This window comes from Rothia mucilaginosa (assembly GCF_964211445.1).
Lineage (GTDB): Bacteria > Actinomycetota > Actinomycetes > Actinomycetales > Micrococcaceae > Rothia > Rothia mucilaginosa_E.
In genome coordinates this window covers 1-57,671 of the sequence record NZ_CAXOQT010000002.1, presented here as the reverse complement: position 1 = coordinate 57,671, position 57,671 = coordinate 1, and the positions used below count along the sequence as shown (strand labels likewise).

The following is a 57,671-nucleotide window of genomic DNA, read 5'->3' as shown; positions in this document are numbered from 1 at the left end:
GTCAAAGCAGTGTACGCTGCGTTCTCCGCGTTACTCGGCTGGTCCCCCTTACCGCGGTACTCTTCGGGGATACCTTCAGTACCGTCTTCCTTCTCCAGAACGAATCCCCAAAGCTCGGGATGAGCCAACGGCGGCTCGCCCGTTCCACGGCGAAGCTTCGCCAGCTGTGCAGTAGCAGACGAAACGCCGCTACTCTTCTGGTGGTAAAGGCGCATCACCTTTGCAGCAATAAACTGCTGCAGGTCATTCTGCGCAGTACGGTCACTCATTCGTGTCCTCCTGAGGTGAGTGAGAGGTGGAGGCTTGATAAGCCAAAGGGATGATTTTACGCAGACGCGCATGGAGCTGTCGTTCTGCGTGAGCAACGCTGTAAAGAACTTCGTTTCCGGAAAGATCCTTACCGAAGAAACCGAGCATAGCCTTGGGCCCTGCACTATCGATAAGGATGTTCGCTTCGTGCTGAATGGCGGTACGTACCAGACGCTGCCATTCTTCCTTCTTAGTGGAGATGTCGTCTGCCGACCCCTGGTCTGCAAGCCAGAGACGGAAAGACTCTTCCATACGGTTAAGCACGGCTTCGGTAGCGTCTGCGCGGAATTCATATTCTCGACCTGCGGCACGCAACAAATTACCCGCAAACTGTCCCAGTGCAATTGCCGCATCCATGGTTGCCTGAATATTTTCACGCACCATCTGGGAGGCGCTCACGCCTTCATCAGTCAGCAGAGAAAGCTCAAGGGTCATCGAGTCAGAAATAATGTTCTCAATCACGGCACTCTGGTTACCGTACTCAACGCCTACCAGCTGAACCTGCACCTCTGCATCAGTCGGGAAGTACCTTCCCGAACCCAGCTGACGAATCACAGGAGCAGGCTTATTCTGTTTCTCAGATTCCGGGGTAAGACGAGTCAGCAGAGCATCAGCGCCACGCCACAAGGTACGTTCAGCCGAATGAGCCTGAGGCATCCACACCTGTTCAGTCTTCGAGGACTGATTCTTGCTGTAGCGATAACCCGTCAGAGGGTCAGTATAGGTATTACGGTCAAACCATTTGTCACCATTAGCAACAAGAACCGAAGTTACGCGTTCGCCATCATGATGCAGACGGATACGACGTGACTGCCAGGTTAGAATCTCGCACATACCGCTCGCGGGCACCGGCTGATCCTTATACTGAGCCGCAGGACCACCAGTGTAAGCACGCGGTGCTGCGGTATCAGGCTCAGCGCGCTCCCATACCGGGAGGTCAAGCGCAAACGACTCATCATCAGTCAGCTGCTCGTAGTCAAGGCTGTACAGCAGAGTTTCCATCATGTTGGCGCCGTGAACAATCACCTTGCCAGTCGTGCCATACCAGCCCACGCCCAGAGGATAGCCCTTACCGCCCTTAACACGGGGGTCGCCTACCGCACCAGATTTAATACCCGAGTAGTCCCAGGCTTGAATCGTCAGCAGGTAGCGTGCAGCCTCAGCAAAGCTCAGAGAGTCCAAGGTCTTTTCAGCGCGAACCGAGAAGTACTCACTTTCCGAGTCCAAAAGCAAGCGGCTAACGGGTTTCGTGTCTCCCTTAGCCGTATGCAGATCATGCACCTGCATAAAGGGACGGTCACCGCCTACCAGCCAGAAATGGTTCTTGAAAATTTCAAGGTATCCCAGAACAGCAGTCAGATTATCGGCATCGGGCTCACGCATCTGGCGAATCCAGGGAGCCGCGCCGCCACAGCTCTTAACACCTTCGCTAAGAAAAGTGGCGCGCGCAAAGATAACGAGTGCAACGCCCAAGATTGCAACATCGGTTAGCGGATTATCCGTTTGAATTCGGTCAATCTCATACAACCGCTTGAAGAAATCATGGAGTGACAGCTCAGCAACCTCGCCCGTTTTCAGTCGAACCGGGATCCATGCTTCATCAACAAGGTTGAAGCGGGGTTCTTCCAAGCTAGCCATTCTCACTCCTTTCATCATCGAAATCAGCTCACTGTCGTGTGACGAATGAGCAGTCATAAAAATTGTTTCTGGTCCACAATAGGAGGAGACCAGCGGTTTAGCCTTGTCAGGAGGCTCTTGGTGAGCCTCCGTCGGCTTGATAGTTCCACTATAGGAGCACCATGAAGGTTAAGTCAAGGCAATCTAACAATATTTATTAATACCTTTAATATTTTTAAGGTGTAGAGTGGAAGAGGAAGCAATAGAAGCAGAATCCCCGCTCACGCAGGGACCACATCAACCAATTTTATAAATACTGGCTCATCCCCGTCTGCTTCGGGGAACATACGCCTCGCACCGTAGCGAGGCACGCACTAGTCTACCGTCTAAGGAGAATCATGGCACCCGCCCCTGAGCATCTTTCAACACCTGAAACGGCATCATTCTGGGCAAAAACAGGAGATAAGGACTCCCCCACCCGCGGCCTCTCCCTCGTTCAGCACATGTTCGACGCCGGCGCTGTCGCCGCCCGACTCTGGGATACGTGGCTCGCCCCCGGTCTACAGAAGCGATTCAGTGAGCACCTCCATCTCTCCATGGAAGATACGCGCGCACTCGTATCCTGGCTCACCGCCACCCACGACATGGGCAAGGCAACCCCCGAATTCTCCGGGCAGCTCGATGCACGACGCGACGAAAACCTCGCTGTGTACCGTCAGCGTATCGAACAGCAGGACTTTGAGTTCCCCGAAGACCTTGTCACTCCTACTAGCGGCTTGCGGTGTCCCCACAGCAAGTACAGCCAGAGCATCCTCATCTACCTGCTCACCAACAATATTGAGGGCATGCCCCGTGAAGTTGCTGAAACTCTCGCTAGTATCTCCGGTGCACACCACGGCACACCCGCAGACTACATGCCTACATCCACTGAACTGAGCAACGTTATTTTGGAGCGCCTCTCCCCCAGGTGGCATGCCACCTGGCAGGAGCTCTACAACATTACCCTGAAACGTTTTGGCGCATCCTCGGCACTACAGCAACTAGCGCAGCACGGACAGGCTCTCCCCGTCTCCGTGCAGTTCTGCATTACCGGTTTCGTCATCATGTCAGACTGGATTGCTTCAAACCCTGATTTCTTCCCCATGGGAACCTTCGGCTCAGCGGAGCAGGAACAGCGGGCACGCATTGGCTGGCAGGCGCTCGGGCTTGAACAGCGTTGGATTGCTGCGTTGGATACCAACCCAGACACTCCCGCTGCTAATCTCTATGCATCCCGTTTTGGGTGGAGCAACCCGACCCTACGCCCCATGCAGGAAGTCGTAGTCGAAGCGGCACGCTCCATGCAAAGCGGCGGCATGATGTGCATCGAAGCGCCCATGGGTCAAGGTAAAACCGAAGCTGGCCTCATCGCTGCCGAGTTCCTTGCGCAGGCGACCGGTCGCACCGGTGTAGCCTTTGCTGCTCCGACCCAGGCGACCTCCAACGCCCTCTTTGACCGTGTTATCGAATGGGTGGAATACCAGACAAACAATGTGGCGCAAGAACACGGCGGACCTCTTGAACCGCATTCCATGTTCCTGGGCCACTCCAAGAACCGCTTCAACAAGTCCTACGAGGCGCTCTCCAAGGCAGATATTTTCGACGAATCCTCTACCCCCGGGCAAGAAAACAATCGAAAAACGCTGCGTCCTGGAACGTCTCTCGCGCGGCACAGCTGGCTCAGCGGCACCAAGAAGGGACTTCTCTCCAGCTTCGTTGTGTGCACCATCGACCAGGTTCTCATGACCGCTCTGCAAGCACGGCATGTGATGCTCCGATACCTTGGGCTTGCATCCAAGGTCATCATCATTGATGAGGTGCACGCTTACGATGCGTATATGAGCGAGTACCTTTCCGCTGCGCTCTACTGGCTAGGTCAGATGAATGCGCCCGTCATTCTCATGTCGGCAACCCTACCGTCAGATACTCGTGATGATCTAATGAAGAACTACGCTGAAGGATTGAAAGTCAGGAAAAAAAGTACATCTGCCCCAAAACGTAACCGATTCTTGGATTTAAACGCTAACTTATCTGCACCGCAGGAAAGCTCTCAAAATATTACTCCCCTCGATCTGGATTACCCCGTCATTCACACGCTCACCGCCGAAGACAACGGAACACCTAAGAAATGGAAGGTTGAACAGCCCGTAGAGCAAACCGAAATCGAGCTGAAACTCATTGACGACAGCCCCAAAAGCGTCCTGAACGTACTCGAACCGCTCGCTAACGACCACGGATGCGCCGCAGTCATCTGCAACACCGTTGGGCGAGCTCAGGAAATGCATGCGTTCCTGAGCGAGCGGTTCGGTGAAGAGCATGTTATCCTCACGCACTCTCGCTTTACCGCCACGCACCGCGCCGAGCAAGAAGAACTTCTTGTCTCAAAGCTCGGCAAGAAGGCGCACTACAGCGAAGCTGACGGGGAGGATTCCTCGCGCCCGCACCGCCTCATCGTGGTGGGCACTCAGGTCATCGAACAGTCACTTGACCTGGACTTTGATGTGATGATTACCGACTTCGCGCCGGTCGACCTGGTGCTTCAGCGCATGGGACGCCTACACCGTCACGATAGCCGCAGCAGTTCAGAACGCACCCCCGCATACCGCAAACCCGTGTGCTACGTACGAGGAGTTGAAACTTTCGGCTCGCACGTTGAGGCACCTGACTTCCCGCGTGGATCTAAGGCAGTCTACGAGCCGATGATTCTGCTCAGCAGCTACGCGCAGCTACTCCCCCACTTCGACGGTGAACCGATTCGAATTCCTGCGGACATCAGTCCGCTGGTGCAGAAGACCTACCAGGAAAATGCATCTGGTGAGATTCCGAATGCATGGTCAGAAGTCTACGAGAACGCCAAGCAGGAATGCGAGAAAGGTAAGGACCAAGCCAAGATTCGTGCTGAAGGCTATCTGCTCTGTGCACCTCAGCGTACACAGTACACCATGGCGGACTGCATGAAGAGTCTTCTCCATTCCAACGACCGGCGATTCTCTGACGAGCAAATCGGCGAGGCAAAGGTTCGCGACACCGACGCATCCCTGGAAGTTATCGCAATCATTGTGGAACGGAACCAACCGGGCAATCCCAAGAGCGCGATTAAAAGCTACCGACTATTGCCTTCCATCAACGGCACAGACGATGCTGATTCTCTCCGCTTTGACGCTTCAGCCGACGAACCGCCGAGTTATTGGCAGAGCATGCAACTTGCGGCTTCATCGATTCGACTCCCCTACCAATACTCAGATGCGCCCAAGAACCGCATCAAAGGCAGGAAGCTCCGCTTCGACGCTGCACTCGACCAGCTAGAAAAGGAACGCATCGAGAACTGGCAGAAGTCATTCATGCTGGAGGGGCAGCTCATCCTACCCTTCGAAGAGGTCGAAGCAGGCGTGTACTCATATAGGCTCTGCGATTACGAGCTGGTATACACCACCAAGCTAGGGCTGCAGAGCTTCAAGCTTGATAACGAAGACTAGCGAAGACTAGCCAAGACAAACAAAGACCCCGCCGGATTCTCTCGTGGAGCATCCGGTGGGGGTCTTTACTGTATAAACTTTTCGGCGCGATTCACGCTGTGCAATTCACCATGCAGGGTTTCGCAGCGCCAGGCGGTGGCTACTCAGACTCGCCGAGCATGCCCTCACGAGCCAACGCAGTCAAACGAGACACCGCACGGAAATACTTCTTCTGATAACCACCAGCCAGCATCTCCTCAGTAAACACCTTGTCAAAAGGCACACCCGAAGAAACAATCGGCAGGTCCTTGTCATACAGGCGGTCAGCCAACACCACAAAACGCAGCGCCACCGACTGCTCAGTAATCGGGTGAACATCACGCCACGCAATACCATCCAGACCATCAATCAGCTGACGGTAACGCGACGGGTGCACCTTCGCCAGGTGCTCCACCAGGTCAGCGAAGTTATCGACGCCAACAGTCTTGCCGCCGAACACTTCCTCAACCTTCGCATCAAACTCGGCGTCTGCCACAGGCTCCGGTGCGGCAGGCAGGCCACGGTGACGGAAATCCTCACCATCCACACGGTGCACCTCAAACTGCGAAGCAAGCACCTGAATCTCACGCTTAAAATCCTCAGCCGCAAAACGGCCCTCACCCAGCGCACCAGGCAGCGTATTCGACGTCGCCACAAGCTTCACGCCAGCATCCGCCAGCTCACGCATCAGACGAGACATGAGCACAGTATCACCCGGATCATCCAGCTCAAACTCATCAATACACACCAGCTTATAGCTGCTCAACGCCTCAACCGTCTTACGGAACGTCAACGCACCCACCAGGTTCGTGTACTCCACAAAAGTACCGAACGCCTTCGGGCCATCCACATAATGCCACAACGACGCCAACAAGTGAGTCTTACCCACACCAAAACCGCCGTCAAGGTACAGGCCAGCCTTCGTCGAATCCTTCTTCTTGCCACCAAACAGGCGACCAAAGAAACCGGCACCAGCGCCGCCACCATTAATCTTGTCGCCAAAATCCTTCAGCTTCTGCACAGCCTCAGCCTGCGACGGCTGATTCGGATCAGGAATATAGCTATCAAAAGACACTTCACCAAAACGCTCAGACGGGCGGAAACCCGCCAGCAACTCATCAGCAGAAACGCGAGGGATACGGTCGGTCAAGTGTACGGTCGTGGTGGGCACAGAAACTCTTTTCTTCAGTGACGGCGTCGTGACTTTCGTTTTAAGTGTAGTACTGTCTAACACCCCGCGTGAGCCGCATGAGTTGCCCGCCACATTGCGGGCATGGGGCGGGAGTGGGGTGTGGGCGTGTTGGGTGCTGTGCGGGGATACGGGTGCGGAGGCGTTCGGGTGCGGAGGTGGTGATTGAGGGTGGTTCGGGCGCGGAGGCTGAGGTGGTGTACACCGGCTGGGTCTGTCTTGGGTGGGCGCTCTTGGGCAGTTGCTGCGTTCGATAGGTTAGTGTCTTCGCCGTGGGTTTTAAACCCGTTGTGAAGGCACTAACCTATCGACTGTTCCCTTAACCTATCGGCTATTCCTCTGCCCCGCTGTCTACTCCCATAGATTGTTGCTCATTCTTTTGGTCTGCGATTCTCTCCCCTGGTCTGCTGTGGGAATTCTTTTGTCAGGGAACACTCACCATTATGTGTAAATTCTTTGCGTGCAGGTAATTATTTGATGCATAAAGCATTGAGGTGTTCGTATGGTGATGTTTCGTCGCTGTAGTACCCAAAAGAATGCAAACGGCTGCAAACATGCGGTAGGGTGGTAACTGTAGTGTTCCGCGGCGCATTGATGCGTTTGCTGGGCGAACTACGGGGCTGTTTTTCTTCCGGAGGTCAGGTACAACCCATAAAACCAGCCCGACTAGTAACTAAACAACACACCATCACCGACGATAGGAGCGCATCTTCTATGGATTCGACCATTTTCAACCGCCGCACCCTGCTGGGCAGCGGCGCACTTGTGGGCCTTGGCGCCCTGCTTGCGGCCTGTGGCCAGCAGGCAAATAACGAGGCGGCAGCCACCGCCTCCGCCGCACCGAGCGAGTCGGCTTCGGCGTCTGCGGCGGCATCTGAGTCGCCTTCGGCGAGCGCAACCCCGTCTACTGTTCGCGGCTATTCCGGTGGTTCGAAGGCACCCGACGGGGAATACCGTAAGGCAGACTCAAAGGGTCCTGCGCAGAATGTCCCGAAGCCTGCGGCACCCGAGGAGGGCTACCGTGAGAAGTCTGTTGCTGGCTTGGAGAAGACGATTCGTGCGTGGATGAACTATAAGAATTATGCGATTCAGACGGGGGATTATTCAGGTGCTGACGCTTTTGTTAGTCCCACGTTTGAGGTCGAGCGCAACTTCAATAAGAAGGTTGAGGATCTGTATAAAAAGGGCGGCTGGGTAATTGATGGTCTAGCTCATTTGAAGGCTAATGGTGCGCCGTGGTCTGAGGATGGGGAGACGTATATTTGGCGTGCTTATCGTGAGTGGACTGTTGCTATTTATGTTCAGCCTGATGGTAGTTGGGAGAGCAAGGAAAACCGTAATCTTGAGGACAATATGTGGGATATCAAGTTGCGTCATAATGGCGAGCGCTGGCTTGTAGAAGCAACCACAAAGGTTAAGTGAAGCTAGGGCTAGAATGAAAAACAAAAAATTCTCAGCAATTCTTCCGGCATTACTACTTTGCATACCAGGAAATTTGGCCTTAGCTCAAGAAGCTTCATTTTCTTCCTATGCAGAATGTGTAAGCTCAAACCCAAATTCTGCAACTGTCTGCGCAAATATTTTTATATCGCCTGTTGAGTCCTCCACCGCCAACAATTCCCTAGAGGGATCCGGCGTAGATTTATCAGGTTCCGCTAGCGTTCTCGAAACCTATGAGAAACTATCTAACGCAACCCAAGTCCACGAGTGGGAAAAAACTAGTAACGCAAACGGATTCACGGTCTACTATTCAAAAACCAACCCCAACGTCCAATACTGCGTCACCAAAGATGGCCGAGTTGGAACCTACAAAATCATCAACCTCTACACCGAAGAGGGATACGGCACAGTAGACCGGGGTCTCCCAACCTATAAAAGGCCCAGTAGCGAGAGCTGCATTGCCTCAGATATTAAGGCTGTTCAGGACACTAAATCCGAAGCAAACAAGGGCCCCACCTGGGAACAAATGATGGCGCAAATCATTGAAGCAGCCCAATCCCTAGAACCGGGCAAGCCGACCCTCCACCAGTCCTACAACAATCCCGCAGGCACCGGCCGAGCAGAAGGCGACCCCAACGTCTACAAGGGCGACCAGGTCAACTTCTACGTCGACGACGGAGGCCCCTACCGCCTCGAAGCAGACATGCTCGCAGGACACGTCGAAATTGAACTCATGCCCTCCTCGTACGTCATCGAGTACGGCAACGGCGACCAGGCGACCCATTACACCGCGGGTAAACCGGTCACCACCTACCCTCGTGAACGTCCGAGGCAGACGGATACCAGTTACGCCTACCAACGTTCGGGTAACTTCCATGCGTATGCGACCGTGCACTACACGGCTCGCTTCCGTGTGGATGGTGGCCCGTGGCAGATGATGGAGGTGACCCCGCAGGCGACCAGTGACCCGCTGCTGATTCGTGTGTGGTGGACCGACGTGGGTCGCGTGGCAGGTGACTGCAGCTATGACGACACTCGTTGGGGCTGCAAGAATGATCCCACCATGGGTAAGAAGGATAATCCGAACCCCAGGTTGCGTAAGGCTGATATCCGCACAGGCCAGCGTTGGCACCTGGACGACAGCGGCGACGGGGATACGGAGTATTCGTTGCACCGAGACTGGCCCGACATGTAGGGCTGCTCCCCTGCCGTGGGTCTTACGTTGAGAAGCCACATGTTCGCCGAGAAGCCACTTTGTTTATGGCTTTTCGAAACACATGTGGCTTCTCGACTATCGGGTTCTTCCTTGCGGCTGGTTACTCTTCCGGTTTCTAACCAGCCCCCTATTCACACACCACGCCGATACGAGGAATACGTTTCCATGACTTCCGTTTTTATTACCCGCCGCGCGATGCTGAGCGGCGGCACTCTCATGGGTCTAGGTACCCTGCTTACTGCCTGTGGCCAGCAGGCTTCTAACGAAGCGAGCGCATCGGCATCATCGGCCGTAGCACCGAGTGAGACTGCATCGGCTACGGCTGCGGCTTCTGAGTCACCTTCGGCAAGTGCTACCCCATCCACTGTCCGCGGATACTCTGGCAGGTCCAAAGCTCCTGATGGTGAGTATCGTCCTGCAGATTCGAAGGGCCCCGCACAGAACATGCCCAAGCCTGCAGCACCCGAAGAGGGGTATCGAGAAAAGTCGATTTCCGGTTTGGAGAAGACGATTCGTGCCTGGGCAAATTGGCGCAACTATGCGGTAGAAACTGGAGATTTCGCTGAGGTCCGACAATACATAGCGCCGTCCCTAAAGTCGGAAGTAAGTTTCTACGATGAGATGAGCGGCCTCTACCAAAAGGGTGGCTGGATTATAGACGGCCATAATGAGTTTGTATCAGGAGAAAACCCTCAGAAGGTAGACGATCACACTTACCTTTGGAAGGTTTACCGCAAGTGGAATTTCGTTATGTACGTTCATCCTGACGGTAGTTGGGAAACCCGAGAAAACCGCGAAATAGACAATAATTCCTGGGAACTTTCCTGCACATATACAGATGACCGTTGGCTCATAACTGGTTTGAAGAAAATCAACAAAGCCAGCTAAAAATTACCTTCACCGATATAAGGAATACACTTCCATGACTTCCGTTATTCTTACCCGCCGCGCGATGTTGAGCGGCAGCGCAATGTTGGGTATTGGTACCCTGCTCGCAGCGTGTAGCCAGCAGGCAAATAACGAGGCGAGCGTCTCGGCGTCCTCGACCGCCGCACCAAGCGAAACCGCCTCGACTGTAGTATCTGAGTCTGTGTCCGCTTCGGCCTCAACTACCCCGAAGCCTGTTGTAACTCGTGGGTATTCAGGCAATTCTAAAGCCCCCGATGGCGAGTACCGAAAGGCGGACGGCTACGGTCCTGCCCAAAACGTACCCAAGCCGCGTAATGAACCCGCTCAGTATCCCGAAACTGAAGAAGGCCTTGCAAAGATGATGCAAGACTGGGATGTTGCTCATAACTACGGTATTCAGACCGGCGACTGCTCATATGCCAAAAAGTATGTCTCAGAAGACACAGAGGAGTACAAGTTCTACGAGTACATTGAGGCTCTCTACCAGCGCGGCGGCTGGGTAATTGAGGGCTTGGACTCTTATCAGAAAGAGGGGGACCTGTTCTATAACCAAGAGTCTAAGGAATATAGGGTAAAAACTCGTCGAGTCTGGACAACCGTGTTGTATTTTGAGCCCGATGGAACAGGATACGATGCGATGAATAAAGACACGAGCGATGATGCCTTTATCTTTGTTTACCGTTACAGTGATGGGTTTTGGAAGATTATTGCAAGTGAAGATCTTCCTGCAAATAGCTAAAAACTGCTAACTCCCCTATTCATTTTGGTAGCCCCGGTTTTCATCTAGCTATATTTTTTACACACCACACCGATATATATAAGGAATACACTTCCATGACTTCCGTTTTTCTTACCCGCCGCGCAATGCTGAGCGGCGGCGCGCTGCTGGGGCTCGGTACCCTGCTCGCGGCGTGCGACCAGCAGGCTGCCAATGAGGCGAGCGCCTCGGCATCATCGACCGCTGCACCGAGCGAATCAGCTTCGGCCCCTGTAGCGGCATCTGAGTCACCTTCGGCGAACGCTACCCCGTCCACTATCCGCGCTACTCCGGTCAGTCCAAGGCACCCGACGGTGAATACCGAAAAGCCGATAAGTACGGCAACGCACAAAACGTACCGAAGCCCAGCCTCCCCGAAGAAGGCTACAACGAAAAATCTGTAGAAGGCATGCGTAAAACGCTTGATGCATGGGCTCAGTGGGGAAACTACGGTATCCAAACTGGAGATTATGCAAAGGCACGAGAATTCATCTCACCTAGTTTCAGCTCCGAATTAGAAGCCTACGAAAGCATCGAAAAACTATATAAGCGCGGCGGATGGGTTATTGACGGTATCGAAAATTTTACAGCTGATGTGTCGCCTTGGTCCGAAGACGGCGAAACATATTTCTGGAAAATGTACCGCAACTGGAATCAGGAAATCCACGTTGAACCAGACGGTAAATGGACTGCTTGGGATAACGAGGATAAAACTAACGACACTCTCAAAGTCAAAATGAAACATGACGGCCAAAAGTGGTCAATTCTAGACTTCGAAGAATTGAACGTCTAAGCAGTATTCACCTTTCACACACCACACCGATACAAGGAATGTATTTCCATGACTTCCACTCTTTTTACTCGCCGCGCAATGTTGAGCGGCGGCGCACTTGCGGGCCTGGGTGCCCTGCTTGCGGCGTGCGGTCAGCAGGCTGCTAACGAAGCTAGTGCTTCGGCGTCTTCGACCGCTGCGCCGACTGAAACCGCCTCGGCATCTGAGTCGCCTTCGGCGAGTGCCACCCCTAGCCCGGTCATTACCCGCGGCTACTCTGGTGGCTCGAAGGCGCCCGACGGGGAATACCGCAAGGCAGATGAATATGGTCCTGCACAGAACGTTCCTCTCCCTAATGCTAAGCCGCAACAGTATCCTGAAACCTTTGCTGGTCTCCGCGAGATGATGCGTGACTGGATCAAAGCCCGCAACTACGGCATTCAGACGGGGGATATGCAATACGTGAGGCCGTACATGCTGGAAACTTTTAAAGAAGACACTGAGTTCTTGGATTATATCGAGAAGCTCTACAAAGGCGGCGGCTGGGTTATCGAAGGAACCTCGGAGTACCAGGCCGAAAGCGACCTGATGTATGACGAAGAAGCCAAAGAGTATTGGGTTCTCACCCGGCGCTTGTGGACTTACGGACTGTACATTCATCCGAATGGAAAAATGCGTAAACGGACCAATACCGGAAATGAAAACGAAACTTTCATGTTCCGTTACCGATACATGGATGGTTACTGGTATTTGTCTGAGTACCGCTCTAATGAAGAGCTCCGCAAGCAAGGAATCATTCAGTAGTTTTACTTGTACGAATGGTTAAGTCTTCCGGTTTCTAACCAGCCCCCCTATTCACACACCACACCGATATAAGGATTTACTCTTCTATGACTTCCGTTATTTTGACCCGCCGCGCAATGTTGAGCGGCGGCGCATTTGTGGGCCTTGGTACCCTACTCGCGGCGTGTGGCCAGCAAGCTACTAATGAGGCGGCAGCCACCGCAACCGCGGCACCGAGCGAAACGGCTTCGGCTTCTGTATCGGCATCTGAGTCGCCTACGGCAAGCGCCACCCCGTCTATTATCCGCGGCTACTCCGGTCAGTCCAAGGCACCCGACGGCGAATACCGTAAAGCTGATGGTTACGGTCCTGCCCAGAATGTGCCCAAGCCCCCCGAGCCGGAAACAATACCCCGAAACTCAGGAGGGTGCTCTCAACATGATCAACGACTGGACCATAGCCCACAACTATGCGGTCCAGACCGGTGATTGCGAATACGCCAAAGCATATGTGAAACCGGGAACTGATGAAGAAAAGTTCTACGGATATGTCGAGCGTCTTTATAAGCGCGGCGGATGGATTATTAATGGTCTCGACAAATATCAGCTCGATGGTCAGTTTATCTATGATGAAAAAACTAAAGAATACACTCTCATGCTGGAACACGTTTGGGAATTCGTAATGTATGTTGAACCCGACGGGTCATACACCGAAGACAAAAATACGGCCGAAGGGGACGATAACGGCGCTTACATTCTCAAATATTCGGATGGATTTTGGACTATTGTTGGCTCGCTTTCTCAAGAGCAACTGAAGGAAAAAGGGCTACTAAAATAGCCCCATAACCGTTGAAAAGCCACATGTGTTTCGAGAAGCCACCATTGTTGTTGCTTTTCGAAACACATGTGGCTTCTCGGCGCATAGGTATCGGCGCATAGGTATCGGCGCATGGCGTCTTCCGTAAAATGGTTGTATGGCTAAGAAAACTAAAGGTAAGAAGAGCGGCGCAGCAACCGCCGCCGTAGCACTGCTGACCGAGACGAACACCCCCTTCCAGATGCGCGAATACGAGCACGTTGAGGGCGTCACTTCCTTCGGTGAAGAGGCCGCGAAGAACCTCGGCGCCTCCGAGGAGCAGGTGTTCAAGACCCTGCTGATCGTGCACGAGAAGGATTTCGCGGTCGCGATCGTGCCGGTGTCTGGCAAGTTGAACATTAAGGCTGCCGCCGCTGCCCTGGGCTGGAAGAGCGCCTCCATGTGCGATCCGAAGGTCGCTGAGCGCCGCACCGGCTACGTGGTGGGCGGTATTTCTCCGCTGGGTCAGAAGACCCCCTCCCCCACCCTGCTCGATGAGTCCGCGCAGCTTTTTGACACGATCATGGTCTCCGGCGGTAAGCGAGGCCTGGATGTTGAGCTCGCCCCGGACGACCTGCTGAAGCTCACCAACGGCAAGTACGCTAACATCCGCGCGTAGTGCACGCTCAGCGGGAATAATCCGCCCGGTCGCGGCGTTACATATGGCGTAGGAGCCTGGGTAAGAGAGCAAGCTAAAGGAGTCATGATGGGCAATTCGCTACCCGGCGTGGGTGCTATCGCCAAGAACTGGCGTGAAGTGCTCAAGCCTGAAGAGTACGCTGTTCTGCGTGAGGGCGGCACTGAGCGCGCGTTCACGGGCGAGTACTGGAACACTCACACGGAGGGTGTGTATTCGTGTCGTGCCTGCGGTACGGAGCTGTTCCGTTCCGATCAGAAGTTCGATTCGCATTGCGGTTGGCCGTCGTTTTTCGCGCCGCTGGCTGAGGACCGTGTGCGCTACCTGGAGGACACGACCTTCGGTATGCGCCGTGTGGAGGTGCGTTGCGCCGCCTGCGATTCGCACCTGGGTCACGTATTTGAGGGTGAGGGCTACCCGACTCCCACGGATTTGCGGTATTGCATTAATTCGGTGTGCCTGACGCTGACTCCGGCTAGTGAGGCACCGGCTGGTGAAGCACAGCCTGGTGATGCCCCGGCTGACGAGGCGTAAGCCGCCGAATAAACCCCGGCAAGCCCCCTCGCGGGCACGCGGGTAAACCCCTTATTGTGAGTCTCTCTAAATTCGAGGCTTTAAGCTCGGGCGGGTAGAATGGCGTAGTGCCTTCGCGGGCACGCCACCCCGCCCGGGCTCGTGTTTGTTCGGGCTTGTGTTTGCCCGGGCTTGTATTTGCTCGGGCGTACGCCTACCCAGGCATCTGGCGCATCGTATGGGCGCGTCGAATCAGACAGAGGAAAAGGATTGAGTGCATGAGTACCGCAGCTGAACAGAATGCCGCAGGCACCCCTCAGCTGACCCTTAACGGTATCGAAGTTCCGGATGTTGTTCCTCTGGAGACCCCTTCCGCACCGATTCCGACCCTTATCAATACGGAGAGTGGTCTGCGTCGTGCCGCTGAGCAGTTGGCGGCGGCGTCTGGCCCGGTGGCTGTTGATACGGAGCGCGCTCAGGGCATCCGTTATGGTTCGCGTGCTTTTTTGGTGCAGCTTAAGCGTGAAGATCAGCTGTATCTGATTGATCCTGAGGCGTTTAAGGATTTGCGCATTATTAACGATGCTCTGGCGGATGCTGAGTGGGTTATTCACGCCGCAATTCAGGATTTCCCGAGCTTGGATATGCTCGGTATGCGCCCGAACCGCCTGTTTGATACGGAGCTGGGTGCGCGTCTTGCCGGTCTGGAGCGCGTGAATCTGGGTGCGACCGTTGAGGAGTTGCTCGGCTATAAGCTGGCGAAGAAGCACTCGAAGGAAGACTGGTCGCGCCGCCCCCTGCCGGAGTCGTGGCTGAACTATGCGCTGCTGGACGTTGACGTGCTCATTGATTTGCGTGACGCGTTGGAGGAGCTGCTCCGCAAGCAGGGTAAGTTGCAGTACGCCCTGGAGGAGTTCGAGTACCTGTGTAAGTCCCCGGTGAAGGATCCTACGGATCAGCCGGAGCGTTGGCGTAAGACGAAGGGCCGCACGATGCTGCGTTCGGTCAAGCAGCTGACGGCGCTGCGTAACCTGTGGCTTGAGCGTGATTCGCTGGCGCGTAAGAAGGATGTTGACGCGAAGCGTCTGCTGCCCGATTCTGCGATTGTGGAGGCGGCACGCACCATGCCGCGTAATGTGCCCGCTATCATGGCAATCCCCGGTTTTCAGACGCGTGGTTTGCGTCGTGAGGGTCCGCGCTGGGTGCGTGCGATTGCCGCGGCGGCACGTGGCGAGAACGCCGTACCGTTCACGTTGCCGTCGACTGCCCCGCCGCCGTTGAAGGCGTGGGAGTCTAAGCGCCCCGAGAATTTGGCGTTGTTCACCGAGGTTCGTCAGGCGATTGATGAGCTCTCGGAGGAGCTGACCATTCCGGCGCAGAACCTGATCACGACCGATTATGTTCGCCGCCTCTGCTGGGAGCCGCCGGCTCGTTTCGACGAGCAGACCCTGCGGGATGCACTCGCCGAGTACGGTGCACGCCCCTGGCAGACGGGCCTGGTTGCCCCCGTGATTGCGCCGATTTTTGCCCGCCACTTGGGGTAGTTTTCTCTAACGCTGAATAGACGTGTGTGCCGGTTGGGTGTGTTGCTGATGCGACCGCCCGACCGGCATTTCTATTCTCTTCACGGGTGCAGGCGGGAACAAAGCTTAGCCTGCTCTCATTCGATTTTTATCCCAAACCGGCATAGGGTGGAGAGAGTACATGAAAGGAACCATCATGCCCGCACCCAACGGATGCTGCCGCTCTCAGGAGGCGTGCGCCTCCCCCGCTACTGAATCTGCAGCCGTCGACACCGCAGTCGATACCGCAGAAACTGAATCTTCTACTCGCGTCTTCTCCCGCCGCGCCACCCTCATCACCGGTGCTGTTGCATCCGGTGCGTTGCTTGCCTCCTGCGCTGAAGGTGACGGCGCTGTCACCGCGCCCGAAGGCACCGTTGAGGTGGGTTCTGCCTCCGCAGTGGGCGTGGGTAAGGCGGCACGTCTGACGCACGGATCCACGACCGTGATTGTGTCCCAGCCGTCCGCGGGCGAATACAAGGCGTTCAGCACCGTCTGCACCCACCAGGGTTGCCAGGTGCAGGTGCAGGATTCTAACCGCATCGTGTGTCCCTGCCACGGTTCCGAGTACGCAGTGGCTGACGGTTCGGTCGTGCACGGCCCCGCGGAGGAGGCACTGACCAGCTACCCGGTGCAGGTGAAGGGCGGCAAGATTTTCGTGAGCGGCACCGGCAACTCCTAAAACCGGCGGCTCAGAACCTACATACGGCAAAGCCCCGCCCATCACGATTGATGGGCGGGGCTTTGTGCTGTCTAGAGCGCGCCTACCGCTGAGGGAAGCGCAGACAGGAACGCTTAGCGGGTGTGGCGCGGCTTCTGGCCCTCTTCACGAGCGAACGGCACCTTATCGCCGGCCAGCTGCGCACGCAGATCCGCAATGATGGTTTCCGCCGTCAGACCGACCTCTTCCAGAATCTCTTCGCGGGAAGCATGCGGAATGAACTCCGCCGGAAGACCCAGCTCGCTCAGCGCGGTATCCACGCCAGCCGCACGCATTTCCTGGCGGATGCGCGAACCCACGCCGCCGGAACGCACGCCATCCTCAATGGTCACCACGATGCGGTGGTCACGAGCCAGCTCAATGACCGAAGGCGGCACCGGCATCACCCAGCGCGGGTCAACCACGGTGGACTGAATACCCTCGGCGGCAAGCACCTTGGAGGCTTCCAGAGCCACGCGGGCCATAGCGCCCACGGCAACGAAAAGTACGTCACGCTGACCGGTCTCCGGGTGGGGTTCGCCGGTGCGTGCCAGCACGTCCACACCGTCGCTGCGGCGCTCCAGGGCGGGAATGTCCTCGCCCACGGAGCCCTTCGGGTAGCGAATCACGGTCGGGGCATCGTTGATAGCGACAGCCTCACGCAGTTCTTCGCGCAGGGTCGCGCCATCACGCGGAGCCGCCAGGTGCAGACCCGGAATGAACTGCAGCATCGCCAAATCCCACATGCCGTGGTGGCTTGCGCCGTCCGGGCCGGTAATGCCGGAGCGGTCCAGCACCACGGTCACGCCCGCCTTGTGCAGGGCAACGTCCATGAGCAGCTGGTCAAAGCCGCGGTTCAGGAAAGTCGCGTAGAGGGCAACCACCGGGTGCATGCCGCCGTACGCCAAGCCGGCACTCATCGCCACGGCGTGCTGCTCAGCAATACCTACGTCAATAACGCGCTCGGGGTGGCGCTTCTGGAATTCGCGCAGACCCACGGGAATGAGCATCGCGCCGGTAATGCCGACGACGTTCTCCTGCTCATCCGCAATATCTGCGATTTCGCGGCCAAAAACGCTAGTCCACGACTCGGCGGTGCTCTTGGAGACAGCATTACCGGTCAGCGGGTCAATCGGACCAACCGCGTGGAACTGGTCGTCCTTGTTTGCACGGGCGGGTGCGTAGCCGTGGCCCTTCTCGGTAATGGCGTGCACGATGACCGGGCCGGCGTAGTTCTTCGCCGCGGTCAGTGCGTTCTCCACAGCCTGCTGGTCGTGGCCGTCAATCGGGCCCACGTACTTCATGCCCAGGTCTTCAAAAATGCCCTTGGGCACGACGACGTCCTTAATGCCCGCCTTCATGCCGTGCAGGCCGCGGTACACCATCTGACCGACCGGGCCGCCACGCTGCAGACCGATGCGCACTGCATCCAGCGCGTGGTCGTAGCGGTGGTCGAGGCGCACACGATCCACCTGCTGCTGCACACCGTGCTTCAGCTCAGACAGCTGGTTCGCAAAACCACCAATGGTCGGCGCGTAGGAGCGGCCATTATCGTTGACCACAATCACGACCTTGCGGGTGCGGTCAGCAGCAATATTGTTCACAGCCTCCCACGCCATACCACCGGTCAGCGCGCCATCACCAATGAGAACCACGGTGTAGCGGTCATCTTCACCGTTGAGCTTATGCGCGCGAGAAATACCATCAGCCCACGAAATCGAGCTGGAGGCATGCGAAGAAGCAATAATGTCGTGCTCAGACTCGCCGCGGTCCGGGTAACCCGACAGGCCGCCCTTCTGACGCAGAGTCTTAAACGCGTGACGACCAGTCACCAGCTTATGCACATACGACTGGTGGCCGGTGTCAAATAGAATGTTGTCCTTGGGAGATTCAAAAACACGGTGAATGCCGAGGGTCAGCTCCACAACGCCCAGGTTCGGGCCCAGGTGACCGCCGGTTGCCGACACATTCGTCACGATGAACTGGCGAATCTCCTTGGAGAGCTCCTCCAGCTGCTCGTAGCTGAGGTTCTGCAGATCCGCCGGGGACTGAATACCCGGGAGTAACTTAGCAGTGGCACCGTCGCCAATGCTGTAGTCTGCGGTGGGTGCGCCACCGGCGGCGCTATTCGGGGTCTCCTCCTGCGGCAATGCGTTTTCAGCGGACATACACCCACACTCCTCAAGGTCGGGGCACGGCTCATTCCGTGCGTTGGTTCTTCAATGATTCTACCGTTTACGGTGCCAAAAAGCAGATTTATGCGCCCGCAGAGCAAGACGCACCGGGTTGAGTGAAAACGGTCTGAAATAACCCCTAGTGGGCTGGCTGGTGAACAGTCCAGCCAACCCAACACGGTGATTATCTACTTACGGCTACTAGCTACGCTCTACTTGGTGCGGCGGCGGCGCGGACGAGGCTTCGCCGGGGCACGCTCAAACAGCGCAACAGACTCCACATGATGCGTATTCGGGTACATATCAAACGCCCGAAGCTGCACCATATCCCAACCCAGCTCACGCAAAATACCGGTGTCACGACCCAGGGATGCCGGGTCGCACGCCACGTACAGAATACGCTTGGGGTCCAGCGCATCCAGGCGTTCCAGGGTGGTTCGGTTCGCGCCCTCACGGGACGGGTCCAGGATCACCGCATCAATGGCGGGGATTTCACCGAACTCAAGGGCGGTCTTCAGATCCACCAGGTGGCGTGCCACGTCGCCGCGAATCACCTCGATGCGGGTGTTCGCGGAGTTCTCTGTGCGGGAGCAACCATCCGGCGCGAAGTTCGAACGCGCATCCTTATGGGTCACCGGCGAACCCTCAATGCTCACGACGGTGCCGGTGGCGCCCACGGCGTCCGCGAGCGCGGCGGTGAACAGGCCCGCACCGGCGTACAGGTCGAGGGTGCATTCGCCTTCCTGCGGGCGGAGCATGGTGAGCATGGTGCCGACCATGGTGGAGGGGGCGGCGCGGTGAATCTGCCAGAAGCCGCCGGCGGACACCTGGTAGCTGAAACGACGAGAGCCGAAGGTGACTTCTTCGGTGACGGAACGCAGGCCCGCACCGAGCAGCTGGTCGCCTTCGGGTACGCGGCGGTAGGGGGTGTGGGAGGAGCCGGGGCGGCGGCGCTTGGGCTTGCCGTTGGAGGTGGACTGCGGGGTGAAGAAGAGCGAAATCTTGCGCTTGGCGAGCAGTCCCCAGGCGTCGGATGCCTGCTGTTCGATGTCCTTGGCGACTTCTTCGATGGAGAAGCGGGGGTCAACGATGAACTGCAGCAGGACCCTGCCGCGGGAGGAGACGGTCGCCTCGACTTCGCGTACGCCGCGCAGGTTCAGCTCCTCGAGCTGCAGGTTGCGCAGTTCGGTGGCGGCGAGGGGAAAGTCGACAACCGGTACGGGCTGGGAGGCGCGGTACGGGTGCATGCCGATGCGCCAGGTGACGGCAGGGCTCTTCTTGCCGCCGTTCTTCTGGTCGCCGGGCTCGTTGCCGGGCTGGGCGCGGACCTTGGTCACGTTGTAGCGCACTCGGGTACGCCAGGACAGACCCTCGCTGTTATCGCGCAGGGGCAGCTCTTCAACCATGAGGTTGGTCAGCAGGGGCGATTCGAGCGGCAGGCCGCCCAGGCGGTTAATCTGGGTGCGAACAATATCGGTCTTGTAGCGTCGCTGCTCATCCAGGTTGATGTGGCCGTACTCCATGCCGCCGAGCAGTTCGGGTACGCCGGTGGCTGCGGCGCGTTCCTCTTCGGTGGCGAGCGCATCCGCCTGAATCCAGGGGTGGGGGCGGCGTGCCAGGGAAGGTACGGGTACGGAGACAACATCTGCGAAGTAGAAGCGGCGCTTGGGGCCAATTGCGGTGATGCGCACTTCTGCCTGTTCGCCGACGATGCCATGACGCACAAAGATGACGCCCTGTTCGGTGCGCGCTACGAAAGCGCCGCCGTGCGCGGGTGCCTCACAGGTGACGGTGAGGGTCTGCCCGACGCTGTATCCGTCTACGTTGTTGGAGGCGGCAGGCGTGGTAGCAGGGTGAGTCACAGCATTGTCTCCTAAAGAATCACTTAATGTGAATTATTTTACACCGGTTTGTACCTTTACTCCGATTCCGACGCCCCGCAAGGGGTGCCGAATAGGGCGTAAAGGGCAAAGTCCAGGCGCTATTCGAGGGGATGTACGAGGCTACGTACGGGGTGTACGGAGGCGCAGAAACCGGCTTAGCCGATACGGCTAGCGCTTCTTCTCACGCGCCACGGCATCCGCCTCGTGCAGGCGACCGCGGTACACGGCGTGGCGGTTACTCTGGATTAGCTCGCGGCCACCACCGGCAGAACGGGTCACGTTCGGGGCGACTGCTTCCGTAGAACCGTCAACCTCTGCGGTCGAATCGTTGGTAGCCGCATCCTTGCCCTGCAGGCGCTGATCAAAAATCTCGTCGTACACTTCGTCCTCGTGCATCGCCCACGGCACGGTCGCAGTCATCACGCCCGGCTCGTGCAACAGCGCCTGCTTGAGGCGGCGCACCGTGCGGCGGTGCAGAAGACGCTGCCACCAGTGCTCCACCACGAACTCGGGCAGGTACACCACCAAAATATCGCGGGGCGACTTCTTGCGGCGGCGGCGAATATACGAGACGACCGCCTCCACGGTGTCACGGTACGGCGAATCAATCACCGACAGCGGCACCGGAATGCCCAGGGCGTACCAGCGCTTCTTCACGACCTCCAGGGCGGCGCGGTCGTTGTTGACCGTCAGCGCCTCAATCGTGGAGGGGCGACCGGCACGGGCATAGGACAGGGCGCGAACCGCCGGGCGGCGCACACGCTCCACGTACACGATGGCGTGCACACGCGAAGGCAGGGCCGCCACATCCGCAACGGATTCAGCGTTCAGGGGGATGTCCAGGGCGGCATCCACCGCATCGTAGTGGCGGCGAGTCACAACCATACCTCCAACCATCAGGGCAATCATTCCAAGCGAGAGCCACGCACCGGCGGCGAACTTCGTCACCACGACGGTGACCAGCACCGCGGCGGTCACAATCACACCCACCGCAGAGACCGCAATATCGCGCAGCAGGGCGCGGCGCGGCATCTGTGCCAGGGTGATGCGCAGCAGACGCATGCGATAGCGCACCACCGCCAGCTGCACCAGCACCATCGACAGGCACATGCCCACGATGTACAGCTGAATCAGCGAATACACGTCCGAATTAAAAACGGTAGTGAGGAAAATCGAAATCGCCGACAGCGCCAGCACACCGTTCGCGTACAGGCCGCGCGAATCCACGCTACGGAAGAACACCGGCAGGTACTGGTAATCAGCCAGCGACGAAGCAATCACAGGGAAGCCCGTAAACGCGGTCAGCGAGGCAATAATCAGCACGCCCACCGTGGCAAAAACCAGCAGCTGCGCAAAGAACGGCGCACCCTGATAAATTGCCAACGCCACCTGGTACAGCGCAGGCTTCTGGTGGAAGTACTCCCCCGGCGTGTGCCCGTCAATGAACAAGAAACGGGTCGTATCGTGCACCATGTGAACGCGGGTTGCCGCCGCAAAACCGAGCAGGCTCACCAACAGAACCGAGGTAATGACGCCCATCATCATCATGGTGATCGCCGCATTATATTTCTTCGGGCGGCGGAAATACCTCACCGAATTAGAAATCGTCGAAACACCCGAGAACGCCACCAAACCGGCGGAGAAAGAACGCGCCAGAAGCAACATCAGCGCCAGACCCTCCAGCGAGTGGGTCTCGAGCTCGGGGGCAATCACATAGGTCGCCGACTCAGCCAACGGCAGGGTACCCGTCGCGGCACGAATCCAACCCACGATAAAGGTGGCTCCCAACAGCGCTAAGAACACGTACAGCGGCCAGTACGCAATCTTGCCCAGCAGCTGCACGCCGCGCAGCGCAAACAACGTCAGGGCAACGATGAGTAGCACCGCAATGAGCGTGCGCCAATCCTGAATCTGCGGGTACAACGCCACCAAAAACGAGGATGCCGAAGACATCGACACCGCCACCGTGAGCGTATAGTCCATCAGCGACGAAGCACCCATCACAATCGACGGCAGCGCACCCAGTTTGCGGTGCACCAGCTGAATATCGCCCTCAGAAGCAATCTGATTAATGTTGTAGCGGTACGTGCCAATGACCAGCAGACCCACCATCGCCACGCCCAAACCAATCCAGGGCGAAAAAGCGAGCGCAGACGCACCCGCGGCGGCAAGGGTCAAAATCATCTGGTCGGCGGCATAGGCGACCGAAGAGATGCCGTCGGCACCGAAAAGAGGCAGGGCGTAGCGCTTCGGCAGCGCGACTGCCGAAAGATTTCGCGTGCTGACCGGCTGACCGGTCAGGGCGATGCGCATCCTATCCCAACGATTCCTCACGCTGTTAAGGCTATCGGTCGCGGCTTCAAAGCTCAATTTTATTCAGCCGAATAGTGGGCATTGCGAGCGGAATATCACGGGGCATCGGCGCGGAACCCCACCCGCCCATTACACTGGTAGAGGTAGACGGTAACGCCTTATCAGCACAAATCATCAACATTCGGAGGGATGTATGCCTCACTTCGTCATTATGGGTGCCGGACGCGTGGGCGTCATGCTGGCGCGCACTCTGGAAGCTTCAGGGCATACGGTCGCCGTCATTGACCAGGACGAACGCGCATTCCAGCCGCTGCGTAAGGGTTTTGAAGGCCGCCTGGTCACCGGTGTTGGTTTTGATGAGGACACCCTCAAGCGTGCCGGCATTACCGAGGCGTACGCTTTTGCCGCCGTCTCTTCGGGCGATAACTCGAACATTATTGCCGCCCGCGTCGCCCGCGAAATGTTCAAGGTCAAAAACGTTGTGGCGCGTGTGTACGACCCGAACCGTGCCGAGTTCTTCCAGCGCATGGGCATTCCTACGGTGGCGTCTGTGCGTTGGTCCACCGACCAGGTGCTACGCCGCCTGTTGCCCGAGCAGGCGCTCAAGGGCGACTTCCGCGAACCCTCTGGCCGCCTCATGCTCACCGAAATTCCGCTCGACGACGGCTGGGCTGGCCACGCGCTGACCAGCATCGAACGTGCCGCCGGGGTGCGCATCGCCTACATCACCCGCTTTGGTGAGGGCATGCTCCCCCGCCCCGATTCCGCCTACCAGCAGGGCGATAGCGTGCACGTGATGATGCGCACCGACGACGTTGCGGACGTAACCCGCATTCTCTCCCGCCCGCCGCGCGTTGAAGATGAAGAAATGGAAGCGGACTACGCCCCCGCATCCGGTCACCGCAAACACCCCCACACTCCGAAGAAGCCCGCCGAATCCGGCGTGACGATCACCCCCGAGCAGGAGCGCAACGAAACCCCCGTTGTCGAGCACGAATTCCATCTCGGTGACACTCCCCCGGAGCTGCCCGACCCCCTCGAACTCATCGGCCGCCATCGTGACTCCTCGAAAGGTGAGAAGTAAGTGAAGGTCCTCATTGTTGGTGCCGGCTCCGTGGGTGCCTCCATCGCTAAAGAACTCATGATGAACGGCCACGACGTGACCATCATCGATTCCAAACCCGAAGTCAAGAAGCGCGCTGACCTGCCCGGCGTGCGCTGGCATATTGGTGACGCCTGCGAGCTGTCCGTGCTGCGCCAGGTGCACCCGAACAAGGCGGACGTGGTCGTTGCCGCAACCGGTGACGACAAGGCAAACCTGATGGTGTCCCTGCTGGTGCGCAGCGAGTTCGGTGTGCCGCGCACCGTGGCGCGCGTGAATAACCCGCGTAACGAATGGCTCTTCGACGACTCCTGGGGCGTGGACGTTGCCGTGTCCACCCCGCGTCTGATGACCGCCCTCGTTGAGGAAGCCGTGGAAGTCGGCGACGTGGTGCGCCTGCTGACCCTGCAGGCCGGCGGCGCGACCCTCGCCGAATACACAGTGCCCGACGACCACCCCGTCATCGGTTACCGCGTGGACCACGTGCAGTGGCCCGTCGATACGGTGCTCACCGCCATTCTGCGTGACGGCGCCCCGATTCCGCCCAGCGCCGACGTGGCAATTGAGGGCGGCGACGAGCTGTTCTTTATCACGACCATTGCCGGTGAGGATCAGATTCGCGCGCTGTTCGCGTAGCGTTTATACGTAAGTTTTTGGGTAGGCGAAAGCCCCGGTTACGGGTACCGGGGCTTTCGCGTAACTTCTATAAAGTTTTCTATGAAGTTGCTGGGGTGTGTTTTAGCGGTTCTCAGAACCCTCAACGCTGTCAGCTACCTCAGCTTCCTCAGCGTTCGGCGCCTCCGAATCCTCGCTCACCAGCGCCTCCTCAGGAGCCGACACGCGCCACGCCAGCCACACGCCCAAAGCGTACAGCGGCAGTCCCATCACCAGGCGGGTCGCACCCAGCGCCTCCACGTTATTGGCAAAGTACAGGGGCACCTGCACGGCAAGACGCAGCATCATCAGCACGGTAATAATCCAGGTGGCAAGCATGTACTGGCGCAGGCGCACCGGGTTCTGACGCCAGCTCAACGCCTCGCCACGAATGACCGCGAAAATCAGACCCATTAGCGGCCAACGCACCAGCATCGACAGCAGATACGCCAGAATGTACACGCCGTTCGTCCAGAAACCGACCACAAAGTAGTCGCTCGCATTACCGGTACGGTACGCCGCAAACGCACAGATTGCCACGCCCACCAGACCGGTCAGTGCGCTCACCAGCTTAGAGCCCTGCACCAGACGGACCAGCGTGAACACACCCGCCGCAGCCAGCGCCGCAATCAGGGACAGGTTCAGTTCCTTCGTCACGGTGAACAGCACCAGGAACGCCACCGCGGGCAGAGAAGACTCCACCAGGCCGCGCCAGCCGCCGATAGCGTGCAGAATGTCCACGTCACCGTTGGCGGTGCGGCGCATATTCGCGCCCATGGAGGCGCTCAGGCTCTGCGCAAACTGGTTCCCCTCCCGCGCCGGGTCAGCAGCCGGGTTAGTTGCGGGGTTAGCGTTCGGGTCGGGCTGGGTCGAAGACTGCTCAGCGCTCATATTTTCCCTTCTCAGCAAAGAATTGCGGCACAATCTCATAGCGCGGGTTATAAATCACCGGCTGATGAGCCCGCACCGACACCACACCGGAACAACGCAACAGCGCACCGGCAAGCACACCGGGCACCATCCGCTGCCCCTGCCACTTCAGCAGAATCCGGTCCCCCGGATTGAACGGCGCATAGGGCGGGAACGACACCTCGTGCTGATCCTGCACCGCCACGGTCGCCAAAGACGCCGTGTTCAGATGGTGCTGCTTCTCGGCTTCCTCAGATTCCTCCTCGAAATCCTCACCGGGCGGCTCCACAATCGGCATGCCAATCAGCGCCAACGGGCTCGACCACTGCAGAGGCTTCGACTTCGCCACCACCAGCTCGGCACGGTACATCGGCTTATCCTGCAGCGCAGGCAACCACACCTGCTCCACGCGTCCGGCAAGGCGTACGCGAAAGCGCTCGGGGTACCCGGGAGCAAGAATCTGCTCCTCAGGAACCGCGAGCGCACTCGGGTAGTTCGAAAACTCAGGCATTAGCCAATCTCGGTAATCTCAGGGCCGCGGCGAGGCATCGGGCGCAGCTTGCTGTGCTCGTTCTCGGTCTCTTCTTCCACGGCGGGCTCTTCCTCAGCCACAACCAGGTCGGCGGGCAGAGTCATGGGCAGCAGTTCGCGCGGCGGGCGCGGGTCGTCGCCGCGGTCCACCACGACGGTGCGGAAGACTTCCTCCACGGAGGCGGCAGCCTTATCGTCGCCGAGCACAGCCGCGCCGGAAATCACGCCGCGCAAGAACCAGCGGGGGCCGTCCACACCCACGAAGCGGGCGATGCGCTCGCCGGGCTGACCGTCCGGGGTGAAGGCGGGCAGGCGGGTCAGCATCTCGGCACCGAACACGCCGGCGTAGATTTCGACGTTGCCGCCCTGGGAGGCGACGGACTCGGTCAGGTCGTGACGGATGTCATCCCAGATGCCGGTGGTGCGCGGTGCGGCGAATGCCTGCACCTGCAGGGTTGCGCCGTCGCGGGTGATGGTTGCGGCGATGACGGCACCGGTTGCGTCGTCGGTTTCGAGGCGCAGGTTCATGCCGTCGAGCAGCTTGATGCGCAGCGCACCCAGGTCGACGTAGTCTTCGAGGTCTTCGGCGGTGACTTCTTCAATGTCGTGGGGGCCGTTGACGCGGTCGTACTTAATGACCTCGGGAGAGTTCTCCTCTTCCTTCAGCTCCTCAACCTCGACGTTGGTCTCTTCGACCTCTTCGGCGACAGCCTTGTCGATGGCGGCCTTTTCAGCCTCCTCGGCGCGCTTCTTCTTACCAAATCCGAACATGGTATTCCTACTTTCACCGCACGCAGGGTGCGGGGGTTTCTTCTCTTCTCTCGTGCGGTTTTCGCGGTGAGAGCAGACTAGTGGATTCCGCTGGAACCGAAGCCGCTGGAGCCGCGTTCGGTCTGATCCAGTTCGTCAACCACGGTAAAGGTTGCGTGCTCGTACTTCTGAATGATCAGCTGGGCGATGCGGTCGCCGCGCTGCACGTGGAAGGACTTGGTCTTGTCAGTGTTGAGCAGGGTGACCATCAGCTCGCCGCGGTAGCCGGAATCAACGGTGCCGGGTGCGTTCACAATGGTGATGCCGTTCTTGATCGCCAGGCCGGAGCGCGGGTGCACCAGACCAACGTAGCCTTCGGGCAGGGCGATTGCCACGCCGGTGGGGACGAGGGCGCGTTCGCCCGGTTCCAGTTCGAAGTCGATGCGGGAGCGCAGGTCAGCGCCGGCGTCGCCGGGCTTTGCGTAGGCGGGTGCGGGCAGCTCGGGGTCGAGCAGCTTAATGTGGACGTTTACGGGGGTCATCATGGTCAATACTCTAACCTTTCGCGGGTGTCTGTGCCATCACCTCGCGCTGTGTTGAGGCTCTACTGCGGGGTGTTTTCGTTGCGTGTTCGCGTTCAGCGCGTGCGGCGGTGTGCCGTGTTGGGTGCGACGCGGCGCTGTTTTTTGTGCGCGGCTTTCACATACTCAACGGGGCGGGTGCACTCGGCACTCGCCCCGTCATGAGGTGTAGGTCGGGTGGGTGTTAGCCCTTCCCGTAAGTTATTAGCCCTCGCACTCGATGCAGTAGGACAGGCCGCCCTCTTCGCGTGCAATCTGCGAGCGGTGGCGTACCAGGAAGCAGGATGCGCAGGTGAACTCGTCGTCCTGAGCGGGCAGAACAACAACGTTCAGCTCCTCGTTGGAGAGGTCAGCACCGGGCAGCTCGAAGCTTTCTGCTGCGCTGTTCTCGTCTTCGTCCACCGCACCGGACTGCATCTCGGAACGGCGGGCGTTCAGCTCCTCGTAGGACTCTTCGTTCTGCTCTTCGTCCTGCTTGCGAGGTGCATCGTAATCAGTTGCCAAACTTTCACGCTCCGTTGGTTCTGTGGCTGTGTGTTGAACTGGGCCACGCTGGTTTAATGAGTGCTCTAGGTGCCGCTGGTGGGGATTTAATCCCGACGGCATGCCAGGTATTGTTCACCATTGGCACCCTATTTGTCTAATCCTGGGTAGGCTTTGGACGATTTAGGCGTCACATTCTAGCTTTTTCGGTCCGAAAAGTACATCTTTTTTTGGGGAAAATCCCGCCTCCGCTACTGATTTACCGCGCTTTCACGGTACCCTGGAAGGTAGTTTGCGTTCCGTGCAACACATTCACGAACGCGTCCGGTTCACCTATGGAGGTTCTCATGCTTGAACTGCGTCTGATTGGCGTTCACGATGACGGCGAAAATCTGGTGCTTGAGTCTGCTGACGGCACCCGTTTCTTGCTGCCGATTGACGCGAACCTGCGCACGAGCATCACCAAGGCTCGCCGTATTCAGCCTGCCCGCGGTCTGGGCGCTAAGGGCACCTACGGCCCGCGCGATATTCAGACCCGTTTCCGTCAGGGTGCCTCCGTTGAGGAAATCGCTGAAGAGTCCGGTTGGGAGCCGGAGCGCGTGCGCCGCTACGAGTGGCCGATCGTGGCTGAGCGTGCCCACATTATTCGTGCCGCTCAGAACGTGAAGATTGGTCGCCGCAGCTCCGCTTCGGGTACCGCACAGATTCCGGTGACCCTGAGCGCCCGCATTGAGGAAGTCTCCGAGCGTTACGGTTTTGAGGAGGCAACCCAGGACTGGACCACCCGCCAGCAGGAGAACGGCCAGTGGCGCGTTGAGCTTGATATTGCGCTGAAGGATTCGGTGCGTCAGAACCTGCCCGCGCAGGTCGTCTTCCCCGCACGCTGGGTATACAACCCCGCGAACCAGGGCCTGTACGCGTCGAATGAGGCGGCATACTTCCTGATGGGCAATAGTGAGGACGCTGTTGCCGCCGCCGCGAAGAAGGCTCCCGTGGAGGTTCCTCCCGCCCGCCTCCCGAAGGCACCCGAGCCCGCACCGGCACCCATTACTTCTTCTGAGAGTGCTGATGAGCGTAAGCTCAAGGAGCTCCTGGAGCGTGCCCGCTCGGTGCGCCCCGCCCAGGTTGAGGAGCCCGAGGTGTTTGTGCACCGCGAGTCCGCTCAGCCCGCTGAGCCTGTAGCACCGGCTGAGCCCGCAGAGGCTCCGAAGGCTGAGGCCCCCACCGCTGAGGCTCCCGTAGCGCCCGTTGCAGAGCCTGCGGCACCCGCAGAGGCTCCGAAGGCTGAGGCTCCCGTAGCTCCGGCACCCACCGAGGCCGCATCTGCTCGCGGCCCGCTGACCGGCGCACCCGCCGCACACACCCCCGCGGCGCATCCGGCACCGGAAGACTACAGCGAGCACGCACCCGCCGCAGAGACTGCTAAGGTACCGGCTGAGCCCGCGCCTGCAGAAGCTGCTGAAGCACCTGCCGAGGAGAAGCCCAAGCCCTCCTCCTCGAAGAAGCAGCGCGTGAGCGTTCCCGCTTGGGACGACATCATCTTTGGCGGCCGCAAGTAAGCGACCGCCCGAGCAAGGGTATTTAGACATACGAAAACCGCTGGTTATTCACCCGAATAACCAGCGGTTTTCTGTATGTCCTCTAGCGTTTTAGAATGCTGAGATTTTAGAAGGTCTTGAGCATACGCAACGGCACCAGACGCTCAGCGTCCGTGAGCGAACCGTGCTGACCAACCATGTGCAGGGCACGCTCCTGGTAGTGGCGCATATCGTACAGCGCCCAGTCGTCGCGAGCGCACACCATCAGGTCGCCGATGCGGCCGCGTGCCGCATCCGTGATGACCGGGCCGAAGTAGCCGGCACGCATCAGCTCGCGCGAGTCAATCACCCAGGCGCGCTCGCCCCAGTACTGCGCCCAACGCTGAGCGGTGGCGGTGCGTGCCGCCTCCGAGGTGTCTTCCAGGTACAGGTGCACGGCGCGCGGCTCACCGGCGGTCATCGCAATGTTGCGGGTCAGCTCCTCAACGCCGGAGTAGTCGATGCGCTGGTGTTCGGGCACGTTCACCATGCCGTGATCGGCGGTCACGAAGAGTGCCGCCCATGCCGGGGCGCGCTCCGCCAGACGCTTCAGAGCCGAGTTCAGTTCCTCCAGCTGCTGCAGCCACTCGTCGCTGCCCACGCCGTAGCGGTGGCCCGCCGCATCAATCTCGCCCCAGTACAGGTACACGGTGGTCGGGGTGCGGCTGGAGAGCGCCTCCAGGGCGTAGGTGACGCGGGCGTTATAGCCGACGGCATCCACAAAGTCGCCGCCGCGCAGCGCAGCCTCGGTCAGGCCGGTGCCGCGGTACTTGCCCAGCGAAATGGTGAGCACGCGGCGGTTCGTATGGTGGCGTTCCAGCACGGTCGGCAGCGGCTGCCAGGTGTGGGGGTCCACCGACTGGTCCCAGCCGGACAGGTGGTTCATGACCGAGCCCGCTCCCCCGTTACCTGCCGGGTTGCGTACCTCGTAGCCGGCGATGCCGTGCGCGCCGGGTGCCGTGCCGGTACCCAACGAAGTCAGGGATGCGGCGGTCGTGGTGGGGAACGCGGCATCCAGCGGGCCCAGGTTCAGGGTCTTACGCAGGGCGGGCGCGTAGCCGCCGTAGCTGTTGATGAGCTGCTCGCCCAGGCCATCCACCATCACCACGCAGGTGTGACGGAACGACGCCGGGTCAACGTCATGCTCCGCGAGGCGACCGGCAAGGTTCAGCGGGTCGGCTGCAGAGTTGAACGCCGGGTCGGAATCCAGGGCGTGCGCGGGGCGCGCCAGGCTTCGCTGAGCCACCAGGGAGGAGGCGGACTCCAGCACATCGGCGATGCTATTGCTGCCGTAGGCGGGCGCGGGAGGCAACGGCGCGCCCAGAACATCGTGCAGAGTGGGCTGTTCGGTGCGGGACGGGGCCGTCATAGGTTCCTCTCGGGTCTCTCAGGGGTGTGACGAGCGCTAATCGCAAGCGCCGTCGGGGTGCAGGCGCGGGATGCCGGTGCTTATCGGCGGGTTGCGTACATGCGGGCACGGTGCAGGGCACGCGCAAAATGCTGCGCACGCTGAACCGACTCCGGGCCGTCAGCGGTCGCAGACACACGCACCGCAATGTCCTCGCGGCGCGCATCACCGGTGAAGCCGTGGTCGGCGTTGCACTGCGGATCCTGGCAACCGGCGGGCGCCAGCTCCATGTGCAGGGAGCCGGTCCAGGCAATCTGGAAGGAAATCTCAGTCGGGGCGGTGCTACCGGCGTTGTACCCCTGCGGCTGGCTGAAACCGTAGCTGATGGTGACCGCGTTCAGAGCGCTCAGGTGCACCGCCTCCACGCTCACATGCGCCACGGTGCCCTGCGCGTCACCTTCAAGGTGCTGGTCGTCCAGGTGCGCAAAGATGACGTGCTCGCCGCAGAGCACCATCACGGTGATGTGGCGGTGAAAATCATCGCGGGAGAAGTGGGTTTCATGCTGTACGAAGTGCGCGTCCGGGTTCATGCCCGCCAGCGCGTCATCCACCACTTCCAGCACGAGGTCGGGGTAGAAACCGGCATGCTTAATGTCTGCGACCAATTGCTCGCGTTCGGGGGTGGTGGCGTACATCGTACCTCTTTCGTGCGGTGCCCTCATGAGGCGACGTCGGTCGGCGCACACGATGAGGGCGGTTAGGTATTACTCCCCTCTACCTTAGAGGGTTCCAGCCGGGCTGTGCTACTTGACCACGCTAATACAGGCTCATATGACGGTGTGCAATCCCCCGGTATGCTTCGGTTACTGCCCCGCAACCGCCTTGGCGCACCCCACAGATGACGCCGACCAACCAGCCCGTCTCATCCGCTACCACCCGCTAAAATAGGAGGAGCGAAAACACACCGACACGAGGAGATATATGGCTCGCCGATCCAAATCCGCCGTCAGCGACTACCCGGTGGATGTGGTAGAGAATATCGTCGACATCGACGTATCCGCCGAGATGGAAACCAGCTTCCTGGAATACTCCTACTCGGTGATTTATTCGCGCGCCCTCCCCGACGCCCGCGACGGCCTCAAGCCCGTGCAGCGCCGCATCCTCTACATGATGCAGCAGATGGGTCTGCGCCCCGATAAGGGCCACGTCAAGAGCGCCCGCGTGACCGGCGAGGTCATGGGTAAGCTCCACCCGCACGGCGACGCCGCCATCTACGACGCGATGGTGCGCCTCGCCCAGCCCTTCGCGCTGCGCCTGCCCCTCGTTGACGGTCACGGTAACTTCGGCTCCCTCGACGACGGCCCGGCGGCCGCCCGCTACACCGAGGCGCGCATGGCACCCGCCGCGCAGGCGCTCACCGCGGACCTCGAAGAAGACGTCGTCGACTTCGTGCCCAACTACGACAACCAGTTCATGCAGCCCGCCGTGCTGCCCGCCGCGTTCCCGAACCTGCTCGTCAACGGCACCACCGGCATCGCGGTCGGCATGGCAACCAATATGGCGCCGCACAACCTACGCGAGGTCATCACCGGCACCCGCCACCTCATCGCGCACCCCGAGGCGAGCCTCAAAGACATCATGAAGTTCATTCCCGGCCCCGACCTGCCCACCGGCGGTACCATCGTGGGTTTGAGCGGAATCCGTGACGCCTACGAAACCGGCCGCGGCACCTTCAAGACCCGTGCGAAGGTCTCCATCGAGCAGGTCAGCCCCCGCAAGCAGGGCATTGTCGTCACCGAACTGCCGTACATGGTCGGCCCCGAAAAGGTCATCGAAAAGATCAAGGACGGCGTCAACTCCAAGAAGCTCACCGGCATCTCCGACGTGGTCGACCTGACCGACCGCACCAATGGCCTGCGCCTCGTCATCGAGGTCAAGAACGGCTTCAACCCGGAGGCGGTGCTCGCCGCCCTCTACAAGCACACCCCGCTCGAGGACTCCTTCGGCATTAACAACGTGGCGCTCGTGGACGGTCAGCCGCAGACCCTCGGCCTGCTCGACCTGATGCGCGTGTACATTGACCACCGCCTGAACGTGGTCCGCCGCCGCACCGAATTCCGCCTGGGCAAGCGCACCGACCGCCTGCACCTGGTGGAGGGCCTGCTCGTGGCGATTCTCGACATTGACGAGGTCATCCAGATTATTCGTGAGTCTGACGAGACCGCTCAGGCACGCGAAAAGCTGAAGGTCGTCTTCGACCTGACCGACACCCAGGCGAACCACATTCTGGAGCTGCGCCTGCGCCAGCTCACCAAGTACTCCCGCTTGGAACTGGAAGCAGAACGCGACACCCTGCAGCAGGAAATCGCGGAACTGCAGCGTATCCTCGGCTCCGATGCGGCGCTGCGCGAACTGGTCTCCGAAGAGCTCGCAGAGGTCGCCGAACGCTACGGCACCGACCGCCGCACCCAGCTCAAGACCAAGGACGATATGCAGGTCGCCATCGAGGCGGTCACCGCGCAGTCCAAGGCGAAGAAGAGCCTGGGCCTCGCCCTCGAGATTGCCGACGAGCCCTGCTGGGTGCTGCTCTCCGCCTCCGGCATGATGGGACGCACCCCCGGCAAGCCCATCCGTGAGGCTCTCGTGGATCCCGGCAAGCGTTTCAAGCACGACGTGTTCGCTTCGATTGTGCCGACCACCGCGCGCGGCGAGATTGGTGCCGTCACCTCCGCCGGACGCATGGTGCGTCTGTCCGTCATGGACATTGCGGTGCTGGACGAGAACGGCGGCACCCCCTCCATGGCGTCGGCGGTGAAGGCAGCCGAGCTGGTTCAGCTCGCCAAGGGTGAGAAGCTGGTCGCCCTCGTACCGCTGAACACGGTGCTGGCGATGGCTACCGCGGGCGGCGTCATCAAGCGCCTCAACCCGGATTACCCGCTGAACCAGACCGAGTGGGACATCATGAAGCTCAAGGACGGCGACGAAATCGTAGCCGCCGCCCCCTGCCCCACCGACGATGCGGTGCTCACCTTCGTCACCCGCGACGCGAAGCTGCTGACCTTCGACGCTACCAAGGTTCGCCCGCAGGGACGTGCCGGCGGCGGTATCGCAGGCATTAAGCTTGCCGACGGCGACCGTGTGATTGCCCTGGGCGTGACCGCGCCCGGCGACGCGGCGGAGGTCGTAACCGTCACCAACGGCAAGGACGGACTGGCGAGCGCCAAGGTCACCGCCCTGAGCGAGTACCCGCAGAAGGGCCGCGCAACCGGCGGTGTGCGTGCGCACCGCTTCCTCACCGGTGAGAGCCAGCTGGCTCTGGCGTGGGTGGGCATGGGCCCGGCGAAGGCGGCGTCCTCCGGCGGTGTGGCTCGTTCCCTGCCGACTGAGCACGGTGCCCGCGACGGTTCCGGTGTGATGCTCACCCAGAGCATCGGCGTGATTGGCCCGAACTACGCGGCGGTTTCCGCGGCGCTGGCGGTTAGCCCGGAGGGTGAAAAGCTCTTCTAGGCGCATTCAAGGCGGCGCCTTTCGTGACGGCGCTACTGCCCGCTTCTCAACGACCGATTGAGCCACCAGACGGTAGCTAAATCGCCACAACTCCAAATGCAGAAATGCCCCGGTACTTTCGTGAAGTACCGGGGCATTCCCATGCACACTATTTTTTCTAGGGGCGTTTTTCTGAGGTGCTCTTCTAGGGCGTCCTTCCGGGGCACATCATCGGCGCGCCCCGCCGCCTGTTAGAGGGCAGCCGCTAGAGGCGAACCACCTCATCGCAGCGGGCAATATCCTCAGGACGGTGCGATACCAGAACCGTAGCCACGGAGCTGGAGCGGGTCGCAGCATCCAGGTCAGCCATCAGCGCGCGAGCAGACTCGGCGTCCAGGTGCGCGGTCGGCTCATCCAGCAGCAGCACCGGCGAGTTCACCAGCAGGGCACGAGCCACCGCCAGACGCTGACGCTGACCACCCGACAGGAACGAACCGCCAGCACCCACCGGGGTTCGCAGGCCCTGAGGCAGAGCGTCAAACCACTCGCCCAGACCCACACGGCGAAGAACCTCAACCAGCTCTTCCTCGCTCGGGCGATCCGAACGGTCACGAGCCAGCAGCAGGTTGCCCTCAAGGGTCGACTCGAAGATATGCGCCGCCTGCGGGCACCACGCCGCGTAGCCGCGCAGCTGCTCGCCCTCCAGGACCTCACCGGAAGCCAGCACACGGCCGGACTCCAGCGGCAAGAAGCCCAGAACGGTCGCAAGCACCGTGGACTTACCGGAGCCGGAGGGGCCGGTCACCGCAGTCCAGGAGCCCGCACGGGCGTTCATGTTCAGATCGGTGAAGACCGGGTGATCCATACCGGGCCAGCGGGCGGCAGCGTCCTGCAGACTCAGGGCGGGATCAGTCTCAGTGACCTTCACGCCGAGCTCCTGCGGGGTACCGCAGCTGACCAGGGTGGGTTCGCCGGGCTTCGGCGGGCGCGGGGTATCGCTCTTAGAACCAGCCGCAGATTCGGGGCGGGCAAAACGCTGGGCACGCTGACGGTCAGCCTCTAGCAGCTCCTCCATCTCAGCCTCCGCGCGGGCACGCAGACGCTCAGCACGACGCGGCAGAACGTGAGTGTCCACCTCAGCCTCGGTCGGCACGGAACGCTTCAGAGTCGAGGTGGCGACAACACCCTCCAGGGATACATCGCGCACGCTCGGGGCGATCGTCGCAAGCAGGCGGCTGAACGCGGGCCAGGAGCGGACCGCCTCAACATGGCCCAGGGAGCTTTCCAACATGCCGGTGCACAGCAGCACCACAATCGCCGCCTCGGGGGCACGCACGGTGCCGTCAACAGCCAGCGGGTACGCAATGATTGCGCTCGCCAGAGCCGCGCCGAACCAGCTCAGGGTCACGAGAGTACGGCCCACACCCTGCGCGGTCGAGCCCTTCTGCAGGGCGGACAGGTTCTCGGCGTCCAGGGCGCCGTTAGCCTTCTCAGCGGTGGATGCCACGCCGTTAGCGCGCAGGTCCTCAGCCGCCGAGAGCATGCCGGTACCCAGGCGCAGCATCTGCGCGGTGGAGCGGCGAGCGAGCGCCTCCGCACGGGCATCGGCGCGGAGCACAATCCACGGAGCCACAAAAGTGCTGACCAGCACGGCAAGCAGGACCGGGACCAGAGCCTGCGGCAGGATGCACGCGGTCGTAATCAGCGCCGCGGTCATGACCAGCAGGTGCGCAGCCGGCGGAATAATAACGCGCGGCACGCCGTCACGCAGCTCATCAATACCGCCGACGAGGCGTTCGAGCAGCGCGTCACCACGCAGCAGGGCACGCACGCTACTCACGCTCTGCCATGCGCCAACCCAGGCGCGCAGACGCAGAATATTCGCGGCGGCAAGAACCTTCGAGTGGGTCATCAGACGCTCAGCGTAGCGGGCGCAGGCACGACCCAGACCGAAGAAACGCACACCCACAATGGCGACCATCAGGTACATCATTGCCGGGCCCTCGGCGGCGCGAACAATCAGCCAGCCGGACAGCGCGGTCAGTGCAGCAGCCATCAGGGAAGTAATCGCAGCCATGATCACCGGGCCGGTTGCGGCGCGAACACCGATACCGGTCAGTTCCTTCAGGGTGCGCAGGCTTGCGAACAGGCCGGCAGGCTCGGCTTCCTTGACCTCGGCAGCTGCGGAGGCGCCCGCCGGGGCGGTGCTTTCAGCCTCGTACTCTTCCCTGTCCTTGAGCAGGTGCGCGGGGGCTTCGGCAGGCACGGGCACGCAGGCGGTGTTCGCCTCGGCGGTCCATGTGTAGCCCTGGGCAGTCTGCACAGCACGAACGAGGGTGTCGCAGCCAGCGGCAAGCTCCTGCTCGTGGGTCACAATCAGCACGGTTGCGCCAAGTTCCGCCAGGCGGTGCAGGGCGCGGGTCACCAGGTATGCCGAGTAGGCGTCCAGGTGCGCGGTCGGCTCATCCACCAGGACGGTCAGCACGGTCTGCTCACCGCCGACACGGTAGATAGCCTCGGCACGAGCCAGGGTGCGTGCCACGGCGAGGCGGCGCGCCTGACCTGCGCTGAGGGCACCGGGTTCAAGGGCGGTTAGCTTCTCCATGCCCAGCTGAGCCAGCGGACCAACCAGCAGCGCCGACTCGGCATCGGTGACGGACAGCTTCTTGGAGTCCATCGCATCGCCGAGCAGAACGGCTGCGCGCTCACGCTCCGCCTCAGTGGCACTGAGTGCGTAGAGAGCCATTTCGGTCCGCACGGTCGGTGCGGTGAAGACCGGCGACTGCGGAATGACCAGGGTGGTTCCCAGGCCGGTCACGCTACCGGTCAGGTGCACGGGCTCCTCCGAGCCGGTGGGCACCAGGCCCTCACGCACGGCACCGGAGAACACGTTCAGCAGGGTGGACTTGCCGCAGCCGGATTCACCCATCACGCCAATAACCGCGCCGCGCTCACCGTTGGCGGTGGCAACGCGACGGTTCAGGTTCAGAGACAGGTTAGTCACCACGGCAGGACGCGCCGGGTAGCTGACCGACAGGTCCTCAACGGTGATGGTGGAAGGCTGAGCCTTCTGCGATGCTGCACTCTGCTCTGCCGAGTCCGCAGCGGCGGCGGGCAGGGGCGCATCAATAATCTTCTGGGCGCTACGCAGGGCGGCAACGCCGTCCTCCGACTGGTGGTAGGCGGCACCCACATCACGCAGCGGCTGGTAGCATTCGGGAGCCAGCAGCAGCACGAGAATTGCGGTGTCCAGACCCAGGGTGCCGTTGACCAGGCGCACACCAATCAGCACAGCAATCAGCGCCACCGAAATGGTGGTGATGAGCTCCAGCGCGAGCGAAGACATGAATGCGCTACGCAGGGTCTGCATGGTGCGTTCGCGGTAACGCTGGCCGAGGGCGTTCATGGCGCGGGTCTGTGCACGTTCGCGGCCCAGACCGATAATGACGGGCAGGCCGCGCACCAGCTCCAGAATATGGTCGGAGAGGCGGTGCAGTTCAGCCTGCGCTTCCGCGGTTTCGTCGCGGGTGTTCTTACCGATCAGAATCATGAACACCGGAATGAGCGGCAGGGTGCACGCCAGCACCAGGGCGCTCATCATGTCCAGGGACGCCACCACGATCCACAGCAGGACCGGCACAACCGCGGTGGAAACAAACGCGGTCAGGGTCTTGGTGTAGTAGTCATCCAGGGCGTTCAGGCCTCGGGACAGTAGCACAGCGGTTGCGCCGGTACCCTCGGGGGTGTCCGCGCCACCGGTGGCGAGCACGCGCTTGAGCAGCGCGGAACGAATCTGAGACTTCGCCCCGGAGGCGGCACGCTGCGCGCTCACAGCCAGCAGGTAGTCGGTACCCGAGCGGACAAGTAGCGCAACCACGGCGACCGCAATCAGGCCGGGGGTGATGGCGTCACCGTCACCGAAGATACCGCCGAGGCCGAGCAGCCAGCCGCCGTGCGCCTCCAGCTGTGCCTGGGCGGAGCCCGAGAACTCAATGTAGGCGCGGTACACGTCCGGTGCACTCGTCTCTTTGAGGCGCGCGTGTTCGGCGGCGACAGCGGCGAATCCGGCGTGCGCCGCGCGGGCAATAATCACGGCGAGGGCGGCGCTGAAAAGCACCGTTGCGAGGGTGTGCACGGCGGTGATGATGCCGAACGTGCTGAGGGTTTTGCGGGCGTCAGGGCCCAGAGGCGGGCGACGGTCAGCGCGGTCGTTGCGCTTTCCTTCGGCCACCTCTGGGGCCTCTGTGTTCTGATGTTTGTCAGCGTGGCGCGGTGTGTGCGTTCGGCTCACGATTTTGTCCTTTGACCTAGTCTCTGGTGTTTTTACCTCCCCTTATTTTAAGGTTTGGGCTATCTAATACCTATTTGACCAGTCAGGTTTCAGGTAATTGGTTGGTCCTCACCCGGCGCTCACTCTAGCCGCGCATCGCGTCGGCGGGGCTCTTGCGGGACGCTACCCACGCCGGGTACGCCGAAGACACCAGACCGGTAAGGGCGCCAACGCCCACGCCGAGCACCACGAATCCGGGTGAGAGAACCGCCTGCCAGCCCTGCACGAGCGAAAGAATAATCGTCGCAATCATGCCGGAGCAGGCGCCGATGGAGCCGCCGAGCACGCCGAGCATGACGCCTTCCATGAGGAAGATGCGGGCAATCAGCCATTTACTCGATCCGATGGCGCGGCGCAGCGCAATCTCTGCGGTGCGCGATTGCACGGACAGGTACATTGCGGTTGCCGCCGAGAGGGAGGCGAGCACCAGCAGAATACCGGAGAGCACACCCACGTACAGGCCCAGATCCGAGGCAATGGACGCGCGTAGGCTCTGCAGGTCGGAGGGGGTTTCCACGTTGATCTGGCTGGGTTCAGCGGGCTTGAGGGTCAGCGGAATTGCCTTGGCGACCGCTTTGCCGTAGCCCCGTTCGGTTTCGGCAATGTATGTGACCTGGCCGCGTCCGGTGCGCTGAAGTGTGCCCGGCGAGACAATGACCGTGTTCCTAAATTCGTAGCCGCTATTGCCGGGGTCGAAGAGGCCGATGACCGGCATCAGCTGACCTTCCACCCAGATGCTCACACCGGGTGCCACCTGCGGCAACCCACCGAGCTTAATGCCGTAGTCGACGGCGGGTAGCTCGCCGGGCCTGGGCTCGGTTGTGGCGTTATCTGCAGCCTTATCTTCGGGAATAATGCCGAGGGCGCGGGCAGCGGAGACCGACACAATAGCGCCGGAGAGCTGCTCGGAGCGTTCACGGTCAGCAACGTTCTGCTGGGTGAGGGTCGAGTTCATCTGTTCGAGCGCACGCAGGGTTTCGGGGTTCATGCGGGCACCGATTTGCTCGAGCCGGGTCTTCGAGGTGGAGCTGAGACCAATCGCCGTTTTGGGTTCGTCCTCGTAGGGGCTGAACCGGGTGATTCGCACGTCGGCGGGTGCCACGCTGCTGACGAACCCGGTGTTCTTCACGTAGTCCAGCGCGCTAATGCGGTCGGCAACATTCTGCGCGGATTCGCCCTGCCGGTAGGTTCCGAGCATGTTCTGGTCATTGTCCCTGTCGCTGATGTAGAGCGTGGATTGTTCGGATCCGAGCAGGCGCTGGTTCACCTGGTAGCTGGCGGATTCGCTCATGCCGGAGGCGCTGATGAGTCCACCCACGCCCAGCGCGAAGGACAGACCCAGTAGCAGGGTGCGTAGCGGTCGTGAGGTGAGCGCGGAAATCGCCTCGATGCTGTCGTCGGTGAGGAAGCTTCCGCGGCGATGCGTAGCGGGCTTCTCCCCCGGTGCGAGGCTGGTGGTAGCATCTACCGGGGCACCAACCGTGGCTTCTGCCGGGGTGTCCGTTGCAACCGGCACAGCCTCGGCAACCGGCACCTCAGCGACCGGCACCGTAGCCAAGTCGGCGCGGCTCTGCTCGTGCAACTGCCCATCCTCAATGCGAATCACACGGCGGGCGGCGGCGGCAACCTCCGGGTCGTGGGTAATAACCAGCACGGTACAGCCGGTCGCGTTAATGCGCTGCAAAATCTCAATGACCTTGGCGCTATTGTGGCTGTCCAGGTTGCCGGTGGGCTCGTCGGCAAGAATCAGCGGCGGGCGCGTGGCGAGGGCACGAGCAATGGCGCAGCGCTGCTTCTCGCCGCCGGAGAGGTAGCGGGTGCGGATGCTGGCGCGGTCGCTCAACCCCAGAAATTCTAGGGTTTCTTCGGTGCGTTGCAGGCGCTCGCTGTAGGGTACGCCCTGCACGCGCAGACCCATGGAGGCGTTGGTCGTGCTGGTTTCGTCCAGCAGCATGTTCGAGGATTGGAAGATGAAGCCGAGGTGGTCTCGGCGCATTTCGTCGCGTTCTCTGTCGCTGAGTCCTTCCGTGTTTTTGCCGAAGAGGCTGTAGGTTCCGCTGGTGGGCGTGTCGAGCAGGCCAATGGCGTTGAGCAGGGTTGATTTACCGGAGCCCGACGGACCAATAATGGCGAGGAATTCGCCGCGTTCCACCACCAGGTCGAGATGGTCGAGGACTGCTCGTTCGCTCCCCTCGAAAACACGGGTAATGCCGTGCATTTCAATAGCGGGCGCGGTACCGAGCCCGGCGGCAGGTGTAGCGGCGGACGCTACGTTGGGCGCAACTGTAGGCGCACGTCCTGGGCTTGCGTCTGGGGTTCTCTTACGGCGGCTCATGAGACAAGCACCTTCTGTCCCGTGCTGAGGTTTGCGTTGATTGCGGCGTATCCGCCGGCGGTGCGTAGAACCTCAACGTTGACTCGTTCGGTGGAGGGCGCATCCTTGCTGGTCGAGGTGGAGCTTCCGCCCTTTTCAACGAGCACGTAGGTGCCCTGGGAGTCCTGGCGTACCGCGGTAGTCGGCACGGCGAGGGTGGTTGAGGTGTTGCCCTTACTGGTGATGGATGCGCTCTGCCCCGGAGTGAGCTTGCTCGGGTCGTCGGCGCTGAATCGCACGCTCTTTGCCGCACCCTTGGAGGGGTCGTTCTGCAGCTCACCAATACTGGTGATGGTGCCCTCCACACTGCCGGTGGAGGTGCGCAGGCTAACGCGGTCGCCGGCCTTGAGCTTATTGGCAACGGAGAGCTCAACGCTGGATTCCACGTAGGGTTCGCTGGTTTCTACACTCGCGATGGGGTTGCCGTCGTTAATGAGCTGGCCGACTGCCGCAACTGCGGTGACGGTGTGGCTACCTGCGGGCAGAATCGCGTAGTTGTTGCGGGCAATGCTGGTGACCCCTTCGCTGGGCACGCCGGTCAGGTGCGCGCGGTGCAGGCGCGTGACTGCGTCGAGGGTGTCTTCGGTGACGGTGCCGCTCTGAGCGGTGGCGTACCCGGCGGAGTTCAGTGCCTTCTGGAAGGCGAGCACGTCGTCGCCGTTATCGCCCAGGTTGAGGTCGCGGTACAGCGGCAGCGGCCCTTCCAGCACGAAGATGGGGTCGGCGCCAATAATGCCGATGAAGTCACCGGCCTTGAGCACGTTGCCGGGCTTCTGGTTCTGGTAGACGAGCACCGGCTCACCGTTGGTGCGCGCGCTAATCGGGGCGGTCTCCCCGGCCTTGGTGGTTCCGGCAATGGCGAGGCCCTCGCTGACGGTGCGTTCTTCAACCTTCGCCCAGACCGGAATCACGGTTTTCGCTTGCACGGTCGGGTCGGGGCCCGTGGCGGCGTAGCGGGTGCCCAGGTAGAAGGACAGCATGAGCGAGCCGATGGCGAGGATAGCCAGCAGCAGGAGCACGCGGGGTCGGGCGATGCGCTCGCTGAAGCGGTGCCCGCTGTTTTGGTTTTTCGTGTGAGTGGTCATGGCGGTGTCTTTCTAAACTGTGTCAGCGCTGTCTATTTCTCTGCGCTGCCTATTTCTTAGCGCCGTCTTTCGGTGCGCTGTCTTTAAGCGCCCCGGTTTACTGGTGCTCCAGAACGTACTGTTTGAACTTCTCGTCACGTTCACGTTCTGCCTTGCGGTCCTGCTCAAGCTGCGACTGGTACTTGCGGATGAGCGGCATCTGGTACTGGGCTTCCAAGTCGTAGAGCTGCTGGCTCATGCCGACCTGTTGGTTGCATTCTGCCATGATGGTGGCGATGCGAATTTCCTCTTCGGAGGCTGGCGCATTCGTTCCCCCGCTCTTGCTATCTTCCTCAGCCAGCGGGGATTCCTCGGCTACCGACCCTGCCTTATTGGGGGTGAGCCCCCGGTTTGAGACGCACTGCTTCCACTTCTCTTCGAGCTCGCGGTGCAGTTTGCTACCGTAAACGGCATTGACCGCCTCGGTGGAGATACGACTGTATGTGGACTGCACATCATTCTCGGGCCTCTTGCCTTCGGGCACCGCGGCGTCCAGGGTCTCGCGGACCTTGTCATCACATTCGATGATGAGCCTCTCCTCGGGGCTGAGGCTTGCCCCTGGGGTGACGGAGATGGGAGCTTTGGCGTTGGGGTCTCGCTTCTGAAAACCGTACTTCTTGGCGTACTCGACGTTCCAGGGGCCGTACATTCGGCCCAAATCGCCACGCGGCGCGCTTTCAGATTGGGGAGCTTGGTCGGGGTCGGTGTAAGTCTGCCCGTGTTCGGCGTAGCACTGCTTCATGGCAATCTGAATGGCCGTGTATTCGTAATGAGTGCCCAGCTCGTAGTAGAGGTAATCGTCCAGGGGCATCTTCACGATGTCCTGCTCCGCGTCGAAGATGGCGTGGACGCTTTCGTCACGTTCCAGCGGCGGGTTGAAGAGCGAGCATGCGCTCAGCGGGAGCACGCCGATGGCCAGCAGGGCACCCGTGGTGAGCAGGCGGCGGCTCATGCCAGTGCGAGAAGTAGCTCCGGTGCGGCGGTTGGGGGACTTCATCGTCAAACTCCTTATCGTGAGAGTGAGTTGTACACCACATTACACCTTTTACTCCCTGTCACGCCCGAATTTCGGGGGGGGTGTGCACCAAAAATTTTTGCGCGCCCACTCGCCTGCCGCAAGCTGCATCCTCTGCGGGAATATCCTCTGGGGACATAGAAAAATCCCCCGAACTTCTCAGAAGAGAAATCCGGGGGATTCTTCAATCAGCTACAGGCTACTTGGTCGGCAGTTCAGCCAGTTCGGTAGCGTCGTGTGCTTCGGGGATGTGATCCACGTGCAGACGCTTACGGAAGACCCAGTAGGTCCATGCCTGGTAGACGAACACGACCGGCAGACCAAGGCAGGTCACAAAGGTCATAACGCCCAGGGTGTACTCGGAGCTGGATGCATTCGCAATGGTGAGCGAGTATGCCGGGTCCAGGGTGGAGGGCAGAACGTTCGGGTACATTGCGGTGAAGATTGCCAGCGCACCGAATGCGAGGAACACGGACAGACCTGCGAAAGCGCGACCCTCACGGCCACCCTTTGCGGAGATCCAAGCAATCAGAACAGCAACCACAGCCAGGATGGTGCATAGCCAGGAGATACCGTTACCGGTGGTGAAGTCCAGTGCCAGAACCCATGCAACGATCGGCAGCAGCAGGACGGGAGCCCAGCGTACCAGGGTGTTGCGGGCACGGTCACGGATATCGCCGTCGGTCTTCAGAGCGATGAAGGCAAGACCCTGAACCAGGGAGAAGCCAACGAAGCCCAGACCGCCGAGCAGAACCGGCAGGGAGACCCAAGCGAAGGCGCCGCCGACGCGGTCACCGTTGTCGTTGATGGGCAGACCCATGGAGGTCAGGCCCAGCAGAGCACCGACGAGCAGTGCAATACCGAAGGAGGAGACGGACAGAGCGATGTTCCAGTTACGGATCCACTTCTCGTCGTTCTTCTTACCGCGGTATTCAATTGCGACCACGCGCAGAATCAGGAAGACCAGCGCGAGGGTCAGGGGGATGTACAGAGCCGAGAAGAGGGCTGCGTACCAGATGGGGAATGCTGCGAAGATAGCAGCACCGCCGGACACAAGCCACACCTCGTTGCCGTCCCAGACGGGGCCGATGATGTTCAGCAGCAGACGACGTTCCTTCTCGTTCTTGCTGAACTTGGAACCCATCAGCATACCGACACCCAGATCGAAACCGTCGAGAATCATGTACATGATGAGGAAGACGCCAATGGCTACAAACCAGAGGGTGGGCAGGCCAGGCTGACCGGCAAAGATATTGAAATCAAAGTTCATGGTGAATCAATCCTTACCCGCCTAGTAGGCGAACTCCAGCACATCGCGCTTGGACTTGTCGTTGGACTCGTCCTCGTGGTGCGACTGAACCAGCTCGGGCATTGCTGCCACCACACCGGCCTTGACGTACTTGATGAGCAGGTAAACCTCAACCACCATCAGCACACCGTAGAGCAGACCCAGGGTGAGCAGGGAGAAGAGGATTTCTTCACCAGAAACACCCGGGGAGATAGCTGCTGCGGTGAACAGGTGAATCGAGGGGTCACCCTGAAGGTTCGGAGCCACAACGAAGGGCTGGCGGCCCATTTCGGTGAAGATCCAGCCCAGTGCGATTGCGAAGAAGGGAGCCATGATGGACCAGACAGCAACGTTCTTGAGCAGCTTGGACTCGGGAACGGTGCCAACGCCCTTCTTACGGGTTACCCACAGTGCGTAGAGGTAGAGGGGCAGTACGACTGCACCCAGACCAATCATGCCGCGGAAGCCCCAGTAGGAGACCTCGAGGGAGGGCAGGTAGTCAATCTTCTGACCTGCACGCTCGCCGTAGAGCGGGTTGTTGGGCAGGTTGGTGCCGAACTTAGCTTCGTACTCGGGCAGCAGGGTCTGAATACCCTTCACCGGGGTGTCGAAGTTGTCGTGAGCCAGGAAGGACAGCACGCCGGGAACCTCGATGATGGGGGTGATCTTGTCACAGCTCTGAGCGCCGAGCTCGCCGACGGTCAGAACGGAGAAGGAGGTGCCGTCGTGGCACGCAGCTTCTGCAGCAGCCATCTTCATGGGCTGCTCGTGAATCATCATCTGTGCCTGCAGGTGACCGGATGCACCAACACCTGCGAACGCGAGGAGACCAACGACTGCGCCCAGGCGCAGGGACTTGAGCCAAACCTGGAAGTCCTTCTTGTCTCGTGCGCCCTTGTCGGACTCACCAACGACGACCTTGCCGTCAACGACCTTGTCGATGCCGTCCTTGCGGCGACGCCACAGCTTGTACCAGGCAATACCGACCAGGAAGCCACCGGCGACCTGAATGGATGCGGTGATGACGTGAGAGAAGGTCACCCATGCGAGGGGGTTCATCAGCACTGCGCCAATGTCGGTCATGCGGGGACGACCGTCAATCATTTCTGCACCGACGGGGTGCTGCATCCAGGAGTTTGCAACCAGAATGAAGAATGCAGAAATCCAGGAGCCGAGAACTGCCATGAACAGCGAGAATGCGTGTACAGCAGGCTTGAGGCGGTCCCAACCGAAAATCCACAGACCCAGGAAGGTCGACTCAACGAAGAAGGCGAAGAGGCCTTCCATTGCCAGCGGAGCGCCGAAGACGTCGCCAACGAAGCGGGAGTATTCACTCCACGCCATGCCGAACTGGAATTCCTGAACCAGACCGGTGGCCACACCCATTGCGAAGTTAATGAGGTACAGCTTGCCCCAGAACTTCGTCATGCGCTTGTATTCGTCCTTCTTGGTACGAACGTAGCAAATGTACAGGTAGGTCACAACAAGGCCCAGACCCAGAGTCAGCGGAACCATGAAGAAGTGGTAGACGGTGGTAATACCGAACTGCCACCTACCAAAATCAAGGGGATCCATTGATAGGTCCTTACTATGTGTGTACTTAATGTGTGTTTGTGCCAGATTTCGGGTAGTCCGCCATCGATGGAGGGCATACGAGAGTTACTGACACAGTGTCTCTCATGCTTCTAAGGTACAGGGTTTTCCCGAGGAGCTGTGAGTACGCTGTGCATAGTATGGACGTTTATTGTTTGACGTTTCGCTAAAGGTACCTCGAACGTTATCCCCCGGGGCGGGGGTGGTTTGAGGGTTGGAACACGGAGGGGCTGTGTGGGTCTGAGAGGCGCTTTCAGAACCACGGTAAAACTTTGCAGTTTTATGCAGTTTATGCAGATTTTTGATGACACATTCTCGGAATATGACAGGCACCTCAAGTAATACTTAAGGCTTAAATTTGCATGATTTATGCTGATTTTACGCGGATTTCAGAGAATCAACGTGACTATTCTCACACAAAATTCCTGGATTATGACACGCCAGTCACACACTCCCCCGCAGGTTACATATCGATGTTCTCGGTATCCAACTGATGCGCACCGGCAATGATGAACTCCTTACGCGGAGCCACCTCAGAACCCATCAGTAGCGAGAAGGCGCGCTCGGCAGCCTCGGCATCCTCAATGCGAATACGGCGCAACATGCGGTGACGCGGATCCATCGTGGTCTCAGCCAGCTGGTCGGCGTCCATCTCACCCAGACCCTTGTAACGCTGAATCGGTTCCTTATAGGTCACGCCCTGCTCCTGCAGGGAGTCCAGCAGCTCGTGCAGCTGCTTCTCGGAGTAGGTGTACACCATCTCGTTCGGCTTACCGCGGCGCACCACCTCCACACGATGCAGAGGCGGAACCGCAGCATACACGCGACCCGCCTCAATCAGCGGGCGCATGTAACGGTAGAACAGGGTCAGCAGCAGGGTGCGGATGTGCGCGCCGTCAACGTCAGCATCGGTCATCATGATGACCTTGCCGTAGCGGGCAGACTCCAGATCAAAGGTGCGACCCGAGCCGGCGCCAATCACCTGAATCAGCGCAGCGCACTCGGCGTTCGCGAGTACATCGGTCACCGAAGCGCGCTGAGTGTTCAGGATCTTACCGCGAATCGGCAGCAGAGCCTGGTACGAGGAGGAACGCGCCAGACGCGCAGTACCCAGCGCCGAGTCACCCTCCACAATGAACAGTTCGGAGTGCTCAACATTGGTCGAACGGCAATCCACCAGCTTAGTGGGCATGGACGAAGACTCCAGCGCGGTCTTACGGCGCTGAGTTTCCTTATGGATGCGCGCCGAAACGCGGGTCTTCATCTCAGAGACGACCTTCTCGCACAGGGCGGTCGCCTGAGCCTTCTCAGCACGCGCGGTCGACTCCAGGCGAGCCTTCAGCGCATCACCCACGACCTTCGACACAATCTGACGAACTGCCGGGGTGCCCAGAATCTCCTTGGTCTGGCCCTCAAACTGCGGCTCGGCAAGACGCACGGTCAGCACGGCGGTCAAGCCGGCGAGAACGTCGTCCTTCTCAATCTTGTCGTTACCCACCTTGTACTTGCGGGCGTTATCGGCAAGGTGCTTGCGCATCACGCGTAGCAGGCCCTGTTCAAAACCGGTCGTGTGGGTGCCGCCCTTGGGGGTGGCAATAATGTTCACGAAGCTACGGACCGTCGTCTCGTAGCCAATACCCCAGCGTAGCGCAACGTCAACCTCGCAATCGCGCTCCACATCGGTCAGCTGCGAGCGGCCGTCCTCGCCCAGCACCGGCACGGTCTCAGTGAAAGAGCCGCTACCGCTAAAACGCCAGGTGTCGGTAATGCGCTCATCGTGCGCCAAGAAATCGACGAACTCGCTAATGCCGCCGTCGTACTGGAAAACTTCCTCGTGGGGCTCCAGCTCGCCGGGGGTGCCGGGCAGGCGGCGCTCATCGCGGATGCAAATACGCAGACCCGGAATAAGGAACGCGGTCTGGCGCGCACGAGCAGCCAAGTCCTCGTAGCTGAACTTGGCGTCGGGGGTGAAAATCTGCGGGTCAGCCCAGTAACGCACACGGGTGCCGGTCACGCCGCGCTTCGCCTTGCCCACAATCTGCAGGGCGTCAGTGCCCTCGGTTGCGGGAGTGAACGGATCATCGGGCTTGGGGGTGCGGCCGGACTCAAAGTGGCCGGGAATGCCGTGGCGGAAGGACATCTGGTAGGTCTTCGAACCGCGATCCACCTGCACATCCAGGCGAGACGACAGCGCGTTCACCACGGAAGCACCCACACCGTGCAGACCACCGGAGGCGTTGTAGGAGCCGCCGCCGAACTTACCGCCGGCGTGCAGCTTAGTGAACACAACCTCCACACCGGACAGACCGGTGCGCGGCTCAATATCGGTCGGGATACCGCGGCCATCATCGCGCACCTCAACCGAACCGTCACGGTACAGAATCACCTGGATAGACTGGCCGAAACCGGCGAGCGCCTCATCCACCGAGTTGTCAATAATCTCCCAGAGGCAGTGCATCAGGCCGCGGGAGTCGGTGGAGCCGATGTACATGCCCGGGCGTTTGCGTACAGCTTCCAGACCTTCCAGCACGGAGAGGTGACGGGCGGTGTAGTTCGAAGACGCCACGGGAATCCTTTCGGCAAGTGATGACTGTGTGCAAGTGATGACTGTGTGTTTAGCGCGGCAAGCTCGCGGAGGGGAGAAAGAAACGCCCCGGCTTGCGCTCATGGTGCTCTAAGTTTCTATTCTATCGTGGCTTGTTGCCCGCTTCTGTCTGTACCGTCATTCGGCTCTGCCGAGAGGATGCAACAGCAGAAAAGCACCGGCTGCCACTCCTCTATGGAGTAGCAGCCGGTGCACGGGTATCTGAATTTTTAGGGTGCGTTTTTGAGGTATCCAGTCTGGGCGCCTCACAGCTGAGGCACTCCCCTAGTGCGCATCACCCGAGGCGCGCGAAGAGCTCTCGTGACGGTTCGTGACCATGATATTGGACTTGAAATAGAACTCTTCGGGGAGCTCATTCGTGACCGGGCCGTGCGGGAATTCGCTGAGCTTCGGCACGAAGTACCAGTCCATCAGCTCGCCGCTACTCTGCTTGAGCACACGGCGTTCCCTCATGGCATGGTGCACCTTGCGGCGCAGGCGGGCGCTATCTTTCAGGGTGCTGGTGAAGACCCACGGGGTCTCGTAGCCCTCGGTAACCATGCCGAAGGTGATGCGCAGGTTGCCGTTCTCGTCGGCGTCCATCGTGAAGTCGCCGTCTGCGATGTCGGTGAAAGCGAGCATCCAACTGTGGCGGCGTTCGTAGCTTTCACGAGTGGTCTGCAGTGCCGCAATGATGCGGTGGTCAACCAGCAGCTCAACCTTACGTTCGGTGATTTCACCCAGACGCGCGTAGGACCCGAAGGCGCGGTTCGCGCCACTGCGGCGAGGCCACTTCGTTACCGCACCGTGCGGCACCTCCCCCGCAAAGGTGAAGGGACCGGTAATGGTGCCGGGCAGGCGCAAACGTTCAAAAGGCGCAGTCGGCAGGAAAGTCGTCAGCAGCTGATCGGAGCTCACCGATTTACCCCAGCGTGCCATCTCAAAGATGGTCGGCTCGGGGCCCACCGGGTAGAGGCGCGGCATCTTGCGACCGAACTCGTCAAAGCCCTCAATAAACTCACCGTTGGAGCTATATCCCGGCATGGTCGCACCCAGCGGGCGAGTCCACGAACCCGAGTACGGCTTGGTCAGGTGCGGGTTCTCGACCGGAAGGATGCTGGTGCGAGCACCCAGGTAGGCGGGCATGCGCGAGAGGTTGCGCCAGGCGAACTTCGCGGCGACCGCCTCACGCCACCACATCGGGCGTTTGCCGGGAGTCTGACCGCCCAGGCAGTGCATCAGGAGCCAGAAACCAGCCCAACCGAGAGTACCGGCAACAATCACCCACAACACCACGCTCAGCACCAGCTGGAGGGTGCCGGTCGCCCACAAGTTCGTGGCAATCACACCCATCAGCGCAGCCCACGCCACCATGACGTACGGGCCAAGAGTAATCATCGGGTCCACCACCTTGACGGCGGCAATCACGCGGCGATTCAGACCGCGCCACACGTAGGAGTAGGACCAGCATCCGGCGGCAAGGGCTAGTGCCATCAGCAGAAGAAGGATGAACATCGGTGCGTTCTCTTTCGCGGCAGGGTTTTCTACCGGGGTCAGTGACAGGTGGCAGTCAACGACGGGCGGGTAAGCGGTAAGTGGCCCGCAGTGAAGTGCTGTTCAACGACAAAACTCGTCTGCCGAAGGTACCTTCAACAGACGAGTCTTTGGTGTCACTAACCCTGAGGTAAAGCTTCTTTACCTATTGTGCCTTTAATTGGCATCTGGGTGGGGGATTTTAGCGGCGGTGTACGAATAAATCGCACGCACCCCTCACCGGGCAGACACCCTGCAGATACCTACAACTCGGTAAAGCGAGCAAGCGACAGCTCCCCAGCAACAGTTTTAGGCAGCCAGCGCCGCAGCAATCTGCGGGATTAGCGCCTCAAAAGCACGCGCGCGGTGGCTAATCGAGTTCTTAATCTCGGCGGGAATCTCCGCGCAGGACTTGCCCGCGTACTGGCCCTCGTACAGGGCGTTCTCGCCGTTGAGCTCCACGGGGCGAAGAATCGGGTCGTAGCCGAAGCCGCCCTCCCCCGCCGGCGCGGTCAGCAGCTCGCCGGGTAGCTCGCCGTACTCAACCGCTTCGAAACCGTCCGGAGATGCCACCGATGCGGCACAGCAGAACTTCGCGCCGCGGTGCTCGGGGGCAATATCGCTCAGCTGAGCCAACAGCAGGTTCAGGTTGGCGGTATCGTCGCCGTGGTGGCCCGCCCAGCGTGCCGAGAAGATGCCGGGAGCACCACCGAGCACATCCACCGACAGACCCGAGTCGTCAGCAATAGCAATCAGGCCGGTTGCCTGAGCAACCGCACGAGCCTTCAGCAGGGAGTTCTCAGCGAAGGTCACGCCGGTCTCGGGAACGTCGGGTGCGTTCACGCTGGCCGCATCCACGACCTGGGTGTCAACGTCCAGGCCGTCAATGTGGCCGCGCAGAATCTCGCGCAGCTCCTTGAGCTTGCCCTTATTGTGGCTTGCCAGAACAATCTTTGCGTCTGCCATAGTTTCTCCTTTGCAGCAGGTGCACACGGCGTGGGGTGGGGCGCCGTGCGGGTTAGTCGTTCTTCAGCGCCTCACGCTGAATCTGAGCCAGCTCAGCGGTGCCCTCCAGCGCCAGGTCGAGCAGGCTGTTGAGCTCGTCGCGGTCGAAGGGTGCACCCTCGGCGGTGCCCTGAACCTCCACGAACTTGCCGCTGCCGGTGACGACCACGTTCATGTCAGTCTCGGCGCGAACGTCCTCGGTGTAGGGCAGGTCAAGCATGGGGGTGCCGTCAATAATGCCCACCGAAATTGCGGACACCGAATCAATCAGCGGGTTCGCCTTAGCGGAGATAATCTTCTGCTCCTTCGCCCAGGTGATAGCGTCAGCCAGCGCCACGTACGCGCCGGTAATCGACGCGGTGCGGGTACCGCCGTCAGCCTGCAGAACGTCGCAGTCGAGCACGATGGTGTTCTCGCCCAGCTCCTCCATGTTGATGACCGCGCGCAGGGAGCGACCAATCAGACGGGAAATCTCGTGGGTGCGGCCACCCACGCGGCCCTTCAGCGACTCGCGAGAAGAACGGGTATTGGTGGCGCGCGGCAGCATCGCGTACTCGGCGGTCACCCAGCCCTTGCCCTCGCCCTTGAGCCAGCGCGGCACACCCTCGGTGAAGGATGCGGTGCACAGCACGCGGGTGTTGCCGAACTCGATGAGGGCGGAACCCTCGGCGTTGCGGGACCAGCCGCGGGTAATGGTGATGGGGCGCAGTTCGTTGAGGGCGCGGCCGTCTTCGCGGGTTACAGTCATGGGTTCTCCTTATGTCTCTCTGCGAGATCTGTGTCTGTCTGTTACGTCTGTGATTGTTAACGCTGGTGGGGCTGAAGGCTATTTGAGCTAGTCCAGCAGGGTCTTGGCCTAGTCCAGCTCCGGTTTAGGGAGCGCAATCGCGGTGTTCAGCGGCGGGTCGAGCACCTCCACCACGTTCAGGGTGGAGGTCACCGGGTGAGCCGGCGTCGGGCGCGGGTAGATGCGGTAGCTTGCCGCCATCTCTGCAACACCCACGGGGCCGGAGAACGCGCTACGCGCCTCGGCGCGGGCAATGTCCGGGTCGTTCCACACGGGCAGATGGGTCAGCAACAGGTTACGCACGCCCGCCTCCTGCGCCGCCTCACCGGCACGCTTACCGGTCAGGTGAATGCCACGCAGGACATCGTCGCGGCCCTCCTGGTAGGCTGCCTCGCAGAGGAACAGGTCGGCACCGCGAGCAGCCTTAATCAGACCCTCGCACAGGTCGGTATCACCCGAGTACGCGAAAATCGTGTGACCCTCGCGGTCGTTGCAAGTAATACGTAGCGCGTACGGGTCCTTCGAGGGGTGCACCACACGGAACGGCTCCACTCGGAACGGGCCAATCTGCACAGGCTCACCCTCGGTCCAGGTGTGGTACTCAAACTCGGTGCTCATACCCGGATCAGGGTCCAGGCCGTGAGTCGCCGAAAGGTACTCGTTAATCGCGGCGGGACCGTACAGCGGAATACGGCCCTTGGGCCAACCGCGCGGATCCCACTTGACCGCCACGTGCAGACCGGACAGGTCGATGCAGTGGTCCGGGTGCAGGTGCGAAATCAGAATCGCGTCGATATCACTCAGATCAATATGGCGCTGGAGCATGCCGAGGGAGCCGTTGCCCATGTCCATAATGATGCGCCAGGTTCGACCCGCGAAGTCCGTGGCGGTGAGCATGTAGCAACTAGCCGGTGAGACGGGGCCCGGGAAGGAGCCCGTGCAGCCGATAACGGTTAGACGCATGAGGGGTCGTCCTTAGTGGTGGTGCCGGAAAATTCAGTGCCTGCGGTGGCATCCGCTGCCTGGTCGGATTCTGCCTCGTCATCACCGAGGTTAATGTTGCGGTGCGCCGCGAGCATTTCGGGGGTGATGGCGGCAAGCGAGCCGGTCGGGTAGCGTTCCGCCACGGAGCTGGTGTGGCGAACGTTGGTGACCTCGGGGCCAAGGAAGCGGCGCGCCAGGTGCGAGAAGGTCTCAGATTCGCCGGTGGCGAGGAATTCGTGGTGCGGGTTTGCCTCGGGGACCGGGCTTTCAATGGCGTGGTTGAGCAGTTCGCGGTACACGTCCTTCGCGGTCTCATCCGCGGAAGAAACCAGGGTGACGTCCTCACCCATAATGTAGGAAATCACGCCGGTCAGCAGCGGGTAGTGGGTACAACCGAGCACGAGGGTGTCCACGCCGGCATCCTTGAGCGGCTGCAGGTACTCGCGGGCGGTCTCCAGCAGTTCGGGGCCGGAGGTAATGCCCTTCTCCACGAACTCCACGAAGCGCGGGCACGCCACCGAGTACACCTCAAGGTTCGGGGTGATCGCGAAAGTGTCCTCGTAGGCGCGGGAGGTGACGGTCGCCTCGGTCGCAATCACGCCGATCTTGCGGTTGCGGGTTGCGGCGAGCGCGCGGCGGGCGGCGGGCTGAATCACCTCGATGACGGGGATGCCGTACTGGCGGGTGTAGCGTTCGCGGGCGTCGCGGAGCACCGCTGCGGAGGCGGTGTTGCAGGCGATGACGAGCATTTTCACACCGGAGTCGACGAGTTCGTCCATGATGCGTAGCGCGTTGGCGCGTACTTCTGCGATCTTGAGGGGGCCGTAGGGGCCGTGGGCGGTGTCGCCGACGTAGATGATGCGTTCGTGAGGCAGCTGGTCCATGATGGCGCGTGCCACGGTGAGTCCGCCGACGCCGGAGTCGAAGACGCCGATGGGTGCCGCGGCGGTGGGGCCTACGGGCGCGGGGCTTCCCCAGGGGGTGCGGGCACGGTAGGGATTTGTTGCGTCGATGCTGTCACTCATGTGTCACCTACACTTCGTTATCGGTCGGGTACCACGTTCTATGCTAACTCGCTAAGGTTACCCTTTTAGTTCGTTCGGCGGTTAGATGAGTCGAGAACCACCATTATGTGGTTGTATATGACGGTAGTTTGAGGGGTAATTCGAAAAATTCGTTCTATTCTTGCTCGTCTGCCCCGCCTGATACCCCGCCAGGTGCTCCGCCGGGCTCTTCGCCTTCTTCATCGTCCAGGCCGTCGAGCATGGCGAGCATGAGCGAGTCCTGAACCCAGGAGACGAAGTTGTACACCACAGCCATGTACTCTTCCTGGGTTTCGATTTCGGAGGGGTCGGTGAACGCCGCAATATCTTCGGCGGTGTCTTCATCCACAATGTAGAGGCGGTCTGCGAGCACCAGTCGAATATCGCCGAGCGCGGCAGCCCAGGCGCGGGCGTGCTCCTCGTTCAGGCGCAGGTCGCTCGACTCAATGTCGAAGGCGAGCATGGCGAGGTTCGCGCGTTTGGTTTCGCGCAGGTCGCGTTCGGTGTAGCGGCGGTACTCGGTGGCGGCCTCGTCGTCGCTGCTTGCGGCGGGCAGCAGGCGCGCCACGGCGCTATCGGCGGGGATGGTGGGGTTTTCAGTGATGCCGACCAGCGCCTCCAGCGGGTCGACGGTGCCGCCGTCGGCAGTGGTATCTGCCGGTCGCAGCAGCGCGCGCACGTCTTCGGCGAGTTCACGGATCAGGTCGCGTTCGGCGGGTTCGAAGGAGGCGGTGTAGCCTCCGGGGGTGCGGCGGAAGGGTCGCGCCATTAGTTTTCTACTTTCTCGAAGGTTGCCAGCAGACCCCAGGCGTGCATTGCCTGGGTGTGTTTTTCGGCGTCTTCGCGTGAGCCGGTGAAGACGATTGCCTTGCCGTTATTGTGCACCTGCAACATGAGCTCCTCGGCGCGGGCGCGGGAGTAGCCGAAGTGACTGCGGAAGACGTAGGACACGTAGGTCATGAGGTTGACGGGGTCGTTCCAGACGATGACTTTCCAGGGGGTGTCTGTGGCGAGGATGTTCTCCAGTGCGGTGTCGAGGTCGGTGTCCTCGAGGGTTCCGGTGGAGAGGGTCACGGCGGTAGTGTTCATTGGTTTCCTTTGCGGCCGGTTCCCTTTGATTATACGGGCGGGTATGTGTTGCGCCTGTGTGACCCCTGTGTTCGTCCTGCGCTACTGCGGTGTTCATCCTGCGTTGCGGCGGTGTTTATCATGCGTTGTTCCCGCACAGAGTGCTGGTAATTTGTCATACTACAACACTTAGAGTCAAGAATACTTTATGTATTGATTGACACGCCGACTTAATAGGAAAAATACCCTAATCCCCCACTACAATAAACACATGGCTACTACCTCCCTTCTCACCGACCACTACGAACTGACCATGCTCCAGGCGGCACTCGCCTCCGGCGCAGCCAACCGTAAGTGCACCTTCGAAGTCTTCACCCGCCGCCTGCCCGCAGGCCGCCGCTACGGCGTCCTCGCAGGCACCGGCCGATTCCTCGAAGGCCTCGCTAACTTCCGATTCAACGACGAAGAACTCTCCTTCCTCTCCTCCCGCAACATCGTCAACAAAGAAACCCTCTCCTACCTCGAATCCTTCACCTTCAGCGGCAACATCCGCGGCTACGCAGAAGGCGAAGCATTCTTCCCCCACTCCCCCGTCATGCAGGTCGAAGGAACCTTCGCCGAGGCATGCGTCCTCGAAACCTACCTGCTGTCCATCCTGAACTTTGACTCCGCCGTGGCGAGCGCCGCCTCCCGCATGAGCGCCGCCGCTGGCAACCGCCCCTGCCTCGAAATGGGTTCGCGCCGCGCCCACGAACGCGCCGCAGTCTCCGCTGCACGCGCCGCCGTGATTGCGGGCTTCGCGGGTACCTCCAACCTGGAGGCTGGTCTGCGCTACGGCCTGCACACCATCGGCACCAGTGCCCACGCCTTCACCCTGCTGCACGACAGCGAGCGTGAAGCCTTCGAGGCTCAGCTGCGTTCCCTCGGCGCCCGCACCACCCTGCTCGTCGACACCTACAACGTGGACGAGGCGGTCCGCCTCGGCGTGGAACTCGCGGGCGAAGAGCTTGGCGGCGTGCGCCTGGACTCCGGCGACCTGGTCGCCACCGCGGCACGTGTGCGTGAACTGCTCGACTCGCTCGGCAACACCCACACCAAGATCACCGTCACCAGCGACCTGGACGAGTACGCCATCGCATCCCTGGCGGCAGCACCCGTGGACTCCTACGGCGTGGGCACCAAGCTTGTCACCGGTTCCGGCGCGCCGACTTCCTCCATGGTGTACAAGGTTGTTGAGCGTGAGAACTCTGCCGGTGAAATGCAGCCGGTCGCTAAGGCGTCTGCTGGCAAGGCGTCCATCGGTGGCGCCAAGCGTGCGGCCCGCCGCCTCAACGGCATGGGCATTGCGACCGCCGAGGTTCTGGGCACCCACGAGGATCCGAACCTGCTCGAAGACACCCGCCCGCTCATGGTGGACTTCGTCCGCAACGGCGAGCTACTCCCCGGCTTCACCGGTGAGGAAGGCGTGCGCCGCGCAACCGCCCGCCACGCAGCATCCCTGGCTGAGCTTCCCGAAGCTGCCCACCGCCTCTCGGAGGGTGAGCCGATCATTCCGACCGAATTCATCTAAACCACCCTTCTGAGATACTGTTTTTCACCTGGCGAATCAGAGTGAAAACTCATTCCTACTTGTAAAGGACAGACATGTCTAAGGCACTGATTATTGTTGACGTGCAGAACGATTTCTGCGCCGGCGGCGCCCTCGCCACCGAGCGCGGTGCGGACGTTGCCGCGCTGATTAGCGAATACGTGGAGAACAACCACCACCGCTACGACGCGATTGTCGCCACCCAGGACTGGCATATCGATCCAGGCTCGCACTTCTCTGACACCCCCGACTACGTTGACTCCTGGCCGGTGCACTGCGTCGCCAAGAGCGAAGGTGCGCAGATTCACGAGAACCTGGACACCGACTACATTGAGGCGTACTTCCGCAAGGGCCGCTTCGAAGCAGCCTACTCGGGTTTTGAGGGTCTTCTCGCCCCTGAGGATGAGGTCGCAACCGGCGAGCACGAGCCTGGTGCGGATGCATCCGAGGACGGCCCGCAGACTCCCCTGTCGGAGTGGCTGGATGAGCGCGGTATCGAGTTCGTCGATGTTGTCGGTATCGCCACCGATTATTGCGTGTCGGCAACCGCTCGCGATGCGGTCGATGCAGGCTACGAGACTCGCGTGCTGCTTGACCTGACCGCGCCCGTGCACGAGGACAAGCTCGACGACGTGGTTGCCGAACTTGAAAATGAGGGCGTTGAGGTGGTTGAGGTTCTCTAACCTCCACCAGCTCTGCCGGTGACTCGCCATCTAGGCGGGCACTGAATACCGGGCACTGAATATACAGAGGCGGGGAGCCTGGGATAGTA

The 57,671-nt window shown here is 60.4% G+C and carries 45 protein-coding genes and 1 pseudogene (1 of these 46 running past the window's edge); 19 read left to right on the top strand and 27 right to left on the bottom strand.

Annotated features, from left to right (window positions below; translation table 11 throughout):
• Together casB and casA are read right to left on the bottom strand one after the other, a co-directional pair.
• A protein-coding gene (gene casB / locus AB8E48_RS00835; protein ID WP_368885440.1) for a type I-E CRISPR-associated protein Cse2/CasB crosses the window boundary here: on the bottom strand, nt 1-269 show its beginning. It extends 346 nt beyond the left edge of the window; 269 of the gene's 615 nt are visible here — the first part of the coding sequence; it begins with the start codon at nt 267-269; its stop codon lies off the left edge, out of view.
• Nucleotides 262-1,947, bottom strand: coding sequence for a type I-E CRISPR-associated protein Cse1/CasA (gene casA / locus AB8E48_RS00830; protein WP_368885439.1), 1,686 nt, complete (start codon nt 1,945-1,947; stop codon nt 262-264). The genes casB and casA overlap by 8 nt, the downstream gene beginning before the upstream one ends.
• A gap of 377 nt (nt 1,948-2,324) precedes the next feature.
• Here casA and cas3 point away from each other — a divergent pair, with 377 nt between their 5' ends.
• Nucleotides 2,325-5,441 carry a CRISPR-associated helicase Cas3' gene (gene cas3, locus AB8E48_RS00825; RefSeq protein ID WP_368885438.1) on the top strand — a complete coding sequence of 1,039 codons (3,117 nt, stop codon included), beginning with the start codon at nt 2,325-2,327 and terminating at the stop codon, nt 5,439-5,441.
• 139 nt (nt 5,442-5,580) lie between these two features.
• Here the strand turns inward: cas3 and zapE are convergent, their stop codons facing one another.
• A complete protein-coding gene (zapE, locus tag AB8E48_RS00820) occupies nt 5,581-6,630 on the bottom strand; it encodes a cell division protein ZapE (RefSeq protein WP_368885437.1) in 1,050 nt (349 codons plus the stop codon).
• A gap of 732 nt (nt 6,631-7,362) precedes the next feature.
• Here zapE and AB8E48_RS00815 point away from each other — a divergent pair.
• The 12 genes and pseudogenes from AB8E48_RS00815 (at nt 7,363) to AB8E48_RS00760 (ending at nt 16,774) form a co-directional block, all read left to right on the top strand.
• Nucleotides 7,363-8,070: a DUF6318 family protein gene (locus AB8E48_RS00815; RefSeq protein ID WP_368885436.1), complete on the top strand. Its 708-nt coding sequence runs from the start codon at nt 7,363-7,365 to the stop codon at nt 8,068-8,070.
• Nucleotides 8,071-8,614: 544 nt separating this feature from the next.
• Complete coding sequence (locus AB8E48_RS00810; protein WP_368885435.1) at nt 8,615-9,283, top strand: hypothetical protein; 669 nt, start codon at nt 8,615-8,617, stop codon at nt 9,281-9,283.
• A gap of 186 nt (nt 9,284-9,469) precedes the next feature.
• On the top strand, nt 9,470-10,192 hold the full coding sequence (locus AB8E48_RS00805) for a DUF6318 family protein (protein ID WP_368885434.1): 723 nt from the start codon (nt 9,470-9,472) through the stop codon (nt 10,190-10,192).
• A gap of 34 nt (nt 10,193-10,226) precedes the next feature.
• Nucleotides 10,227-10,952, top strand: a complete 726-nt coding sequence (locus tag AB8E48_RS00800) for a DUF6318 family protein (RefSeq protein WP_368885433.1) — start codon at nt 10,227-10,229, stop codon at nt 10,950-10,952.
• Nucleotides 10,953-11,047: 95 nt separating this feature from the next.
• Nucleotides 11,048-11,374 carry a hypothetical protein gene (locus AB8E48_RS00795; RefSeq protein ID WP_368885432.1) on the top strand — a complete coding sequence of 109 codons (327 nt, stop codon included), beginning with the start codon at nt 11,048-11,050 and terminating at the stop codon, nt 11,372-11,374.
• Nucleotides 11,344-11,763 (top strand): annotated as a pseudogene (locus AB8E48_RS00790) (DUF6318 family protein); the annotation flags it as partial. The gene AB8E48_RS00795 and the pseudogene AB8E48_RS00790, both read left to right, overlap by 31 nt.
• 48 nt (nt 11,764-11,811) lie before the next feature.
• On the top strand, nt 11,812-12,546 hold the full coding sequence (locus AB8E48_RS00785) for a DUF6318 family protein (protein ID WP_368885431.1): 735 nt from the start codon (nt 11,812-11,814) through the stop codon (nt 12,544-12,546).
• 417 nt (nt 12,547-12,963) lie between these two features.
• The gene (locus AB8E48_RS00780) at nt 12,964-13,362 is read left to right on the top strand and encodes a DUF6318 family protein (protein ID WP_368885430.1); all 399 of its coding nucleotides are present in this window, start codon (nt 12,964-12,966) and stop codon (nt 13,360-13,362) included.
• Between the two features lie 136 nt (nt 13,363-13,498).
• Nucleotides 13,499-13,999, top strand: coding sequence for a Cys-tRNA(Pro) deacylase (gene ybaK / locus AB8E48_RS00775; RefSeq protein WP_368885429.1), 501 nt, complete (start codon nt 13,499-13,501; stop codon nt 13,997-13,999).
• Between the two features lie 87 nt (nt 14,000-14,086).
• Nucleotides 14,087-14,551, top strand: coding sequence for a peptide-methionine (R)-S-oxide reductase MsrB (msrB, locus tag AB8E48_RS00770; protein WP_368885472.1), 465 nt, complete (start codon nt 14,087-14,089; stop codon nt 14,549-14,551).
• 257 nt (nt 14,552-14,808) lie between these two features.
• Nucleotides 14,809-16,074 carry an HRDC domain-containing protein gene (locus AB8E48_RS00765; RefSeq protein WP_313969071.1) on the top strand — a complete coding sequence of 422 codons (1,266 nt, stop codon included), beginning with the start codon at nt 14,809-14,811 and terminating at the stop codon, nt 16,072-16,074.
• A 175-nt stretch (nt 16,075-16,249) separates the two neighbouring features.
• Nucleotides 16,250-16,774: a Rieske (2Fe-2S) protein gene (locus AB8E48_RS00760; RefSeq protein ID WP_368885428.1), complete on the top strand. Its 525-nt coding sequence runs from the start codon at nt 16,250-16,252 to the stop codon at nt 16,772-16,774.
• A 113-nt stretch (nt 16,775-16,887) separates the two neighbouring features.
• On the opposite strand, the gene dxs is transcribed toward AB8E48_RS00760, so the two are convergent.
• The 3 genes from dxs to AB8E48_RS00745 form a co-directional block, all read right to left on the bottom strand.
• Nucleotides 16,888-18,960: a 1-deoxy-D-xylulose-5-phosphate synthase gene (dxs, locus tag AB8E48_RS00755; RefSeq protein WP_368885427.1), complete on the bottom strand. Its 2,073-nt coding sequence runs from the start codon at nt 18,958-18,960 to the stop codon at nt 16,888-16,890.
• A gap of 218 nt (nt 18,961-19,178) precedes the next feature.
• Nucleotides 19,179-20,828, bottom strand: coding sequence for a class I SAM-dependent RNA methyltransferase (locus AB8E48_RS00750; RefSeq protein ID WP_368885426.1), 1,650 nt, complete (start codon nt 20,826-20,828; stop codon nt 19,179-19,181).
• A 189-nt stretch (nt 20,829-21,017) separates the two neighbouring features.
• On the bottom strand, nt 21,018-23,162 hold the full coding sequence (locus tag AB8E48_RS00745; RefSeq protein WP_368885425.1) for an APC family permease: 2,145 nt from the start codon (nt 23,160-23,162) through the stop codon (nt 21,018-21,020).
• 193 nt (nt 23,163-23,355) lie between these two features.
• Here AB8E48_RS00745 and AB8E48_RS00740 point away from each other — a divergent pair, with 193 nt between their 5' ends.
• Nucleotides 23,356-24,246: a TrkA family potassium uptake protein gene (locus AB8E48_RS00740; RefSeq protein ID WP_368885424.1), complete on the top strand. Its 891-nt coding sequence runs from the start codon at nt 23,356-23,358 to the stop codon at nt 24,244-24,246.
• Complete coding sequence (locus AB8E48_RS00735) at nt 24,247-24,900, top strand: potassium channel family protein (protein ID WP_005506372.1); 654 nt, start codon at nt 24,247-24,249, stop codon at nt 24,898-24,900.
• Nucleotides 24,901-25,002: 102 nt separating this feature from the next.
• Here the strand turns inward: AB8E48_RS00735 and AB8E48_RS00730 are convergent, their stop codons facing one another.
• From AB8E48_RS00730 to AB8E48_RS00710, 5 genes are all read right to left on the bottom strand, one after another.
• The gene (locus AB8E48_RS00730; protein ID WP_368885423.1) at nt 25,003-25,809 is read right to left on the bottom strand and encodes a DUF3159 domain-containing protein; all 807 of its coding nucleotides are present in this window, start codon (nt 25,807-25,809) and stop codon (nt 25,003-25,005) included.
• Nucleotides 25,799-26,338, bottom strand: coding sequence for an asparaginase (locus tag AB8E48_RS00725; RefSeq protein ID WP_368885422.1), 540 nt, complete (start codon nt 26,336-26,338; stop codon nt 25,799-25,801). The genes AB8E48_RS00730 and AB8E48_RS00725 overlap by 11 nt, the downstream gene beginning before the upstream one ends.
• A complete protein-coding gene (locus AB8E48_RS00720) occupies nt 26,338-27,129 on the bottom strand; it encodes a DUF3710 domain-containing protein (protein WP_070593494.1) in 792 nt (263 codons plus the stop codon). The genes AB8E48_RS00725 and AB8E48_RS00720 overlap by 1 nt, the downstream gene beginning before the upstream one ends.
• A 77-nt stretch (nt 27,130-27,206) precedes the next feature.
• On the bottom strand, nt 27,207-27,653 hold the full coding sequence (gene dut, locus AB8E48_RS00715) for a dUTP diphosphatase (RefSeq protein WP_368885421.1): 447 nt from the start codon (nt 27,651-27,653) through the stop codon (nt 27,207-27,209).
• Between the two features lie 240 nt (nt 27,654-27,893).
• On the bottom strand, nt 27,894-28,193 hold the full coding sequence (locus AB8E48_RS00710; protein WP_005506382.1) for a DUF4193 domain-containing protein: 300 nt from the start codon (nt 28,191-28,193) through the stop codon (nt 27,894-27,896).
• Between the two features lie 326 nt (nt 28,194-28,519).
• On the opposite strand from AB8E48_RS00710, the gene sepH reads away from it, so the two are divergent.
• Nucleotides 28,520-29,731, top strand: coding sequence for a septation protein SepH (gene sepH / locus AB8E48_RS00705; RefSeq protein WP_368885420.1), 1,212 nt, complete (start codon nt 28,520-28,522; stop codon nt 29,729-29,731).
• A gap of 106 nt (nt 29,732-29,837) precedes the next feature.
• Here sepH and AB8E48_RS00700 read toward each other — a convergent pair whose 3' ends face one another.
• Together AB8E48_RS00700 and AB8E48_RS00695 are read right to left on the bottom strand one after the other, a co-directional pair.
• A complete protein-coding gene (locus tag AB8E48_RS00700; protein WP_368885419.1) occupies nt 29,838-31,118 on the bottom strand; it encodes an alkaline phosphatase family protein in 1,281 nt (426 codons plus the stop codon).
• An 80-nt stretch (nt 31,119-31,198) separates the two neighbouring features.
• A complete protein-coding gene (locus AB8E48_RS00695; RefSeq protein WP_296546206.1) occupies nt 31,199-31,792 on the bottom strand; it encodes a DUF5998 family protein in 594 nt (197 codons plus the stop codon).
• A gap of 286 nt (nt 31,793-32,078) precedes the next feature.
• Here AB8E48_RS00695 and AB8E48_RS00690 point away from each other — a divergent pair, with 286 nt between their 5' ends.
• A complete protein-coding gene (locus AB8E48_RS00690) occupies nt 32,079-34,604 on the top strand; it encodes a DNA topoisomerase (ATP-hydrolyzing) subunit A (protein WP_368885418.1) in 2,526 nt (841 codons plus the stop codon).
• A 244-nt stretch (nt 34,605-34,848) separates the two neighbouring features.
• Here the strand turns inward: AB8E48_RS00690 and AB8E48_RS00685 are convergent, their stop codons facing one another.
• The 14 genes from AB8E48_RS00685 to clpS form a co-directional block, all read right to left on the bottom strand.
• Nucleotides 34,849-38,814: an ATP-binding cassette domain-containing protein gene (locus tag AB8E48_RS00685; protein ID WP_368885417.1), complete on the bottom strand. Its 3,966-nt coding sequence runs from the start codon at nt 38,812-38,814 to the stop codon at nt 34,849-34,851.
• Between the two features lie 184 nt (nt 38,815-38,998).
• Nucleotides 38,999-41,248 (bottom strand): ABC transporter ATP-binding protein/permease, encoded by a 2,250-nt coding sequence (locus AB8E48_RS00680; protein ID WP_368885416.1) that lies wholly within the window; start codon nt 41,246-41,248, stop codon nt 38,999-39,001.
• Nucleotides 41,245-42,372 carry an efflux RND transporter periplasmic adaptor subunit gene (locus AB8E48_RS00675; protein ID WP_368885415.1) on the bottom strand — a complete coding sequence of 376 codons (1,128 nt, stop codon included), beginning with the start codon at nt 42,370-42,372 and terminating at the stop codon, nt 41,245-41,247. The genes AB8E48_RS00680 and AB8E48_RS00675 overlap by 4 nt, the downstream gene beginning before the upstream one ends.
• Nucleotides 42,373-42,469: 97 nt before the next feature.
• The gene (locus AB8E48_RS00670) at nt 42,470-43,408 is read right to left on the bottom strand and encodes a multidrug transporter (RefSeq protein WP_368885414.1); all 939 of its coding nucleotides are present in this window, start codon (nt 43,406-43,408) and stop codon (nt 42,470-42,472) included.
• Nucleotides 43,409-43,625: 217 nt separating this feature from the next.
• Nucleotides 43,626-44,696 (bottom strand): cytochrome d ubiquinol oxidase subunit II, encoded by a 1,071-nt coding sequence (gene cydB / locus AB8E48_RS00665; RefSeq protein WP_296546323.1) that lies wholly within the window; start codon nt 44,694-44,696, stop codon nt 43,626-43,628.
• A gap of 21 nt (nt 44,697-44,717) precedes the next feature.
• Nucleotides 44,718-46,289 carry a cytochrome ubiquinol oxidase subunit I gene (locus AB8E48_RS00660; protein ID WP_368885413.1) on the bottom strand — a complete coding sequence of 524 codons (1,572 nt, stop codon included), beginning with the start codon at nt 46,287-46,289 and terminating at the stop codon, nt 44,718-44,720.
• A gap of 481 nt (nt 46,290-46,770) precedes the next feature.
• Complete coding sequence (locus AB8E48_RS00655) at nt 46,771-48,873, bottom strand: type IIA DNA topoisomerase subunit B (protein ID WP_368885412.1); 2,103 nt, start codon at nt 48,871-48,873, stop codon at nt 46,771-46,773.
• A 303-nt stretch (nt 48,874-49,176) separates the two neighbouring features.
• Complete coding sequence (locus AB8E48_RS00650) at nt 49,177-50,406, bottom strand: peptidase E (protein ID WP_368885411.1); 1,230 nt, start codon at nt 50,404-50,406, stop codon at nt 49,177-49,179.
• A 327-nt stretch (nt 50,407-50,733) separates the two neighbouring features.
• Entirely contained in the window at nt 50,734-51,390 is a 657-nt protein-coding gene (locus tag AB8E48_RS00645) for a non-canonical purine NTP pyrophosphatase (RefSeq protein ID WP_368885410.1), read from the bottom strand.
• Between the two features lie 52 nt (nt 51,391-51,442).
• Nucleotides 51,443-52,177 (bottom strand): ribonuclease PH, encoded by a 735-nt coding sequence (rph, locus tag AB8E48_RS00640; protein ID WP_368885409.1) that lies wholly within the window; start codon nt 52,175-52,177, stop codon nt 51,443-51,445.
• Nucleotides 52,178-52,285: 108 nt separating this feature from the next.
• Nucleotides 52,286-53,179, bottom strand: coding sequence for an MBL fold metallo-hydrolase (locus AB8E48_RS00635; RefSeq protein WP_368885408.1), 894 nt, complete (start codon nt 53,177-53,179; stop codon nt 52,286-52,288).
• Nucleotides 53,170-54,225, bottom strand: coding sequence for a glutamate racemase (gene murI / locus AB8E48_RS00630; protein WP_368885407.1), 1,056 nt, complete (start codon nt 54,223-54,225; stop codon nt 53,170-53,172). Before murI ends, AB8E48_RS00635 begins: the two co-directional genes overlap by 10 nt.
• Before the next feature lie 154 nt (nt 54,226-54,379).
• A complete protein-coding gene (locus AB8E48_RS00625; RefSeq protein WP_368885406.1) occupies nt 54,380-55,012 on the bottom strand; it encodes a DUF2017 domain-containing protein in 633 nt (210 codons plus the stop codon).
• A complete protein-coding gene (clpS, locus tag AB8E48_RS00620) occupies nt 55,012-55,332 on the bottom strand; it encodes an ATP-dependent Clp protease adapter ClpS (RefSeq protein ID WP_005507825.1) in 321 nt (106 codons plus the stop codon). The genes AB8E48_RS00625 and clpS overlap by 1 nt, the downstream gene beginning before the upstream one ends.
• 250 nt (nt 55,333-55,582) lie before the next feature.
• Between clpS and AB8E48_RS00615 the strand changes: the two genes are divergently transcribed.
• Together AB8E48_RS00615 and AB8E48_RS00610 are read left to right on the top strand one after the other, a co-directional pair.
• Nucleotides 55,583-56,881: a nicotinate phosphoribosyltransferase gene (locus AB8E48_RS00615; RefSeq protein WP_315551183.1), complete on the top strand. Its 1,299-nt coding sequence runs from the start codon at nt 55,583-55,585 to the stop codon at nt 56,879-56,881.
• A 74-nt stretch (nt 56,882-56,955) separates the two neighbouring features.
• Entirely contained in the window at nt 56,956-57,582 is a 627-nt protein-coding gene (locus tag AB8E48_RS00610; protein WP_368885405.1) for an isochorismatase family protein, read from the top strand.
• Nucleotides 57,583-57,671 lie beyond the last annotated feature (89 nt).

What these genes read in the sequence shown, in the direction of transcription:
- casA (WP_368885439.1), bottom strand. Translation starts at nt 1,947, where the DNA reads ATGGCTAGCTTGGAAGAACCCCGCTTCAACCTTGTTGATGAAGCATGG.
- cas3 (WP_368885438.1), top strand. Translation starts at nt 2,325, where the DNA reads ATGGCACCCGCCCCTGAGCATCTTTCAACACCTGAAACGGCATCATTC.
- AB8E48_RS00815 (WP_368885436.1), top strand. Translation starts at nt 7,363, where the DNA reads ATGGATTCGACCATTTTCAACCGCCGCACCCTGCTGGGCAGCGGCGCA.
- AB8E48_RS00810 (WP_368885435.1), top strand. Translation starts at nt 8,615, where the DNA reads ATGATGGCGCAAATCATTGAAGCAGCCCAATCCCTAGAACCGGGCAAG.
- AB8E48_RS00805 (WP_368885434.1), top strand. Translation starts at nt 9,470, where the DNA reads ATGACTTCCGTTTTTATTACCCGCCGCGCGATGCTGAGCGGCGGCACT.
- AB8E48_RS00800 (WP_368885433.1), top strand. Translation starts at nt 10,227, where the DNA reads ATGACTTCCGTTATTCTTACCCGCCGCGCGATGTTGAGCGGCAGCGCA.
- AB8E48_RS00795 (WP_368885432.1), top strand. Translation starts at nt 11,048, where the DNA reads ATGACTTCCGTTTTTCTTACCCGCCGCGCAATGCTGAGCGGCGGCGCG.
- AB8E48_RS00785 (WP_368885431.1), top strand. Translation starts at nt 11,812, where the DNA reads ATGACTTCCACTCTTTTTACTCGCCGCGCAATGTTGAGCGGCGGCGCA.
- AB8E48_RS00780 (WP_368885430.1), top strand. Translation starts at nt 12,964, where the DNA reads ATGATCAACGACTGGACCATAGCCCACAACTATGCGGTCCAGACCGGT.
- ybaK (WP_368885429.1), top strand. Translation starts at nt 13,499, where the DNA reads ATGGCTAAGAAAACTAAAGGTAAGAAGAGCGGCGCAGCAACCGCCGCC.
- msrB (WP_368885472.1), top strand. Translation starts at nt 14,087, where the DNA reads ATGGGCAATTCGCTACCCGGCGTGGGTGCTATCGCCAAGAACTGGCGT.
- AB8E48_RS00765 (WP_313969071.1), top strand. Translation starts at nt 14,809, where the DNA reads ATGAGTACCGCAGCTGAACAGAATGCCGCAGGCACCCCTCAGCTGACC.
- AB8E48_RS00760 (WP_368885428.1), top strand. Translation starts at nt 16,250, where the DNA reads ATGCCCGCACCCAACGGATGCTGCCGCTCTCAGGAGGCGTGCGCCTCC.
- dxs (WP_368885427.1), bottom strand. Translation starts at nt 18,960, where the DNA reads ATGTCCGCTGAAAACGCATTGCCGCAGGAGGAGACCCCGAATAGCGCC.
- AB8E48_RS00745 (WP_368885425.1), bottom strand. Translation starts at nt 23,162, where the DNA reads ATGCGCATCGCCCTGACCGGTCAGCCGGTCAGCACGCGAAATCTTTCG.
- AB8E48_RS00740 (WP_368885424.1), top strand. Translation starts at nt 23,356, where the DNA reads ATGCCTCACTTCGTCATTATGGGTGCCGGACGCGTGGGCGTCATGCTG.
- AB8E48_RS00730 (WP_368885423.1), bottom strand. Translation starts at nt 25,809, where the DNA reads ATGAGCGCTGAGCAGTCTTCGACCCAGCCCGACCCGAACGCTAACCCC.
- AB8E48_RS00725 (WP_368885422.1), bottom strand. Translation starts at nt 26,338, where the DNA reads ATGCCTGAGTTTTCGAACTACCCGAGTGCGCTCGCGGTTCCTGAGGAG.
- AB8E48_RS00720 (WP_070593494.1), bottom strand. Translation starts at nt 27,129, where the DNA reads ATGTTCGGATTTGGTAAGAAGAAGCGCGCCGAGGAGGCTGAAAAGGCC.
- dut (WP_368885421.1), bottom strand. Translation starts at nt 27,653, where the DNA reads ATGATGACCCCCGTAAACGTCCACATTAAGCTGCTCGACCCCGAGCTG.
- sepH (WP_368885420.1), top strand. Translation starts at nt 28,520, where the DNA reads ATGCTTGAACTGCGTCTGATTGGCGTTCACGATGACGGCGAAAATCTG.
- AB8E48_RS00700 (WP_368885419.1), bottom strand. Translation starts at nt 31,118, where the DNA reads ATGACGGCCCCGTCCCGCACCGAACAGCCCACTCTGCACGATGTTCTG.
- AB8E48_RS00695 (WP_296546206.1), bottom strand. Translation starts at nt 31,792, where the DNA reads ATGTACGCCACCACCCCCGAACGCGAGCAATTGGTCGCAGACATTAAG.
- AB8E48_RS00690 (WP_368885418.1), top strand. Translation starts at nt 32,079, where the DNA reads ATGGCTCGCCGATCCAAATCCGCCGTCAGCGACTACCCGGTGGATGTG.
- AB8E48_RS00680 (WP_368885416.1), bottom strand. Translation starts at nt 41,248, where the DNA reads ATGAGCCGCCGTAAGAGAACCCCAGACGCAAGCCCAGGACGTGCGCCT.
- AB8E48_RS00675 (WP_368885415.1), bottom strand. Translation starts at nt 42,372, where the DNA reads ATGACCACTCACACGAAAAACCAAAACAGCGGGCACCGCTTCAGCGAG.
- AB8E48_RS00670 (WP_368885414.1), bottom strand. Translation starts at nt 43,408, where the DNA reads ATGAAGTCCCCCAACCGCCGCACCGGAGCTACTTCTCGCACTGGCATG.
- cydB (WP_296546323.1), bottom strand. Translation starts at nt 44,696, where the DNA reads ATGAACTTTGATTTCAATATCTTTGCCGGTCAGCCTGGCCTGCCCACC.
- AB8E48_RS00660 (WP_368885413.1), bottom strand. Translation starts at nt 46,289, where the DNA reads ATGGATCCCCTTGATTTTGGTAGGTGGCAGTTCGGTATTACCACCGTC.
- AB8E48_RS00650 (WP_368885411.1), bottom strand. Translation starts at nt 50,406, where the DNA reads ATGTTCATCCTTCTTCTGCTGATGGCACTAGCCCTTGCCGCCGGATGC.
- AB8E48_RS00645 (WP_368885410.1), bottom strand. Translation starts at nt 51,390, where the DNA reads ATGGCAGACGCAAAGATTGTTCTGGCAAGCCACAATAAGGGCAAGCTC.
- rph (WP_368885409.1), bottom strand. Translation starts at nt 52,177, where the DNA reads ATGACTGTAACCCGCGAAGACGGCCGCGCCCTCAACGAACTGCGCCCC.
- AB8E48_RS00635 (WP_368885408.1), bottom strand. Translation starts at nt 53,179, where the DNA reads ATGCGTCTAACCGTTATCGGCTGCACGGGCTCCTTCCCGGGCCCCGTC.
- murI (WP_368885407.1), bottom strand. Translation starts at nt 54,225, where the DNA reads ATGAGTGACAGCATCGACGCAACAAATCCCTACCGTGCCCGCACCCCC.
- AB8E48_RS00625 (WP_368885406.1), bottom strand. Translation starts at nt 55,012, where the DNA reads ATGGCGCGACCCTTCCGCCGCACCCCCGGAGGCTACACCGCCTCCTTC.
- clpS (WP_005507825.1), bottom strand. Translation starts at nt 55,332, where the DNA reads ATGAACACTACCGCCGTGACCCTCTCCACCGGAACCCTCGAGGACACC.
- AB8E48_RS00615 (WP_315551183.1), top strand. Translation starts at nt 55,583, where the DNA reads ATGGCTACTACCTCCCTTCTCACCGACCACTACGAACTGACCATGCTC.
- AB8E48_RS00610 (WP_368885405.1), top strand. Translation starts at nt 56,956, where the DNA reads ATGTCTAAGGCACTGATTATTGTTGACGTGCAGAACGATTTCTGCGCC.